This is a genomic window from Streptomyces acidicola (genome assembly GCF_009377235.1).
Classification (GTDB): Bacteria; Actinomycetota; Actinomycetes; order Streptomycetales; family Streptomycetaceae; genus Streptomyces; species Streptomyces acidicola.
Genome location: NZ_VMNX01000005.1, coordinates 1 through 56,382, shown reverse-complemented (window position 1 = coordinate 56,382; position 56,382 = coordinate 1). Strand labels below are relative to the sequence as shown.

The following is a 56,382-nucleotide window of genomic DNA, read 5'->3' as shown; positions in this document are numbered from 1 at the left end:
CGAGACGGCGGTGAGATCCTTTTCCGGCTCACCTTCCGCCGGGGTCGCTTCACGCGCCGCGGCGGCGACCCGCACATTGCTGCGTACGGCCAACCACATCCCGATATAACCGGTGGCCGCCGAGAACGCGGCGCCGATCAAGAAGAACACCGATCGGCCGGCGCGCTGATTCCAGTCGTCCGCGGGCAGCAGCATGAGCAGGAAGAACACCACGACGGCGAATACGCCGAGCGTGCGCAGCTGCCGGGCCAGATAGGCGTTGGCGCCTTCCTGGACCGCCGCCGCGATCTTCTTCATGCTGTCGGTGCCTTCGCCTGCCGCGAGCACCTGCCGCACCAGGACCCCGGCGACCACGAGCGCGGCCAGCGCGACGATCCCGATGACCATCACGATGAGGCGATTGTCGTTCGTCAGCACTGCGGCTGCGAAGGTTGTGGGGTGATCAAACTGCTGAGGGGTAAAAAGCCCCGCCATTCGTCCTCCTTGACGCTTGGGCTGAGCTCAAGATGTGGACGGATTCTAGGGAGGGGAACCTGATCAAAACAGTACGCGGTAAACGGAATTAGCTCCACCTGCCCGTCAGCAAATGATCGCCGGGGAGGCACAGAACCCGAAAGCGGTAATGCCTCAAAGGCGTTGACGCTTGATCAAATGACCGCCTGATTGATCGTGAATTCCTTCACTAATTCAGGCGCATCATCGGGAAGTCGTCGCAGAATGATCGGACAAAAGGAAAAGGGCCCTGCTCAGCAGGGCCCTTTGCAGAGACTCGAAGCCTCTCGCAGAGACTCGCAGGCGGAGACTCGAAGAGGGAGGTACGCCGGCGGGGCGTACGGGGAGGCGCGCGTCAGGGAACCGCGGCCGGCGGTGTGGTCGGCCAGCTCATACGGATCTTGCCGCCGTGCTCGTCCGCGGTGACCTCCACGTCGTCGACGAGGCCGCTGATGACCGCGAGGCCCATCTCGTCCTCCTCGGCCTCCACGTCCGCGTCCTCATGGGCTCCGTGCGTCGTGCCGCCCGGCACGGCGCGGGGAGCCTCATCACCGACCTCGATGGAGAACTGTTTCTCCTCCTCGATCAGCAGCACCCGCACCGGCGCCGAGATGCCGCTGCTCTGGTGCAGGCCGACGGCACGGGTGCAGGCCTCGCCGACGGCGAGCCGCACCTCGTCGAGGACGGCCTCGTCCACCCCGGCCTTGCGTGCGACGGAAGCGGCCACCAGTCGGGCGGTCCTGACATGTCCTGGGACCGCACTGAAACGGAGTTCAACGGTGGCCATGCATCCCCCTCGGAAACGGGCGTGCTGTCAGGGGGCCGGGCCGTCGTGAGCCCGGTCCCCCTCCTGTTGTCTCAGCCGTCATGGGCACACGGCCCACCGACGGTCAGTCCGTCGCCGCCACCGCTTCGTCGACCGAGGTGTGGATCGGGAACACCTTGGTGAGACCGGTGATGCGGAAGATCTTCAGAATGCGCTCCTGGTTGCACACCAGGCGCAGCGAGCCCTCATGGGCCCGGACACGCTTCAAGCCGCCTACCAGCACGCCGAGCCCGGTGGAGTCGAGGAAGTCGACACCCTCCATGTCGACGACGAGGTGGAAACTCCCGTCGTTCACCAGCTCGACCAGCTGCTCGCGCAGCTTGGGCGCGGTATATACGTCGATTTCACCACCGACCTCGACGACCGTACGATCGCCGACGGTACGGGTCGACAGGGACAGGTCCACGGATCCTCCAGCACCTTGCTAATCGAGCGGTCGTCCCTCAGGACACCTCGGCGGAGCCCCAGGACGGTTCGCCAGCCGCGATGGCATTCAATCACTTACCGGCAGGCGTGCACGACGCCTTGGGACCATTGTCCGTCACGCCGGTGACACACTCGGTGCCGATGGCCAAGAATCACCGAACCGATCGATCCCCGACGGACTCCGCCGCCCGCCCCGCGCCGAGGACGGTCCTGGACCGGCTCGCCTCCGCGCCGGGCAGGGCTTCGCGCATCACTCATACGGAGCACCTGCCCCCGCGTGAGGGCCGCCATGCCGTCTGGCCCGACCGGATCCGCGCGGAAGTCATCTCGGCCGTGCAGGCCAAGGGCATCGAACACCCTTGGGCCCATCAGGCACGCGCCGCCGAACACGCGCTGGACGGCGATTCGGTGGTCGTCGCCACCGGCACGGCCTCCGGCAAATCGCTCGCCTACCTCGTCCCCGTGCTCTCCGGTCTCCTGGACGGCTCCGAGGCACCCAACGGCCGCGGCGCCACCACCCTGTACCTGGCGCCGACGAAAGCACTCGCGGCGGATCAGTGCCGATCGGTGAAGGAAATTTCACATCCGCTGGGCACCGCGATCCGCCCCGCCGTCTACGACGGCGACACCCCTGTCGAGGAACGCGAGTGGATCCGCCAGTACGCCAACTACGTCCTCACCAACCCCGACATGCTGCACCGCGGGATCCTTCCGTCACACCCGCGCTGGTCCTCCTTCCTCAAGGCCCTGAAGTACGTCGTCATCGACGAGTGCCACACCTACCGCGGCGTCTTCGGCTCCCATGTCGCCCAGGTGCTGCGCCGTCTGCGCAGGCTGTGCACCCGGTACGGCGCCTCGCCCGTCTTCCTGCTGGCCTCGGCGACCGCCGCCGAGCCCTCGGTCGCCGCGTCCCGGCTCACCGGCCTGCCGGTGGTCGAGGTCGCGGACGACGCCTCCCCTCGTGGAGAACTGGTGTTCGCCCTCTGGGAGCCCCCGCTCACCGAGCTGCACGGCGAGAAGGGCGCGCCGGTGCGGCGTACGGCGACCGCGGAGACCGCGGATCTCCTGACCGACCTCGTCCTGCAGGGCGTCCGCTCGGTCGTCTTCGTCCGCTCCCGGCGCGGCGCCGAACTCATCTCGGTGATCACCCAGGAACGCCTCGCCTCCGTGACATCGGAGGCCGGCACCGCGGGCGACCGCTCGCTGGCCCGGCGCGTCGCCGCGTACCGCGGGGGCTACCTCGCGGAGGAACGCCGCGCCCTGGAGCGCGCCCTCCACTCCGGCGAACTCCTCGGCCTCGCCGCCACCACCGCCCTGGAGCTGGGCATCGACGTCTCCGGCCTGGACGCCGTGGTGATCGCCGGCTACCCGGGCACGCGGGCCTCCCTGTGGCAGCAGGCGGGCCGCGCCGGCCGCTCAGGAGAGGGCGCCCTGGCCGTCCTGGTCGCCCGCGACGACCCGCTGGACACGTTCCTCGTGCACCACCCCGAGGCGTTGTTCGACCAGCCGGTCGAGTCGACGGTCCTCGACCCGGACAACCCGTACGTCCTGGCCCCGCACCTGTGCGCGGCCGCCGCCGAGATCCCCCTGACGGACGACGACCTTCCGCTGTTCGGCCCCGCCGCCGAGGACCTGCTGCCGCAGCTGGAGGCCGCGAAGCTGCTCCGGCGCCGCACCAAGGCCTGGCACTGGACACGCCGCGAGCGGGCCGCCGACCTCACGGACATCCGCGGACAGGGCGGACGGCCCGTCCAGATCGTCGAGGCCGGCACCGGACGGCTCCTGGGCACGGTCGACGCGGGCGCCGCCCACACGACGGTCCACGAGGGCGCCGTGCACCTGCACCAGGGCCGTACGTACCTGGTGCGCGAACTGGACCTGGACGAGTCCGTGGCCCTGGTCCAGGAGGCCAACCCGCCCTATTCGACGGTCGCCCGCGACACGACGTCGATCTCGATACTGGAGACCGACATCGAAGTCCCGTGGGGCGACGGACGCCTGTGCTACGGCTCCGTCGAGGTCACCAACCAGGTCGTCTCCTTCCTGCGTCGAAAGCTGATCACCGGTGAAGTGCTCGGCGAGACGAAACTCGACCTCCCTCCTCGGACGCTGCGCACCCGTGCCGTGTGGTGGACGGTCACCGAGGACCAGCTCGACGCCGCCCGGATCAACCCGGAGATCCTCGGCGGCGCCCTCCACGCCGCCGAGCACGCGTCGATCGGCATGTTGCCGCTCTTCGCGACCTGCGACCGCTGGGACATCGGCGGCGTCTCGGTCCCGCTGCACCCCGACACGCTGCTGCCGACGGTCTTCGTCTACGACGGCCATCCGGGCGGCGCGGGCTTCGCCGAACGCGCCTTCCACACGGCCCGCTCCTGGCTCGCCGCCACCCGCGAGGCCATCGCCTCCTGCGAGTGCGACGCCGGCTGCCCGTCCTGCATCCAGTCCCCCAAGTGCGGCAACGGCAACGATCCACTGCACAAGCGAGGAGCCGTGCGGTTGCTCACGGAGCTGTTGCGGGAGGCACCGGCGGGCTGACCGCGCCGGGTCGGGCGCGGTCGGTGTGGGGCGCGTTCGGTACCGGGGCTTGGGGGGCCGTCGGCCCGGGTGCGACCGGCCCCGCCGGTCCGGCTCTCGATCTCGCTTCCGCGCTGAACGGTCCTTTCCCCGACGCAGCCGTGACGTCCGAGGTCTCGCCCTCGATCGCGCACCGCACAAGCCGGGTGCCTTGAGCCCGGGCGACCCGCTCCGCCATGCCGCATGCGGCGTCCGTACCCGTCGTCCAGTGGTCGGCAGCCGCGAGCGCCGCGAGATCGGCCGCCCCGGCCGCACGGTGCCGGATCACGACCGCCTGGCCCATGGCCAGCAGGGCCCCGAAGATCACACACAGCACAGCGATGGCACCCACGGCCCAGACGGTCGCGGATCCTCGGTCGGAGCGGTGATCCGCCCGGCGCGATCGTTTTCTTTCACTCTGCTGCCGTGGCTTCCGGTGCGCCCTGTCTCTGGTCCGTGCTTCGTGTCCTGTGTCCGTCACCCCCTGGCCCCCACCGTCTCCTCCGCCAGTGCCACAGCCTCATGGCTCAGGTCCAGGCTCAGGGCGTCCGGTCCCGGAGGGTTCGCTGCAACCATTACGTGCACCAGGTCGCCCTCGCGGCTCACGGTGACCCTCGCCCCGTCGGGCGCCAGCCGGCGAGCCATCGCTACGATCGCGCCGGGTGGGTCCTGGCGAGCCGCCGCCCGAGCACCCGCCCTCGCCGCGTCCACGCACTGGATCTGCGCGCACGCGGCGAGCAGCGCCCACACCAACGCCATCGCGAACAGCACCAGCACGGGCAGGGCCACCGCTGCCTCGGCGGTCACGAAGCCACGGTCACGCCCCCGCTCGACGGGCGCTGCCCGGGCGGCCGCTCTCCACGCCCCTCTGTCACCGCCGCCCCATCGCACGGCCCATCGCTCACGCCCCGCCATCAAGCGCCCGCTTCACGATGTCCTGCAACTCCGTCTGCACCTGCCCGCTGGTCACGACCTTGTAGAGCACCGCGGCGAAGGCGACCGCCGCGATGATCCCCACGGCGTACTCGGAGGTGACCATCCCCGCGTCCTTCGGCGCCTGGCGCACCCTGCGCACCAGGGCGCGCATCCGTCCTCGTACCGCGTCTACCGCCCGTACTGCCCTGCGCATCTCAACCCCCGTAAGGTTCCGTTCCGTTCATCCCATATGCTGCTGTTTGCACTGCTGTTTCTGCTGAATTTTCTGCTGTCACTTGTGTTGCTGTTTCTGCCGTCGCTTGTGCTGTCGTCGCCTGTCATCCCGTCATTCGCCGCCCCCTCCCAGCAGCCCGTCCGCGAGCCCGATCACCACCGGCAGCACCCCGATCGCGATGAACGCGGGCAGGAAGCACAGCCCCACGGGTGCGGTGACCATGACGGCGGCGCGGCGCGCCCGTTCGGTCGCGGCGCGGGCCCACGCGGCGCGGGCCTCGGCCGCCAGCCGGGCCACCGGGGCGGCGGCGGGCACGCCTGACTCGTCGGCGCGCTCCAGGAGCCGCGCCAAGGGGCCGGCACCGGGCAGTGCGGCCAACGCCCGCCAAGCCTCGGCCGGTTCGCCCCCTAGCCGCACCTGTGCCGCACCGTGGGCCAGCCGCTCCCCGACGGGCCCTCCCAGGGCTTCGCCCACGGCTCGGGCGGCCACGGCCGGGCCGGCTCCGGCGGCGATGCACGCTGCCAGCAGGTCGGCGGCGAGCGGGAGTTGACGCGCCACTCGGGCCGGGTCGTACTCCCTGTCCTCAGGCTTCTTCGCCGATCCGCTGCCCCGGTGGCGCTGCCGCCACCACCAGAAGCCGCAGCCTGCGGCCAGCCCCAGCACCAGTCCCATGAGGCCTCCCACCAGCACCCACCCGGCGCTCACCACCCCGGCGACCGGCAGCCACCGCCGCGCGGCATCCCGCACCACGTGCCGCCGCGCCGACGGCGCACCCTCCAGGAGCAGCACCGCGCCCAGCCGTCTGCGCAGCCTCCGTTCGCGCCGAACGGTGTCGAGGGACCGGACCAGCCACCACAGCCCCAGGGCCGCGCACACGAGTACCCCCAGCCTGTGGACAACGTCCGTACTCATGCCGCCTCCGCTCCCCGTACGATCCGCAGCGCCCACCACAGGCCGACGCCCTCCAGCACTCCGCCGACCAGCAGGCAGCCCAGGCCGGCGGCGCTGTGCAGCACCACGTGCAGCGGGTCGGCGCCCAGCGCGGTGCCCAGCAGCAGGCCAAGCACCGGCAGCCCGGCGAGCATCACGGCCGTGGACCGGGACCCCGCCAACTGGGCGCGCAGGTCAGCCCGTTGGTCCCGCTCGGCGCGCAGGGCACCTTCCAGCCGGTCGAGCCCGGCCGCGAGACCCGCGCCCCGGTCCACGGCCACTCGCCAGCACGCGGCGAGCCCCAGTAGTCCGTCGGCGCCCGGTTGCCGTGCCGCGCCCACGAGAGCGCCGGGCACGTCGCCGCCGAACCTCGCGGCCGCCAGCACCACCGACTGCGCCTCGCCGAGCCCGCCCGAGTCCCGGGCGGCCCGCAGCAGCGCCTCGCCCGGCTGTCGACCGGCGCGGACCTCTCCGGCGAGCGCCCCGCAGAGCGCGATCACGGCGTCACCGCGCCGCTCGCGCGCCCGCTGCGCCTCCCGGGCCCGGCGCAACCGGCGCAGCAACGGCACTCCGAGCGCACCAGCGAGCACCGGCAGCACGGACGCGCCCAGCACGCCGATCACGGCCCCGAGCACCGGCGCCCACCACTCGGCCGGCAGCCGCCGCACGCGCAGGGCCGCCCTCTCCCAGGGCGGCGGCCCCACCGCCCCGCCGCCGGCGAGCAGCAGCTGCGCCCGCCGCGCTCCGGTACCCGGTCCGCCCAGGAGCCAAGCCGCCGCCCCGGCACACGCCACAGCCGCCCCGGTCAGCCCCGACGACATCTCGTCGACCCCCGTCACAGCGCTCCGCTCCCTTCCCGGAGCAGCCCCCGCAGCCGCTCCCAGCCCCGCTCGTACGCGAACGCCTCGGCACCCCACCGCAGCGCGGGCACCGTCACCACCAGCCCCGAGGGGTCCCGCTCCAGCACGTGCACCTCGGCAATCCGGCGCCGCCCGTCCCGGTCCCGGACTAGATGGAGGACCACCGACAACGCGGCCGCCAACTGGCTGTGCAACGCCGCCCGGTCGAGCCCGGCGGCCGTGCCGAGCGCCTCCAGCCGGGCAGGCACCTGGGCCGCCGCATTGGCGTGCAGAGTCCCGCAGCCGCCTTCATGTCCCGTATTCAGGGCGGCCAGCAACGACACGACCTCGGGCCCGCGCACCTCGCCGACGACCAGCCGGTCGGGCCGCATCCGCAGCGCCTGCCGCACCAGGTCCTGGAGCTCGACGAGCCCCACGCCTTCCTGGTTGGCGGGTCTCCCCTCCAGCCGCACCACGTGCGGATGACCGGGCCGCAGCTCCGCCGAGTCCTCGGCCAGCACGATCCGCTCGCCCGGGTCGACCAGGCCCAGGAGCGCGCTCAACAGCGTCGTCTTGCCCGTGCCGGTGCCGCCGCTGATCACATACGAGAGGCGGGAGGTGATCAGGGCCCGTAGCACCCGGTCGCCGCCGGGCGGTACCGTCCCCGCCGCCACCAGTTCGTCGAGGGTGAACGCCCGCGGCCGTACGACCCTCAGGGACAGACAGGTCGAGCCCACGGCCACCGGCGGGAGCACCGCGTGCAGGCGTGTGCCGTCCGGGAGGCGTGCGTCGACCCACGGGCGCGCGTCGTCGAGCCTGCGGCCGGCCACCGCGGCCAGGCGCTGCGCGAGTCGTCGTACGGCTGCCGCGTCCGGGAAGGTGACCTTCGTCAGCTCCAGGCCACCGCCCCGGTCCACCCACACCCGGTCGGGCGCCGACACCAGGACGTCGGTGACTTCAGGGTCGGCGAGCAGCGGTTCCAGCGGTCCGCTGCCGATCAGTTCGGAGCGCAGCCGTTCGGCCGCGCCGAGGACTTCGGCGTCCCCGAGCACCCGTCCCCGCTCCCGCAACGCCTGTGCCACGCGCGCGGGTGTCGGTTCGGAGCCGCTCTCGGCGAGCCACTGCCGGACACCGTCCAGCAGCCCGCAGTCGGTACCCGCCGCCGGGTCCCAGTCGCCCTTCATGCGGCCTCACCTCCGGCCACCGCCCGCTCCCAGAAGGTCGTACAGAAACGTGCGAGTGGTCCGCGCGGGGCTCCTCCCGGGGGTGCAGCGCCGTCCAGAAGATCCGTCTCGGCGGGTACTTCGCCGGCCAGGGGCAGCCCTAGCAGCCGTGCCACCTCGCGGTCGTCCAGGCCCGGCGTGTAGGGCCCCCGCACGGCCACCCGCAGATCGCGCAGCACCATTCCGAAGGCGGACGCCACCCGCGCCGCCGCGGCGACCGCGCGCAGCTCGGCGGGGACCACCAGCAGGCCGAGGTCGATCTGGGCGAGGGCCTCCGCGACGCCTTCGTCGATCCGGCGCGGCAGGTCGACGACCACGGCGCCGCCGCGCCGCCGACCGGCGGCCAGGACCGCTCGCACGGCCTGCGGCGGGATGGCGACGGCGTCGCCGCGGTCCCAGCTGAGCACCCTGAGGGAGTGCAGTTCGGGCAACGACTCCTCCAGGGCTCCGCCGCCGACCCGGCCGCGCGAGGCGGCGAACGCCGGCCAGCGCAGTCCCTCGACGGCCTCGCCACCCAGGAGGACGTCGAGTCCGCCGCCCAGCGGATCCGCGTCCACCAGGAGGGTGCGCCTGCCCTGCCGCGCAGAGGTGACCGCCAACGCGCAGGCCAGGGTGGACGCTCCCGCACCGCCCCGGCCGCCGATCACCCCCACGGTCAGGGCGGGCCTGCCCACGCCCTCGGCCACGTCGGCGATGCGGTCGACGAGCCACTGCTCGCCGTCCGGCAGCATCAGTACGTGATCGGCGCCGATCTCGACGGCCCGCCGCCAGACCCCCGAGTCGTCCTGGTCCCGGCCGACCAGCACCACCCCTCGTCTGCGCGCGGCCCCTCGTACGCGTCGTGCCGCGTCGTCGCCGACGAGGACGAGCGGCGCCGCCTCCCACCGGCCCCTGCCCTCCGGCACCCCGTGGTGGACCTCCGGTCTGGCGCCCGCGGCCGCGCACAGGCGCAGCAGGTCGTCCAGCAGTTCCGCGTCCTCGGTGACGATCAACGGCCTGCCCTGCCGCCCCTCGGCGGCGGGCGGCACCTCGTTCGCGATGGCTCCCGCCACGATCTCCATCCCCCTTCGCTGTTTTCCTGTGCGGAGCCCGCGCGGCCCTCTGCGGCCCCGCGATTCCCGCCCGTGGTGAAGTCCCGTGTGAAGAACCGGCGGACCGGCCTCCATATGCAAGGCCGACAGGTGCCGGCCAAACGCACACCTGCAAACCGATCCGGCCATGAACTCGCCGCGAGCGGTGCGCGCTTGAATCACGGTGCAGCGATCCCGAAAATCGTGTGGATCTTGGTCGATAACTGTGGACAACACGGGGGTTGTGAATATCGCCGTCACCCATACAGGCGACCTCTGCGCGACTTCCGCAACGCAGTCTGACGGCTACGCACAGTGACGAATCATGTGCAGGAGCTGAGGAGTCGCCGTGCGGCCACGAGACGGCCGGGCGATCATGAAGAGAGGAGGAAAACCCACCCGGACATGCGACGACCCCCGCCGGGGGGGGAGAGCGGGGGTCGTCCCCACGGCCGACTCGGGGGGGGAGGAGTCGGACCGGGTTAGCACGGTCGCGAACGATCCGTGACTTCCATGGTGTACCCGAGAGCCCTCTCAGGCAAACCCACGCACCCCACACTAGCCCGAATGGTGGGCGCATATGCTCGGGCTCGTGGAAAACCACTCCTTGCCTCGCACAGCAGCCTTCTTTGACCTGGACAAGACGGTCATTGCGAAGTCGAGCACGCTCACGTTCAGCAAGTCGTTCTACCAAGGCGGCCTGATCAACCGCAGAGCCGTCTTGCGAACCGCATATGCCCAGTTCGTCTTCCTTGCCGGCGGCGCCGACCATGACCAGATGGAGCGCATGCGCGAGTACCTGTCCTCGCTGTGCCGCGGCTGGAACGTCCGGCAGGTGAAGGAGATCGTCGCCGAGACCCTTCACGATCTCATCGACCCGATCATCTACGACGAGGCCGCCTCCTTGATCGAGGAGCACCACACCGCCGGGCGCGACGTCGTCATCGTCTCCACGTCCGGCGCGGAGGTGGTCGAGCCCATCGGGGAACTTCTCGGCGCGGACCGCGTGGTGGCGACCCGCATGGTCGTGGGCGACGACGGCTGCTTCACGGGCGAGGTGGAGTACTACGCGTACGGCCCGACCAAGGCCGAGGCGATCAGGGAGCTGGCAGAGTCCGAGGGGTACGACCTGGCGCGCTGCTACGCCTACAGCGACTCCGCCACGGATCTGCCGATGCTGGAGGCCGTCGGTCACCCCCATGCGGTGAATCCGGACCGTCCACTGCGGCGGGAGGCCCTCGCGCGCGGGTGGCCGATTCTGGACTTCCACCACCCGGTACGGCTGAAGCAGCGGCTGTCGGCGCCACCGCGTCCCGCACTCGTCGCGGCCGCCGCCATAGGCGCCGCGGCGGCCACCGCCGGGCTCGTCTGGTACGCGAGCCGACGCCGGCTCGCCACCACATGATCCCCAGTAACCGCCCTGACGCCCCGTTTGCCGCCTGCTAACACCCTTTGAGACTAAAAGTAAAGAAGTGCAACCAGGGCTTCCGCTTGCCCCGGGGGCTGGAGTACAAAGGATTCAGCGGCCCGCGAGACCAAAGGACATCCGAAAGGATCACCTTTAATAACGCATTTTGGCCCCACGGACCGAGCATGAACATGGGGTACCCACGCGACGTCGACCCGTCGAATACGGGCCAGCCGCACCAGGTGACGGGCAACAGTTCCCGGCCTGATGGGCAATATTTCGAGGACGCCTGGTAACCCGGTGAACATGCCAGCGGCGGTACGAGCACTCGTACCGCCGCAACCTCGTAAAGGCCCCCTCCAGGAGGGCCTTTTCTCCTGCCCGGGGAGCTATGCCGCCCCGCGCTGCAGCGCCTCGCACACGGCCGTCGACTCACGGGCTCCGAGTTCCACGGCCCTGCCGCAGTGGGCGATCCAGGCAGCCATGCCCTCCGGGGTGCCAGAGACGTAGCCCTCCAGGGCCGCTACGTAGGCGGCGCGGCCGAGTTCCGCGTGGCCGACCTCCGCCGGGCAGACGGACTTGGGGTCGAGTCCGCTGCCGACCAGGACGATGCGCTCGGCCGTGCGCGCGACGAGACCGTTGTGGGAGCCGAAGGGGCGCAGGGCGAGCAGTTCGCCGTGGACGACGGCCGCGGTCACCAGGGCGGGGGCCGAGCTCCCCGCGTTGATCAGCTCGGAGAGCCCTTCGAGGCGGCCGGAGACCTCGGCGGCGTCCGGCAGCGGCAGTTCGACCAGCGGTTCGTCGACCGGTTCGCCGTCCTGACGCGGACGCCCCACGCGCGCGTTGTCGTCGGCCGCCGCCACCAGGTGCAGCCGGGCCAGTACCCGAAGGGGCGACTGCCGCCAGATGGACAGCAGTTGGCCCGCCTCGGCGGTCAGCCTGAGGGCGGCACCCATCACCCGGCCCTCGTCGTCACCCCTGAAATCCGTGCGGCGGCGCACCTCTTCGAGGGCCCAGTCGGCACCGGACAGCGCGGCGGAACCGCGCGCTCCGCGCAGTGCCGCTTCGGAGGTGATCTCGTTGCTGCGGCGGCGCATGATGCGGTGCCCGTAGACACGGTCCACGGCCTTGCGCACGGACTCCACGGACTCGGCCACCCCGGAGAGCTCCCCCAGGGCGGCGAGCGGATCGGCGGTCGCGCCTGTCGTACTCATGAGTACGACACTACGCGCCCCCGCCGGGCCGGAAGCTACTGGTTGGCCGCAGAGGCTCCGGGTACGCCCTTAGGAGCGGGGGCGGCTCCGTCCGCGAGGAAGGCGGTCCAGCCCCGCCTCGGGGCCTCGCCTACCTCGAGGGTGCGCAGCCTGTCCAGGGTCTCGGGGTCCTGGGCGTCCAGCCAGTCGGCGAGCTGCCTGAAGGAGACGCAGCGCACCTCGGCCTTCGTGCAGACGGCCTCGATGGTCTCCTCGACGGCGCGCATGTAGGCACCGCCGTTCCAGGACTCGAAGTGGTTGCCGATGATCAGGGGCGCGCGGTTGCCGTGGAAGGCGCGCTCGAAGCCCTTGAGCAGGCCGTCACGGTACTGGTTGCCCCAGTAGGCATGCCTGTCCGGGTCGCCGGCGTGTGCCCCGGACTGGTTCGCGTAGAAGTTGTAGTCCATCGTCAGCGTCTCGAAATCGCGGCCGGGGATGGGGACCATCTGCATCGACAGCTCCCACAGGCCGCCCTTCCTGCTGGGCCAGACCTGCTCGGTGTCGCCGCTGGAGTCGTAGCGGAAGCCCAGCTCACGGGCCGCCCGCATGAAGTTCCGCTGCCCGTCCAGGCAGGGTGTGCGGCCTCCGACCAGTTCCCTGTCGTAGTCGAAGGGCAGCGGCTCCGCCTCCGTCAGGCCCGTGTTGGTCTTCCAGGACTTCACGAACGCCTTCGCCTGGGCGATCTCGCTCTTCCAGTCGTTCACCGACCACTCGTCGACCCCGCCCTCGGGGTCGCAGAAGTGGCCGTTGAAGTGGGTCCCGATCTCGTTGCCCTCCAGCCATGCGCCCCGCAGTTGGGCCACGGTGTCCCGGATGCCGCGGATGTCGTTGAAGCCGACGTCCGAGCTGCCCGGCGCATGGTGCGGCGGCCGGTACAGCTCGCGCTTTCCGCCCGGCAGCATGTACACGCCGCTCAGGAAGTACGTCATCGTCGCGTTGTTGGCCCTGGCCACCTTGCGGAAGCGGGAGAACAGCCGCTGACTGTCCTCGCCCGCGCCGTCCCACGAGAAGACCACGAACTGCGGCGGCTTCTGGCCCGGTGCGAGCCGCTCCGGTCCGGGCCGGCCGGGCCGACCCGGTTGTGGGCCGGTGTACGCGGTGGAGCCGTCACCGATCAGGCGCATGCCGCTCTTGGGTGCCGGCGCCGGGACGGCCCTCTTCGGGCCGTGCGCGCCTTCCCTGGGAACCGTGCCATCGGTGCGGGTGCCGGTGTCGCCGGTCACGCAACCGGCGAGTGCCGCGGAGCAGGCCGCGACGAGTGCGACACCCGCGGCGATCCTGTGGGTGGCAACCATCGTCGACCCACCTTCTTCCTTCAGTCAGGGCAACGCCGACCGGGGAGTTCTGCCGCGCCACCCGAAAAGGCGCGCCCACTCCCTCAGGTGGGGACAAAGTCGCACGACCGCGGAAAAGAATTTGTATGACAAGCCGATGAAAATCCACATTCACTCGACAGAGTGATCTACTCACCCATTTGCCGCTTTTGGACCCACACTTCCTTTACTCTGCATTACGATTCGTTTACTGATTGTTGAGATATCCCGCCGCTGCACGCCGTGACCCACGGCCGCGACCCGACCCCGCCAGAGAGCGGGGACCACCTGTTCCGCGACCGCGCCGCCCCGGAGGAGACGGGAACCATGTCAGCCTGCGTCCCCACCCGCGCCGAAGACCCGACTCGGGCCAAGCGCGCCCATCCGCCCCACAGCCCACCGCCGGCCCCGCGCCGTCCGTTCCGCGTCGCGAGCGCCGATCTCTCCGCTTCACTCGCGGTCTTCCTGATCGCCCTCCCCCTGTCCCTCGGCATCGCCCTCGCGACGGGCGCGCCCCTCCAGGCCGGCCTGGTCGCCGCTGCCGTCGGCGGTCTCGTCGCCGGACGTCTCGGCGGCTCACCGCTCCAGGTCAGCGGTCCCGCAGCCGGACTCACCGTCGTCACCGCCGACCTCATCCAGCAGTACGGCTGGCGGGCCACCTGCGCCATCACCATCGTCGCCGGGCTCTCCCAGCTCGGCCTGGGCTGCCTGCGCGTGGCCCGCACGGCGCTCGCCGTCAGCCCCGCGATCGTGCACGGCATGCTCGCCGGCATCGGCATCACCATCGCCGTCGCCCAGCTGCACATCGTGCTCGGCGGCACCCCGCAGAGCGCCGTCCTCGACAACCTCCGCTCACTGCCCGCCCAGCTGGCGCAGCTGCGTCCGGCCGCCCTGTCGATGAGCGCGCTGACCCTCGCCGTGCTGCTCACATGGCCCCGGCTTCCCGGGCGCGCCGGGAAGGCGCTGCGCCGGATCCCGGCCGCGCTCGTCGCCGTCACCATGGCCACCGCGGCCGCCTCCTTCGCCGGGCTGAGCCTGCCCAAGGTCGACCTGCCCTCGTGGAGCAGCCACGCCCTGGCCGGAATGCCCGAAGGGCCGGCGCTCGGCCTGGTCGCCGCGGTGCTCACCATCACGCTGGTGTGCAGCGTGCAGTCGTTGCTCGGTGCCGTCGCCGTGGACAAGCTGGCGGCGGGGCGGCCGGGCGTGTTCCGTTCGGACCTGGACCGTGAGCTGCTCGGGCAGGGTGCGGCCAACGTCGTCTCGGGAGCGCTCGGCGGGCTGCCCATCGCCGGGGTCGCCGTGCGGAGCTCGGCGAACGTCCAGTCCGGCGCCGTGAGCCGGAACTCCACGATGCTGCACGGCGTTTGGGTAGTAGTAGCCGCGCTGCTGATGGTCCCCGTCCTTGAGCTGATCCCCCTCGCATCGCTCGCCGCCCTGGTGATGGCCGTCGGCATCCAGATGGTGTCCCTGCACCACATCCGCACGGTCACCCGCCACCGAGAAGTGCTGGTGTACGCCGTCACCACGCTCGGCGTCGTCCTCCTGGGCGTCCTGGAGGGCGTGACCCTGGGCGTCGCCGTGGCCGTCGGCGTCTCCCTGCACCGCCTCGCCCGCACGCGCATCACACACGACGAGCGAGAGGGAGTCCATTACGTACATGTACGCGGCCAGTTGACGTTCCTCGCGGTGCCCCGGCTCAGCCGGGCCCTCCACCTGGTGCCGCACGGGACCGAAGCCGTCGTGGAGCTGGACGGTTCGTTCATGGACCACGCGGCGTTCGAGACACTGCAGGACTGGCAGAACACACACACCGCGCAGGGTGGTTCCGTCGAGCTCACCGGGCGCGCAGGCACCCGTATCGCGGAACCCGCCGAGGTCTCCGGATGCCGGTGCCGCCCCTGGACGCCCTGGCGCAACCACCACTGCGAGGACCCGGGGACCGTGGCGCCGGGTGACCAGTCGGGTGAGGACACCGGCGGTTCCGGCGGGCCCAGCGGGCACCAGCTGGTGCGCGGCATCAGCGCGTTCCAGCGGAACACCGCTCCGCTGGTGCGCGGTGAGCTGGCCCGGCTCGCGCGCGAAGGGCAGCGGCCCGTGCAGCTGTTCCTCACCTGCGCGGACTCACGGCTGGTCACGTCGATGATCACCTCCAGTGGCCCCGGCGATCTCTTCGTCGTCCGCAATGTGGGGAACCTCGTCCCCCTGCCCGGCGAGGAGAGCGGGGACGACTCGGTGGCCGCGGCGATCGAGTACGCGGTGGACGTACTGAAGGTGCGGTCCATCACGGTGTGCGGGCACTCCGGCTGCGGAGCGATGCAGGCGCTGCTGAACACGGAGCCCGGCGGCACCCGGACGCCGCTCAAGCGGTGGCTGCGGCACGGGCTGCCCAGCCTGGAGCGTGCATCGGACATGGGCCGGCCCGGCGCGCGGCTGGCGGGTCGGGCACCGGCCGACGCGGTCGAGCAGCTCTGCCTGACCAATGTGGTCCAGCAGTTGGAGCACCTCCGGGCACACGAATCCGTGGCGCAGGCCCTGAAGGAGCGGGCGCTGGAGCTGCACGGGATGTACTTCCACGTGGGCGAGGCCCAGGCGTATCTGCTGACCGGCACGGACGGGGCCGAGGTGTTCGACCATGTGGGCGCGTCCGAGAAAGCGAGCGTGGTGGAGGACCTGCACCGTTCCGCATGACCCCAGGAGGACGCCCCGAGGAGATTCCACATGGCCCCAGGAGGACACACCCCGAGGAGCAAGGGCACCCGGCCGGCCACCCCGGCAGCAATCACTTCCCCGGCCCAGGACAGGCCAGGCCCGCCCAGGCGTGTGAACCCCGCACACGCGCCGTCCGTGAGCATGGGTGGCACCCGCACCTGGGAGCCACCCGCCCGCAGGTCTAAACCAATCCACCCGACGGCCCTTGTCATCGAGGGTCCTGGTCTGATGAGCTGTGGCCTGGGACACAACGGACACCCTGGGAAAGGGAGATGTCGTGAGCAACGAATCCTTGGCCAACCTGCTCAAGGAAGAGCGCAGGTTCGCGCCCCCCGCCGACCTGGCCGCGAACGCCAACGTCACCGCGGAGGCGTATGAACAGGCCAAGGCTGACAGGCTCGGCTTCTGGGCCGAGCAGGCCCGCCGGCTGACCTGGGCCAAGGAGCCTAGCGAGACCCTGAACTGGTCGAATCCGCCGTTCGCGAAGTGGTTCGAGGACGGCAAGCTCAACGTGGCGTACAACTGCGTGGACCGGCACGTCGAGGACGGGCACGGCGACCGGGTCGCCATCCACTTCGAGGGTGAGCCCGGCGACGGCCGCGCCATCACTTACGCCGAGCTCAAGGACGAGGTCTCCAAGGCCGCGAACGCACTGCTGGAGCTCGGAGTTCAGGCGGGCGACCGGGTCGCCGTCTACCTGCCGATGATCCCCGAGACGGCGATCGCGATGCTCGCCTGCGCCCGCATCGGCGCCGCGCACTCCGTGGTCTTCGGCGGCTTCTCCGCGGACGCGCTCGCGACCCGTATCAAGGACGCCGACGCACGGGTCGTCATCACCTCCGACGGCGGCTACCGCCGCGGCAAGCCCTCCGCACTCAAGCCCGCGGTCGACGACGCCGTCGACCGCGTGGACAACGTGGAGCACGTCCTCGTCGTCCGCCGCACGGGCCAGGAGGTCGCCTGGACCGAGGGGCGCGACGTGTGGTGGCACGAGATCGTGGAGCGCCAGTCCGCCGAGCACACGCCCGAGGCGTTCGACGCCGAGCACCCGCTCTTCATCCTCTACACCTCGGGCACGACGGGTAAGCCGAAGGGCATCCTGCACACCTCCGGCGGCTACCTCACCCAGACGTCGTACACGCACCACGCCGTCTTCGACCTGAAGCCCGAGACCGACGTGTACTGGTGCACGGCCGACGTCGGCTGGGTGACCGGCCACTCGTACATCGTCTACGGGCCGCTGGCGAACGGCGCGACGCAGGTCATGTACGAGGGCACGCCGGACACCCCGCACCAGGGCCGTTTCTGGGAGATCGTGCAGAAGTACGGCGTCACGATCCTCTACACGGCGCCGACGGCGATCCGTACGTTCATGAAGTGGGGCGACGACATCCCCGCGAAGTTCGACCTGTCCTCGCTGCGCATCCTGGGCTCGGTCGGTGAGCCGATCAACCCCGAGGCGTGGATCTGGTACCGCAAGCACATCGGCGCGGACCGGACGCCGATCGTGGACACCTGGTGGCAGACCGAGACCGGCGCGATGATGATCTCCCCGCTGCCGGGCGTGACGGAGACCAAGCCGGGCTCCGCGCAGACGCCGCTGCCCGGCATCTCCGCGACCGTCGTCGACGACGAGGCGAACGAGGTGTCCAACGGTGGCGGTGGCTACCTGGTCCTCACCGAGCCGTGGCCGTCGATGCTCCGCACCATCTGGGGCGACGACCAGCGGTTCATCGACACCTACTGGTCGCGCTTCGAGGGCAAGTACTTCGCCGGGGACGGCGCCAAGAAGGACGACGACGGGGACATCTGGCTCCTCGGGCGCGTCGACGACGTCATGCTCGTGTCCGGCCACAACATCTCCACCACCGAGGTGGAGTCGGCGCTGGTGTCCCACCCGTCGGTCGCGGAGGCGGCCGTGGTCGGCGCGGCCGACGAGACCACCGGGCAGGCGATCGTGGCGTTCGTGATCCTGCGCGGCACCGCCGCGGAAACCGAGGACCTGGTCACCGAACTGCGCAACCACGTGGGCACGACCCTCGGCCCCATCGCCAAGCCGAAGCGGATCCTGCCGGTCGCGGAGCTGCCCAAGACCCGCTCCGGGAAGATCATGCGGCGGCTGCTGCGTGACGTGGCGGAGAACCGGCAGCTCGGAGACGTCACGACGCTGACGGACTCGACGGTGATGGACCTGATCCAGGCCAAGCTGCCTGCGGCAGCGAGCGAGGACTGAGCACGGGCGACGGCTGACCACGGCCGAGGACTGACCACGGGCGACGGCTGAGCGACCGACGGCCGAGCAGGTTCGTTCGGTCCTGATTCGTACGGTCCTGAAAGGGGCACCCGGCAGCACACCGGGTGCCCCTTTCGCGTCCCCGGCGTCCGCACTCGTCGTACGGGATCACCTGTCAGGCGAACTCACGGAAAGGATCCCGCCACACCTTAGGTAAGGTAAGAACCGCGTCAGCAACGCGACAAGACGCTCAAGGTGCGCCGGGAAGTCTGGTCGGCATGTGTTTCGTCCTGCCCACCGACCGGAGGTCCCCACCATGGCCGCCCCCCGCACCGCCACCAGCACCCGCAAGTTCCTCGGCCGTCTCTCGCTGCCCGAGCGGAACTTCGTCGCGGACGCGCTGCGGACGGAGACGGTCGGAGGTGTGCTGCTCCTCGCAGCAGCGGTCACCGCGCTGATCTGGGCGAACGTGCCTGCCCTGCACGGCAGTTACGAAGCCGTGCGCGACTTCCACCTGGGGCCGGGCTCTCTCGGCCTCGACCTCTCCGTCGAGCACTGGGCGGCCGACGGACTGCTCGCGGTCTTCTTCTTCGTCGCGGGCATCGAGCTCAAACGTGAACTGGTGGCCGGTGACCTGCGGGACCCGAAGGCGGCCCTGCTCCCTGTCGTGGCCGCGCTCTGCGGGATGGCCGTGCCCGCGCTCGTCTACGCGGTCACGAACGTCAGCGGCGGCGGCTCGCTCGCCGGCTGGGCCGTGCCCACCGCCACCGACATCGCCTTCGCGCTCGCCGTCCTCGCCGTCATCGGAACCTCTCTGCCCTCGGCCCTGCGCGCCTTCCTGCTCACCCTCGCCGTCGTCGACGACCTGTTCGCGATCCTGATCATCGCCGTCTTCTTCACCTCCGACATCGACTTCGTCGCGCTCGGCGGCGCCTTCGTCGGCCTCGCCGTCTTCTGGCTGCTCATCAGGAAGGGCATACGCGGCTGGTACGTGTACGTCCCGCTCGCGCTCGTCATCTGGGGGCTGATGTACAACAGCGGCATCCACGCCACCATCGCCGGTGTCGCCATGGGGCTGATGCTGCGCTGCACGAGGCACGAAGGCGAGTCCCGTTCCCCCGGCGAGTACGTCGAGCACCTCGTACGCCCCCTCTCGGCGGGCCTCGCCGTGCCGTTGTTCGCCCTGTTCAGCGCGGGGGTCGCGGTCTCCGGCAGCGCGCTCGGCGAGGTGTTCACCCGGCCCGAGACGCTCGGTGTCGTCCTCGGACTCGTCGTCGGCAAGGTGCTCGGCATCTTCGGGGGCACCTGGCTGACGGCCCGTTTCACCAGGGCATCGCTCAGTGAGGATCTCTCCTGGCCGGACGTCTTCGCGGTCGCCACGCTGGCCGGCATCGGCTTCACCGTCTCACTGCTCATCGGTGAACTCGCCTTCGAGGGCGATCCGGAGCTCGCCGACAAGGCCAAGGCCGCCGTGCTCGTCGGCTCCCTGATCGCGGCCACGCTGGCGACCGTGCTGCTGAAGGTACGGAACGCCAAGTACCGCGCCCTGTACGAGGCGGAGGAGCGCGACGAGGACCTCGACGGCATCCCCGACATCTACGAACAGGACAACCCCGACTACCACCTGCGCATGGCCGAGATCTACGAGCGCAAGGCCGCCGAGCACCGGAGGCTTGCCGAAGTGGCGGGCAGGGCAAGCGAGGGGAACGACGGTCCGGCATGATCTGACAGGACCGTACAAAACCGCAGGCACCCCCAGACCGTACGAAGGACCGCACGCGCGGCGAACAGCCCGTTCCGTACGGCGGTCCCACAGCCCCGGGGAGGCCGAGGACGCAAGTGAGGGAGACTTCGATGAGCGCACCCGACGGCAGCCCGGTCGGCGCCGAACGCAGTATCGGCCAGCTGTTCGCCACGGCGACCACCGAGATGTCCGCGCTGGTGCACGACGAGATCGCGCTGGCCAAGGCCCAGCTCAAGCAGGACGTCAAGCGCGGTGCGATGGGCGGCGGGGCGTTCGCGGCAGCCGGCGCGGTGCTGATCTTCTCCCTGCCGATGCTGAGCTTCGCCCTCGCGTACGGCATCCGGACCTGGAGCGGCTGGAACCTCGCGGTCTGCTTCCTGTTGTCGTTCGCGGCCAACGTGCTGGTCGCCGGACTCCTCGCGCTGATCGGGGTCGTCTTCGCCAAGAAGGCCAAGAAGGGGCAGGGCCCGCAGAAGGTCGCCTCCTCCATGAAGGAGACCGCGGGCGTCCTGCAGAACGCCAAGCCTCACCCCCGTCGGCCCAGCCCAGCCGACGCCCCTGCCGAGGCTGTGGCACGCTCGACCTCATGACGGACCCCGCCACTCCTTCGGACAAGTCCCCTGCCTCTTCGACGACTGCGGCCTCCGGGGCCTCCGCGGCGCCTCCCGCCTCGGTCGTACGGCTGGACGTGCCCGGCGCGAAGGTGGCGCACCGGGACGTCGCGGCCAACGGCGCGCGCTTCCACATCGCGGAGCTGGGTGACGGACCGTTGGTCCTGCTGCTGCACGGTTTCCCGCAGTTCTGGTGGACGTGGCGGCACCAACTGGTCGCCCTCGCCGACGCCGGCTACCGGGCCGTGGCGATGGATCTGCGGGGCGTCGGCGGCAGCGACCGTACGCCCCGGGGCTACGACCCCGCCAACCTGGCGCTCGACATCACCGGAGTCGTGCGGTCCCTCGGCGAGCCCGACGCCGCGCTGGTCGGCCACGACCTCGGCGGCTACCTGGCGTGGACGGCCGCCGTGATGCGCCCCAAGCTCGTACGGCGACTCGCGGTCGCCTCGATGCCGCACCCCAGGCGCTGGCGCTCGGCCATGCTGTCGGACGTCAAGCAGACGGCCGCCGGATCCTACATCTGGGGCTTCCAGCGGCCCTGGATCCCCGAACGGCAGCTCACCGCCGACGACGGAGCCCTGGTGGGCCGGCTCATGCGGGACTGGTCGGGGCCGCGGCTGCCGGACGACGAGACCGTGGAGACGTACCGGCGTGCGATGTGCATCCCGTCGACGGCGCACTGCTCGATCGAGCCGTACCGGTGGATGGTCCGCTCGATGGCCCGCCCGGACGGCATCCAGTTCAACCGCCGTATGAAGCGCCCGGTCCGCGTGCCCACCCTGCACCTGCACGGTTCGCTGGACCCCGTGATGCGCACCCGGAGCGCAGCCGGCTCCGGAGAGTACGTCGAGGCCCCGTACCGCTGGCGGCTGTTCGACGGCCTGGGTCACTTCCCGCACGAGGAGGACCCGGTCGCGTTCTCGACCGAACTGATCAACTGGCTGAAGGATCCCGAACCCGATCGGTGACCGTCCGGGTGCGTCTGGTGTCCGGACGGCACCCGGACGTACCCGGATGCCCCCGGACGGGAACACCTGTCCGACGAAGGTCCGGCAGAGATCTGACGAAGCTCATACGACGGTCATACGGACGGCCACATGCCTGGCGCATAGGCCAATTGAGGGGCTCGGGGGCGGTTATCGACCTTGGGGCAGGGGCAGACGTCGGGGTATGGGCTGGACGCACGACTACAGTGACGCAGCACGCAACCGCCGCTCCGCCGCGGGCCTGAGTTCCCATCAGGGGGGTGGCCCGCAGCTTTCGGGCGCGGACGCCCGGCTGGGCATTCCACATATTCTGCGCCGCCGGGCCCGCTGGGTCTCGGCGCGGCTGCGCCACCCGCGCGCCTGAGTCGTTCCGCCGTCGGCCCTAGATGGCGCAGCTGTCGCTGCCCACCTGCTGGCTGGCAGCCCGGCCCCTGGTGATGTCCTCCTGGACCTCGTCCGCGGTGAGCGCGTACCCGGTCTCGGGATCGTCGAGGGACTTCGCGAAGACCACGCCGTACACCTTGCCGTCGGGCGTGAGCAGCGGGCCGCCGGAGTTGCCCTGGCGGACGGTCGCGTACAGCGAGTACACGTCGCGGCTGACGGTGCCGCGGTGGTAGATGTCCGGGCCGTTGGCCGTGATGCGGCCCCGCACGCGCGCGGGGCGCACGTCATACGCGCCGTTCTCCGGGAAGCCCGCCACGATCGCGCTGTCGCCGGTGACGGCGTCCTCGCGCGAGAACTGCAGCACGGGCGCGTTCAGATTCGGCACGTCCAGTACGGCGATGTCGCGCTCCCAGTCGTAGAGGACGACCGTGGCGTCGTACTTGCGGCCCTCGCCCCCTATCTGGACGGTGGGCTCGTCGACGCCGCCGACCACGTGCGCGTTGGTCATCACGCGGCGCTGACCGAAGACGAACCCGGTGCCCTCGAGGACCTTGCCGCAGCTCTCGGCCGTACCCATGACCTTGACGATGGACTTCTTGGCCTGCTGGGCGACCGCGCTGTTCGCCAGCTGCGGGTCGGGGGGCTGGACCTCGGTGATCTTCTCGTTCGAGAACGGGCTGAAGACCTGCGGGAAGCCGTTCTGCGCGAGGACCGAGGTGAAGTCCGTGAACCAGGTGTCGGCCTGGTCGGGCAGGGTGCTGGACACACCGTGGAGCACCCTGGAGTTGCGCACCTCCGTGCCGAGCGTCGTCCGCGCCAGCAAGGAACCGATCAACCAGGCGACCAGGAGCATCGCCACCACGTTGACGAGGGCGCCGCCGGTGGCGTCGAGGGCGCGGGCCGGGGACCAGGTGATGTACCGACGGAGGTTGCTGCCCCAGTGGGTGGTCAGGGCCTGACCGACGGAGGCGCAGACGATGACGACGATCACCGCTACGACGACGGCGGTCGTGCCCACCTCCGCGCCGTCGGTCAACGCGTCCCAGATGACCGGGAGCAGATAGACAGCGGCGAGGCCGCCCCCGAGGAAGCCGATCACCGAGAGGATGCCGACGACGAAGCCCTGGCGGTAGCCCACGATTGCGAACCACACGACGGCGACCAGCAACAGGATGTCCAGCACGTTCACTGCTTCAAGCCTCGCCTCGTCACCTTGCGGTCGCCAATCCCCGGCCCGGGGACGGGGCCACTCCGCAACAGCACACGAGCGCGGCGTCCCCCGGAAAAACACAGCACGGCTGCCACCCTGTCATGCGCGCCAGTCGAGCGGGACCTGCTTATCCCGGTCCCAGGGCCGCTCCCAGCCCGCGAAGTGCAGCAGACGGTCGATGATTCCGGCTGTGAATCCCCACACCAGGGCCGATTCGACCAGAAATGCCGGACCTTTGTGACCTCTGGGGTGGATGGCGGTGGCGCGGTTGCCGGGGTCCGTGAGATCCGCCACGGGGACGGTGAAGACACGGGCCGTCTCGTTCGGATCGACGACACCCACCGGGCTCGGCACTCGCCACCAGCCCAGAACGGGAGTGACCACGAAGCCGCTCACCGGGATGTACAGCTTGGGCAGCACGCCGAACAGCTGGACGCCACTCGGGTCGAGCCCGGTCTCCTCCTCGGCCTCGCGGAGAGCGGCCCGCAGCGGCCCGTCGGCCTTCGGGTCGCCGTCCTCGGGGTCGAGGGCGCCTCCGGGGAAGGAGGGCTGGCCCGCGTGCGACCGCAGCGAGCTCGCCCGCTCCATGAGCAGCAGCTGGGGCCCGCGCTCTCCCTCGCCGAACAGGACGAGCACGGCGGACTGCCGGCCCTCGCCGTTCGCGGGCGGCAGGAATCTGCTCAGCTGCGGCGGCTCCACCGTCTCGGCGGCGTGGACCACGGGGTCCAGCCAACCGGGCAGGCCGTCCTTGCTCAGCACCAGCCGCCCGTCGTGCGTGTTGCTCGCGTGCGTCATCGCCACCCCCGTCGCTCTGCCGATCCCAACGCGCACGCCACCGCGGATCGTTCCGCAGGTCCCTCGTGTGGGTGTCCTGCCGCACGAGCGCCGTGCGGGCCTCGTGCCGTACTAGCGCCATGCGGGCTTTCTGCCGTACAGGCGTCGTGCGGGCTGCCTGCCGTACGAGCGTCGTGTGGGTCTCCTGCTGTGCCGGCCGTCATCCGGCCCCCAGCGGGGGTGCCGGGATGCCGCCGGCGTCCAGGTACGCCTGCGGAGGCTTGAGGCGCTGGCCCGGGAAGCCGCCCTTCTCGTACTTAAGGAGCTTCTTCGCCTTCTCCGGGTCCGTCTCGCCCTCGCCGTACGCCGGGCAGAGTGGGGCGATGGGGCAGGCGCCGCACGCGGGCTTGCGGGCGTGGCAGATGCGGCGGCCGTGGAAGATCACGTGGTGCGAGAGCATCGTCCACTCGCTCTTCGGGAAGAGCGCGCCGACGGCCGCCTCGATCTTGTCCGGGTCGGTCTCCTCGGTCCACTTCCAGCGCCGGACCAGCCGCTGGAAGTGCGTGTCCACCGTGATCCCGGGCCGCCCGAAGGCGTTGCCGAGCACGACGAAGGCGGTCTTCCGGCCGACGCCGGGCAGTTTGACCAGGTCCTCCAGCCGACCGGGCACCTCCCCGCCGAAGTCCTCCACCAGGGCCTTCGACAGCCCCATGACCGACTTGGTCTTGGCCCGGAAGAAGCCGCAGGGCCGCAGGATCTCCTCGACCTCCTCGGGGTTGGCCGCGGCAAGGTCCTCGGGCGTCGGGTACTTCGCGAAGAGCGCCGGCGTGGTCTGGTTCACGCGCAGGTCGGTGGTCTGGGCCGACAGGACCGTGGCCACGATCAACTGGAAGGGGCTCTCGAAGTCCAGCTCCGGGTGGGCGTACGGGTACACCTCGGCGAGCTCGCGGTTGATACGGCGGGCGCGGCGAACGAGCGCGGTGCGCGACTCGGCTTTCGGGGGCTTCTTGGCCCTGGTCCTGCCACCTGATGCCTCCGTGGCGGCGGCGTCGGCGCTTCCGGCGGCGACGGTGGCCTTCCTCGAAGGAACAGCCTTCTTCGAAGGAACGGCCTTCTTCGCGGGGGCAGCCTTCTTCACGGCGGCGGCCTTCTTCGGGGTCGCCTTCCGGACAGCCTGCACTCCCGGCTCCTCAGCAGGGGCAGGCCTCGCGGCCGCCTCCACTTTTGTCGCCTTTTTCACTTTCTTCGCTTCCGCGGGGGCCTGTTCGCCCACAGCGGAATCGCGACGTACAGCCACCCGCCCAGCCCCCTTGGCCTGTGCTCTCACCGGCGATTTGGACACCCGGCCAGCCTAAAGGCAGGCACCGACATCTGCCCCTGACCCACAAGATCGGCCACCAATTGGACCCCTGCTGGGCACCTGGGCACACCTGTACGGCATCCTTGTGACAGATCACACTGTTTGGACCGTCGGGCAATATGGGGAGCACGGTCCCCTGGTACCACGGGGAGCAAGATCCCCTGAGCAGGTCGACAAGGAGAGAACTCGTGGACGACGTTCTGCGGCGCAATCCGCTCTTCGCCGCGCTCGACGACGAGCAGGCCGCGGAGCTTCGCGCCTCCATGAGTGAGGTGACCCTCGCGCGCGGTGACGCCCTGTTCCATGAGGGCGACCCCGGAGACCGCCTGTACGTGGTCACGGAGGGCAAGGTCAAGCTTCACCGCACGTCCCCGGACGGCCGGGAGAACATGCTGGCCGTCGTGGGCCCCAGTGAGCTCATCGGCGAGCTGTCGCTGTTCGACCCGGGCCCGCGTACGGCGACGGCCACCGCACTGACCGAGGTCAAGCTGCTCGGCCTGGGCCACGGCGACCTCCAGCCCTGGCTGAACGCCCGCCCGGAGGTGGCCGGCGCCCTGCTGCGCGCGGTCGCCCGCCGGCTGCGCAAGACCAACGACCAGATGTCCGACCTGGTCTTCTCGGACGTTCCCGGCCGCGTGGCCCGCGCGCTCCTGGACCTCTCGCGTCGCTTCGGCGTGCAGTCCGAGGAGGGCATCCACGTGGTGCACGACCTCACGCAGGAGGAGCTCGCCCAACTCGTCGGCGCCTCCCGCGAGACGGTCAACAAGGCCCTCGCGGACTTCGCCGGCCGTGGCTGGCTGCGCCTGGAGGCCCGCGCGGTGATCCTCCTGGACGTCGAACGCCTCGCCAAGCGTTCCCGCTGACTTCCGGTACACCGACGGGGTCCTGCCTCCTGGAGTGCGGGGCCCCGTTCACGGTGATCACATGGCCGGAACCGAGCACTCCAGAGCCCCCGGATCCCCCAGAGGGCTCGACCCGCGGGGCTGCATCGAACGTGAGGGGTCCCTGGGGCGGATACCCCAAGCCTTCCGTCCGGTCGTCGCCACCGCGCGAGACCGGATCCTCGACGCCTTCGGCACCCGCCTGCACAGCGCGTACCTCTACGGCTCGGTCCCCCGCGGCACCGCGCGCGTGGGGCGCAGCGACCTCGACCTCCTCGTCACCCTCCGCGAGAAACCCACGGACGCGGACCGCGCGGAGGCCCGTGCCCTCGATGAGGCGCTCGACCAGAAGTTCCCTCAGATCGACGGCTCCGGCACCCTGCTCCACAGCCGTGCGCGGGTACTGAGTGACCTGGAGAGGTACGACCTGGGCTGGTTCGTCGCCTGCCTCTGCACGCCCCTCCTGGGCGAGGACCTCGCCGAGTACCTCCCCCGCTACCGCCCGGACTCGCTCCTCGCGCGTGAGACCAACGGCGATCTCGCGCTGCACCTTCAGCGGTGGCGCAAACGGATCGAGGAGGTGACCGGTGGCGCGTCCGGCGACGCGGCCGCCGAGGAATCCCGGCGCTCCCTCGTCCGCGGCATCTCCCGCCGCCTCGTCCGCACCGGCTTCACGCTGGTCATGCCCCGTTGGAACGGCTGGACCAGCGACCTGCACGAGATGGCCGAGGTGTTCGGGCAGTACTACCCGGAGCGCGCCGGCCAGATGCGGTCGGCGGCGGTCGCGGCGTACGAGCCGGGCCCCGACCCGGCCGTCCTGCGCTGCTATGTGGACGACCTCGGCCTGTGGCTCGCCGAGGAGTACGCGCGCGTGCACGGCGTCAAGGCGGCGCGCCCCTGAGACAGCCCCTCCGAACTCCTGAGGCAGCCCCCGCCCGGCAGCAGCCCGGTGTCAGATCAGCCCGTGTTCCGTCAGGTAGTCCAGCTGCGCCCGCACCGACAGCTCGGCCGCCGGCCACAGTGAGCGGTTCACGTCCGCGTACACGTGGGCCACGATCTCATCCGCCGTGCGGTAGCCGTCCTCGACTGCCGTCTCGATCTGGGCGAGCCGGTGGGCGCGATGGGCGAGATAGAACTCGACGGCGCCCTGGGCGTCGTCGAGGACGGGACCGTGGCCTGGGAGGACGGTGTGGACGCCGTCGTCGACGGTCAGTGACCGGAGCCGCCGCAGGGAGTCGAGATAGTCCCCGAGACGGCCGTCCGGGTGGGCCACGACCGTCGTTCCGCGGCCCAGGATGGTGTCACCCGTCAGGACCGCCCGATCGGCCGGGAGATGGAAGCACAGCGAGTCCGCGGTGTGCCCGGGTGTGGAGACGACCCGCAGCTCCAGCCCGCCGACGGTCACCACGTCGCCCGCGCCCAGCCCCTCGTCCCCGAGCCGCAGTGCCGGGTCCAGCGCACGCACCTTGGTCCCCGTCAGCTCGGCGAACCGCGCCGCACCTTCCGCGTGATCGGGGTGCCCGTGCGTGAGCAGCGTCAGCGCGAACCGTTTTCCGGCCCTCTCCGCCGTGTCGACGACGTTGCGCAGGTGCCCGTCGTCCAGCGGCCCCGGGTCGACGACGACCGCCAGCTCGGAGTCGGGCTCGGACAGGATCCAGGTGTTCGTGCCGTCGAGGGTCATCGGGGAGGCATTGGGCGCGAGCACGTTGACGGCGCGCGGGGTGGCGGTGCCCGAGACGACCGTGCCCCGTGGCTGGCCGGGAAGCGCGGCGGCGTCCGTCATGCGGGGGCCTCTTCCAGGACGTTGCTCATGCGGAGGTTCCCCCCGTCGGGATGTGCTTGGTGAACTCGTCGTGACCGGGCCAGGAGAGGACGATCTCGCCCTCCTCCAGGCGGGCCCGCGCCAGGACCGGGGTCATGTCGCGCCCGGGCGCGGCGGCCAGTGCCTCCGCGGCCGTGGCGTACGGGACGAGCTGGCGCAGGGTCGCGATGGTGGGCGGCATCATGAGCAGCTCGCCCTTGTCGTACGCGTCGGCCGCGTCCCCGGGGCGGATCCACACGGTGCGGTCGGCCTCCGTGGAGGCGTTGCGGGTGCGCTGCCCCTCCGGGAGGGCGGCCACGAAGAACCAGGTGTCGTAGCGGCGGGGCTCGAACTCCGGGGTGATCCAGCGGGTCCACACGCCGAGGAGATCGGAACGCAGCACCAGGCCCCTGCGCTCCAGGAACTCCGCGAAGGACAGGTCGCGGGCGGCCACGGCCGCGCGGTCCGCCTCCCAGTCCTCCCCCGTCGTGTCGCCGACCACGGAGTCGGCGGTCGGGCCCGCGAGGAGGACGCCCGCCTCCTCGTAGGTCTCGCGTACGGCCGCGCAGACGACGGCCTGGGCGCCGGTCTCGTCGACCCCCAGCCGGTCCGCCCACCACGCGCGCGTGGGGCCCGCCCAGCGGATGTGGAGTTCGTCGTCGCGGGGGTCCACGCCACCGCCCGGATACGCGTACGCGCCCCCGGCGAAGGCCATGGAGGCGCGTCTGCGCAGCATGTGCACCACGGGGGTGCCGTCGGTGTCCTTGAGCAGGATGACCGTGGCCGCCCTCTTCGGGACGACCGGGGTGAGCGTGCCCTCCGCCAGCGAGCGGATGCGTTCCGGCCACTCCGGTGGGTACCACTGACCGTTCGCCATGGCCGGAGGCTATCTCGTAGTGCGCTGATGTTCGAGAGGCAACAATCGGTTGCTCCAGGGACGCGTTCCGGGGGCACGTTCTACGAACCAGTGCTCCTGGTCACGGGTTTCCCGACAGGGACGGCGGCGACAGGAACAGCGGCGACAGGAACGGCGACGCCGTACCGCACTCGGCACCGCTGCCCCCGGAGCCGTCGCTCAGCTCTCCGTCAGCTCCACCTGGATCTCGACCTCCACCGGCGCGTCCAGCGGGAGCACCGCCACGCCGACGGCGCTGCGGGCGTGGACGCCCTTGTCGCCGAGGACCTCGCCGAGCAGTTCGCTGGCACCGTTGAGGACGGCGGGCTGGCCCGTGAAGTCGGGGGCCGAGGCGACGAAGCCCACGACCTTCACCACGCGCGCGACGCGGTCGAGGTCACCGGCGACCGACTTGACCGCGGCGAGCGCGTTGAGCGCGCAGGTGCGGGCCAGGTCCTTGGCCTCCTGCGGAGTGACCTCCGCGCCGACCTTGCCGGTGACCGGCAGCTTGCCGTCCACCATGGGCAGCTGCCCGGCGGTGTACACGTACACGCCCGACCGCACGGCGGGCTGGTACGCGGCGAGCGGCGGGACGACCTCGGGCAGGGTCAGTCCGAGCTCGGCGAGCTTGGCCTCGACGGCGCTCACTGCTTCTCCCGCTTCAGGTAGGCCACCAGCTGCTCGGGGTTGTTCGGCCCGGGCACGACCTGGACGAGCTCCCAGCCGTCCTCGCCCCAGGTGTCCAGAATCTGCTTCGTGGCATGGACGAGCAGCGGCACGGTTGCGTATTCCCACTTGGTCATGTGGCCGACTCTAGCCGCTGCGCGGCGGGGGTCACGCGGCAGTCATGCGGCCGACCCCAGCCGCGTTATCCACAGCCTCCCGCGTAGGCCGTGCACGGACTGGTTAGGCTCGAAGGCGTGAGCAGGCTCCAGGTCGTCAGCGGCAAGGGCGGTACCGGAAAGACCACGGTCGCCGCAGCACTCGCGCTCGCCCTCGCGACCGAGGGCAAGCGCACTCTTCTCGTCGAGGTGGAGGGCAGGCAGGGCATCGCGCAGGTCTTCGAGACGGAGGCACTGCCGTACGAGGAGCGGAAGATCGCCGTGGCTCCGGGCGGTGGCGAGGTGTACGCGCTCGCGATCGATCCCGAACTGGCTCTTCTGGACTACCTCCAGATGTTCTACAAGCTGGGCGGTGCCGGCCGGGCCCTGAAGAAGCTCGGCGCCATCGACTTCGCCACCACCATCGCGCCGGGCCTCAGGGACGTACTCCTGACCGGCAAGGCGTGCGAGGCGGTGCGCCGCAAGGACAAGAGCGGCCGGTTCCTGTACGACTACGTGGTGATGGACGCGCCGCCCACGGGCCGCATCACCCGCTTCCTGAACGTGAACGACGAGGTGGCGGGCCTGGCGAAGATCGGCCCGATACACAATCAGGCCCAGGCGGTGATGCGGGTCCTGAAGTCCCGCGAGACCGCCGTGCACCTGGTGTCGCTCCTGGAGGAGATGCCCGTCCAGGAGACCGCGGACGGCATCGCGGACCTGCGCTCGGCCCGGCTGCCGTTGGGCCGGATCATCGTGAACATGGTGCGTCCGGCCGTACTCGACGGCGACGACCTGGAGTTCCTGCAGGCCGCGTCCCGTCCGTCCATCGCCAGGTCACTCTCGGCGGCCGGCCTCGGCGGAGCGCGGCGCGGTGGCCACGCCGAGCGGCTCGTGGATCCGCTGCTGGAGCAGGCCGCCGAGTACGCCGAGCGCCACACCCTGGAGCACGAGCAGCGGGCCGTACTGCGGGAGCTGGGCCTGCCGCTGCACGAACTCCCGCTGCTCGCCGAGGGCATGGACCTGGCGGGCCTGTACGAACTGGCCACGGAACTGCGTCAGCAAGGGATCTCATGAGTCAGGACCCGGCCCCCACGCACAGCTTGGCCTCCACGCGCGACTCGGCCCACCCGCACGATCCGCATCGAGCAATCGCCTCCACCCGCGCCCTGGCGGTCGATCCGCTGATCGACGACCCGAAGACCCGCATCGTGGTGTGCTGCGGCTCCGGGGGCGTCGGCAAGACGACGACGGCGGCGGCCCTGGGGCTGCGTGCCGCCGAACGCGGCCGCAAGGTGGTGGTGCTCACCATCGACCCGGCGCGCAGGCTGGCGCAGTCCATGGGTATCGACTCGCTGGACAACGTGCCGCGCCGGGTGAAGGGCATCGACGACTCCGCCGGCGGCGAACTGCACGCCATGATGCTCGACATGAAGCGCACCTTCGACGAGATCGTCGAGGCGCACGCGGACCCCGAGCGGGCGTCCGCCATCCTGAGCAACCCCTTCTACCAGTCGCTCTCGGCGGGCTTCGCGGGCACGCAGGAGTACATGGCGATGGAGAAGCTGGGGCAGCTGCGCGCCCGGGACGAGTGGGACCTGATCGTCGTCGACACACCGCCGTCGCGCTCCGCGCTGGACTTCCTGGACGCCCCGAAGCGGCTGGGGTCCTTTCTGGACGGGAAGCTGATCCGGGTGCTGCTGGCGCCCGCGAAGGTGGGCGGGCGTGCGGGGATGAAGTTCCTGAACGTCGGGATGTCGATGATGACGGGCGCCCTGGGGAAGCTCCTCGGCGGCCAGCTCCTGAAGGACGTGCAGACCTTCGTGGCCGCCATGGACTCGATGTTCGGCGGGTTCCGCACGCGCGCGGACGCCACGTACAAGCTGCTGCAGGCGCCCGGCACGGCGTTCCTGGTGGTGGCGGCCCCGGAGCGGGACGCACTGCGCGAGGCCGCGTACTTCGTGGAGCGGCTGGCCGCCGAGGACATGCCGCTCGCCGGTCTGGTGCTCAACCGGGTCCACGGCAGCGGCGCAGCCCAGCTGTCCGCCGAGCGCGCACTCGCCGCTGCGGAGAACCTCGACCTCGCGGACGATCACGCGGATCCCCCTGCGGCCGATTTCCCCGAGACCGATTCCCCCGAGACCGATTCCGCTGCGGCTGATCCCTCCGCGGCCGGGGCCCCTGCGGCCGATCACTCCGTAGCCGATCCCTCTGCGGCGGAGCCCTCCGTGGCCGATCCCTCCGCGGACGAGCCGGCCACAGCCGACCTGACCACGGCCGATCCGGCCGAGGCAGACCCTGCCGACCCCGTCGCCGCGGAAAATCTTGCCGATTCCCGCATTGTCGATCAGGTGGACGGGAAAGTAGGACTTCGTAACTCTCCCGACGCGTACGGCAGTTCAGCATCTCCCGCATCCGAGGGTCACGAGTCCGAGGTTCCCGCACCCGAAGCAGGCTCCCCCGCCGCAGACCGGGCCACCGCGGACCGGACGGACCGGACCGTCGACCAACTCACCGCAGGCCTTCTGAGATTGCACGCCGAGCGCATGCAGCTGCTCTCCCGCGAGCAGCGCACTCGCGATCGCTTCACCGCGCTCCACCCCGAGGTGGCCGTGGCCGAAGTGGGCGCACTGCCCGGCGACGTCCATGACCTCGCAGGACTGCGAGACATTGGTGACCGGCTCGCGGCCATACGGCCGGAGCTGCCCACCACCGACGCCTGAGCGTCCGGTAGCCACAAGCGGCACGGAGGCCTGCCGGGTACACGCCCGGCACGGAGGCCTCCGGAGACCGCGGGCACCAGCACCCGGAAGCCTGGGGCACCCGGAAGTCGGTGCACCTGCCCGACTCGCCGACGCCACAAGGGCGCCCTCGGTGCCCTGGCAGTCAACACGCAGTCAATACGCGGGAGCCGCCCTCGATCTGCTCAGCCCACCGCGGCGTAGTTCTCGTACACCTCTTCCTCGTCGAGCGGCAGCAGGCCCGCGCCGCGCTCGTACTCCGTACGTGCGGTCTCCAGCAGCCTGCGCCATGACGTGACAGTCGGACGCCTGCGCAGCAGTGCGCGGCGCTCGCGCTCCGTCATGCCTCCCCACACGCCGAACTCCACGCGGTTGTCCAGCGCGTCGGCCAGGCACTCCGTGCGTACCGGACATCCGGTGCACACCGCCTTGGCCCTGTTCTGCGCTGCTCCCTGAACGAACAGTTCATCCGGATCGGTAGTGCGGCAGGCAGCCTGCGCACTCCAGTCGGTTACCCAGCCCATACCGGCGCCGTCCTCTCCCGAATCGAGGCTCCCCCACGGCGGCAGCGGCATATTCACCGCCGCCAGTTGAGGACGTTACGGAAGGTGGGCACAGCGCAACACCCCCTTCGGGCCCAATCTTGAATGGCCCGAACGGACTATGGGTAAGCGGCAGATCACCCGCAGGAGTGACCTGGGGTCATACGTGACTTTCCCGTCAGAACGGGACAGTTGAGCCACGTCACAATGGACACCAGGTGACACACACGGCGAATTCGGACACACCCCCGAAAAAAAGTGGGGAGAACGTCGGAACGATTCGGGTTCGCCAGACGTACTTGATACGTGGGCCTACTGCCGTGACAGTCGAGAGCAGCTTAGGCCAAGGCATATGCGCGTGTCCGGCGAATGAGAACGTAGACACATCCGTTGCCCTGGCATCAGGCGTCCACCCCGCACCATCCGCCCGGGGCCATCCGCGCCCTGCGCCCGCGTGACCGTAGTCACCATCAGCATCAACACCAGGGCCGCGCACGCGCTCCACGCGGGGTCGTTGCATGCCCGGCTGCCCCGAGATGTCACGATCCTGTACTCGAACATCCCGAGGGGCACCCGCTCCCTCGGAACGCTCATCACTACGGATTAGGCTGCCCCCATGCCAAACAAGCGCTCGGGCGGAGGTCTGTCACCAACGCAGCAGGCCGCCAAGTTCCTCGGTGTCAGTGTGCTCGCGGGAGCCGTCATGGCGGGCATCGCACTGCCCGCGGTCGGCGCCCTCGGGCTGGCCGCTAAGGGCTCGGTCGAGGGGTTCGACGAGCTCCCGGCCAACCTGAAGCGCCCGCCCCTGAGCCAGCGCACGACGATCCTCGACAACGAGGGCGGCCAGATCGCCACGGTCTACTCCCGTGACCGCACGGTCGTCGAACTCAAGGACATCGCGCCCGCCATGCAGAAGGCGATCGTCGCGATCGAGGACTCGCGCTTCTACTTGCACGGCGCGGTCGACCTCAAGGGCATCCTGCGCGCCCTCAACAAGAACGCGCAGAGCGGCGGCGTCGAGCAGGGCGCGTCCACGCTGACGCAGCAGCTCGTGAAGAACGTCGCGGTGGAGGAGGCCGGCGACGACCCGACAAAGGTCGCCCAGGCCACCCAGCAGACCCTCGGCCGCAAGATCCGCGAGCTGAAGTACGCGATCCAGCTGGAGGAAGAGCTCGGCAAGAAGAAGATCCTGGAGAACTACCTCAACATCACGTTCTTCGGGCAACAGGCGTACGGCATCGAGGCAGCCGCCCAGCGCTACTTCTCCAAGCCCGCGAAGGACCTGGAGCTCGACGAGGCCGCGCTCCTCGCCGGCATCGTCCAGTCGCCGACGCGTTACGACCCGATCAACGACGAGGCGGAGGCCAAGAAGCGCCGCAACATCGTGCTGCAGCGCATGGCCGAGGTCGGCGACATCTCCCGGGCACAGGCGGACAGGGCCAAGAGGGCTCCCCTCGGGCTCGACGTCAGCAAGCCGAAGAACGGCTGCATCACGGCGGTCAAGGGCGCCGGCTTCTTCTGCGACTACGTGCGCGAGGTGTTCCTGAACGACCCGGTCTTCGGCAAGTCCAAGGAGGCCCGGGCCAAGATCTGGAACCAGGGCGGCCTGACGATCCGGACGACGATGGACCCGCAGGCCCAGCAGTCGGTCCAGGACTCGATCAAGACTCACGTCAACCAGAGCGACGACGTGGCGACCGCCGCCAGCGTCGTCGAGCCCGGCACCGGCAAGATCCTGGCGATGGGCCAGTCCCGCCCGTACGGCATCGACACCAAGCAGAACGAGACGACGATCAACCTCTCGGTCGACAAGGACATGGGCGGCGGCGCCGGGTACCAGCCCGGTTCGACGTTCAAGCCGATCGTCGCCGCGGCCGCCATCGAGGACGGCATGGCCCCGACGAAGCAGTACTCGTCGCCGTACGAGATGCCCTACCCGAGCCCGATCGCGGCCTGCGACGGCAAGAACTGGACGAACACCGAGGGCGCCAAACTCGCCAACGAGAACAAGTCGGAGGTCGGCCCGTACCGCATGAAGGAGGCGACCGCGAAGTCGGTCAACACCTACTACGTGCAGTTGATCGCCGACATCGGTATCTGCCCGGTCACCAAGATGGCCGGGGAGATGGGCGTGAACCGCGCGGACGGCGGCGAGATGGGCCAGAACCCGTCGATCGCCCTCGGCACCCAGGAGATGTCGCCGCTGACGATGGCGAACGCGTACGCGACCTTCGCCTCACGCGGCATGTACTGCACGCCGGTCGCCATCGAGTCGATCAAGCAGAGCGTCGGCGGGACGACGAAGTCCCTCGATGTCCCGAAGTCGACCTGTTCACGCGCGATGTCGGAGACCACCGCCGACACGATGAACACCCTGCTCAAGGGCGTGGTCGAGGACGGTACGGGTACGCAGGCGGGTCTCGGCAGCCGCCCCAGCGCGGGCAAGACCGGTACGACGGACGGCCGCTACGCCGCCTGGTTCGTGGGCTACACGCCGAACATGGCGGGGGCCGTCTGGGTCGGCGACCCGGCGCACAAGCGGCGCATGGTCGACATCAGCATCGGCGGCAACTACCACGCCAAGGTGTACGGCGGTGGGGTCCCCGGCCCGATCTGGCGCGACATGATGAGCGGCGCGCTGGTGGGCAAGGACGCACCCGACTTCAACCTGATCAACATCCCCGACGAGCGGGACCGCGATCGCGACCGTGGCCGGGGCAAGGGCCGCGACGGCGGGGACGGCAACGACAACAAGGGGAACGGCAACAACGGCGGCCTGGTCGACGGCGGCACCGGCGGCGATTTCCCCACCCCGTCCTTCTCCATCCCGGAGGGCTTCATCCAGGGCCAGGGGAACGGCGGCAGGGGGAACGGCGGCGGGTTCGGCGGCTGACCGGTCGGCCAATCGGTCAGCCGATCGGTCAGCCGATCGGTCAGCCGGTCGGTAACCAGCCGGCTGGATACGGCGGTGGGGTGCCCCCTTGGGTAAAGGGGGCACCCCACCGCCGTATTCGGAGCCTCCACAGGCGCCGCCGCGCACACGGCCGGGCCGTGACAGAGGTAGCAGACGTAGCAGATGCAGTAGCCGTATCGCAGCGCGCCGAGAGCCGTGGTCGTATCGCCCGGAAGCGCTGCTCAGCCGCCTGGAAGCGCCGCTCAGCCGCCCGCGAGAAGCTGCTTGACCACCGCGGCGACGCGACCGCCCTCGGCCTGGCCCGCCACCTTCGGGTTGACGATCTTCATGACCTGGCCCATCGCGCGCGGCCCCTCGGCACCGGCCGCCCTCGCCTCCTCGACGGCCTGGGCGACGATCTGCCGGAGCTCCTCGTCCGAGAGCTGCTTGGGCAGATAGGCGGCGAGGACCTCGCCCTCCGCCTTCTCCCGCTCGGCCTGCTCGACCCGGCCACCGTGCGCGAAGGCATCCGCGGCCTCGCGCCGCTTCTTCGCCTCCTTGGTGATCACCTTCAGGACCTCGTCGTCGGAGAGCTCGCGCTTCTCCTTGCCCGCGACCTCCTCCTTGGTGATCGCGGCGAGCGTCAGCCGGAGCGTCGAGGAGCGGAGCTCGTCGCGCTCCTTGATCGCGGCGTTGAGGTGTTCCTGCAGCTTCGACTTGAGCGTGGTCATGAGATCGATTGTCGCAGGTGCGCGGGGTCGGCCGCCCGTTGATTTCATGGGGCGTGGCTGGGCGCGGCCGCGTGCGACCCGGCCTGCCTCAGCTCTTCCGCCTTGTCCACAGGGGGACTTGGGGATGCCGACCGCGACGGGCCATGGTTATCCACAGGCTGCGCGAGGTGTCGTGCGGGTCTGACACGATGGGTGTATGCGAGCGCGATACGGAGTACCTCTGGGCATCGCGGCGGTGGGCGCCGCCGGTCTGGTCTATGCGGCGGGATTCGAGGCCCGCTCCTTCCGGCTGCGCCGGGTGACGGTGCCGGTGCTGCCGTCCGGCATGCGGCCGCTGCGCATACTCCAGATCTCCGACATCCACATGGTGAGCGGACAGCGCAAGAAGCAGCGCTGGCTGCGCTCGCTGGCCGGGCTGCGCCCCGACTTCGTCATCAACACCGGGGACAACCTCTCCGACCCGGAGGGCGTCCCCGAGGTACTGGACGCGCTGGGCCCGCTGATGGAGTTCCCGGGGGCGTACGTCTTCGGTTCGAACGACTACTACGGCCCGAAGCTGCGCAACCCCGCCCGCTACCTGCTGGAGAAGACCCAGGGCCGCCACGGTCTGAACGGCAACGCACCGGCGGTGGGCGTCATCCACAACCCCTGGGAGGAGTTGCGGGACGGCTTCGACACGGCGGGCTGGCTGAACCTCACGAACACGCGCGGCACGCTGAAGATCGAGGGCACGGAGGTGGAACTGACCGGCCTGGACGACCCGCACATCAAGCGGGACCGGTACGCGCGCGTGGCGGGCGGCCCCTCCGAATCGGCCGACTTCTCGATGGGCGTGGTGCACGCCCCGTATCTGCGCTCGCTGGACGCCTTCACCGCGGACGGTTACCCCCTGGTCCTCGCCGGCCACACCCACGGCGGCCAGCTCTGCATCCCCTTCTACGGCGCACTCGTGACCAACTGCGACCTGGACACGGACCGGGTGAAGGGCCTGTCCACGCACACGGCGGACGAGCGGACGGCATACCTCCACGTATCGGCGGGCTGCGGCACGAACCGCTACACGCCGGTACGGTTCGCCTGCCCGCCCGAGGCATCACTGCTGACGCTGGTGGGACGGGAGTGAAACCAGCGCGGTGACCCGCTGACGACTGCTGCACGTCACGAAGGCTTCCTCCGAGACGCCCCCTGGCGCCCCTTGGCGCGGCCCTCCGCGCACCCCTGGCATGCCCCCCGGCACGCACGTCCCCAGCACCTCACCCAAACAGAGTGCCCCATTTAGCCGGTTTTGCCGACGCGACTTAGCGTGAACGCATGACCACTCCGATACCCAGGGACATACCCGACCTGCCCGCGATACCGGGCATGCCGGCGCCGCTGCAGTCCGTCGTCCCCGCGAGTGCGGTGGTGGCACCGAACCGGCGCCCGGTGGCAGCCGCCTTCCGTCTGATGGTGGCGCTGACGGCGGCAGCGGGCGTGGGCGTCGAGCTGCTCCTGGGCAGCCCGCTCCACGTCCTGAGCTACTTCATGATCCAGACCGGCGTGCTGGTGGCAGTGGTCTTCGCCTCCTCGGCGTCACGGGCCTGGACGGCCCGCCGCCCCCTGCCACCCCGGGTGACGGGCGGCACGCTGCTGTACATCTCGATCGCGGCCCTGATCTCTCACGTGATCCTCACGGGGGGCTCGACCGCCTTCCTCACGATGGGACCGACCCCGGTCCCGGGCGCGGTCCCGGCCCCAGGCGCGGGACCCGGGTCAGGAACGGCCGAGGTCGCCACACTCACGGGCTGGCCCGCACCGGCCAACCCGCTCCTCCACACACTGCTCCCCCTCGCGGTGGTCGCGGACTGGCTGCTCTTCACCCGCCCAGCCCCTCTGCGCCCTGCCCTCGCGGCAACGTGGCTGCTCTACCCCCTGGCGTACCTGGCATTCACGCTGGCCCGCGGCTTTCTGCTGCCCGACGGCTCATCGGCGTCGTACCTCTACCCCTTCCTGGACGTGAACCACCAGGGCTACAAGAGCGTCCTCGCCAACGCCCTCCTCATCGGCCTCGCCTGCTACGCCCTGGGGCTCCTCCTGGTCGCCCTAGACCACCTCCGCCCCAACCCGGTCCGCCCCCGCCGAGGCCGCCTGGACTGGTGAGCCCGCCGCCCACCTCCCGCAAAACCGGATTTCGTCTCCAGCCACCAGTGGGCTAAAGTAAACGACGTCGCCGCGACACGCAGCGACAATCGGGGTGTAGCGCAGCTTGGCAGCGCGCTTCGTTCGGGACGAAGAGGTCGTGGGTTCAAATCCCGCCACCCCGACAGTGAAGTACCAGGTCAGGGGCCTGATCCAGTTGATGGATCAGGCCCCTGAGTGGTTCCTGGAGATCGCTTGGGAGAAATCTGGGAGAAGATCTTGGTCGGCTTCTCCCAGGGGCAGTCTCCAGTGCCGCAGGAAGAGCCGTGCTCGTGCGCCCTCGGACCTGCGCGTTCGCGAATCCAGGGCTCGTAGCTGACCAGGTACACCCGTGCGGGCCACGTCAACGGTCGTTAGGAACACCGCACATGGCAGGTCCTCGCTCAGCGCCTCCCCACGAGAACGCTCACGCACTCGCTCAGCGAGTTCGTGCGTTACGGGAGGACCGCGGGTGGACGCGGGAACGGCTGGCCAAAGAGGCAGGCATCGCCGTCGGGACGCTGAGCCGTTTGGAAAACGGGGGGGCGATCCAGCCAGCTTTCTTCACCGTTGGCGCGGTCGCTAATGTCCTCGGAGTCGCCCTAGATGATCTGTTCCGGACGGCCCAGGTTCCGCCCGTCACTCCCGGTCTCTGGTCCGCCGGATACGAAGGCCGCGACATCGATTCGTTCGTCGCCTCGCTCCTCGACAGTCGCATCAGCGTCGTAGCGGACGTACGGCTCACCCCGATCAGCCGCAAGAAGGGCTTCAGCAAGACTCGGCTCGGGCAGGCACTCGCCGAGGCCGGCATCGAATACACCCACCTGCGTGGCCTGGGCAATCCCAAGGACAACCGGGCGCCGTTCTGGGAGGGCCGCCTCGACGTGGGCCGGGCTCGGTTCCGTGGAGTGCTGCGGTCCGAGGAAGCGCAAACCGATCTTGAACGCCTCGCAGAGCATGCCCGGCAGTCCCGGGTCGCGGTGCTGTGCTTCGAGAAAGACGAAAGCCGCTGCCACCGACAGGTCGTCCTGGAGACGGTCCGCAAGCGGGCCGCCGTGCCCGTAATTCCCTTGGCCTGACTTCGCCCCTCGCTCCTCTACGCGCCCTTGCCGGTGGCGCATGCCTCTCCTCCAATCGGATCGGGAGATCAGTGGAGGGGGCAACCATGGGATCGGGGATTTGGCAGCGCGCACGGATCATGATCACGGTCAAGACCTATCCGGAACTGTCCGCGAAGTACCACGAGACGAGCTGCGTGGCCGGCATACGGCTCGACCAAGGGGCGCCCCAGCATGTGCGGCTCTTCCCGGTTCCGTTCCGGCTGCTGAACGAAGAAAGCCAGTTCGCCAAGTACTCGATCGTCGAGGTCGATGTGCAGCGACACCATGGGGACCGCCGTCCCGAAAGCTTGCGCCCCAACCTGCAGAGTCTCAAGGTCATCGAGCGCCTCGGGACAGCGGACGGCTGGCGCGAACGCTTCTCGCATGTTCAGCCCCTCGTGGCGCCGTCCCTGTGCTCCATAAAGCGGGACCAGGAGCTTCGGGGGACGTCGCTTGGTGTCTTCCGCCCAGCGGAGTTCACCGGCTTCCGCTTCGCTCCTGCCGAGCCCTGGCCAGCTTCGAAGGCGGCCCTGGCAGACCAGTTGGATCTACTCGCGCAGGACCTTCGCCAACTGGAGTGGGTGCCGCTTGAGTTCCGGTACGGCTTCCGATGCGCGGACCAGGAGTGCGGTGGTCACGACATGGGGCTGAGGGACTGGGAAGCGGGTGAGTCGTACCGCAAGTTCGTTCGCCACTACGGGAAGGACGGCGTGGAGGAGAAGCTTCGCGAGCGCTGGTTCGACCGGATGGTCACTGCGGAGAAGGCCGTGCACTGCTTCGTCGGGAACGTCGCGGCCCGCCCCAAGACGTTCCTGCTGCTGGGCCTGTTCTACCCGCGACGGGATGTCGTCGAGAACTTCCAGGAGAGCCTGTTCGACCTGTGAGGGTGAGTACGCAGGATGGGGAACCCATGTCACCGTCCCCTGACCGAGGCCGTCGACTGAACTGCCGCGTGCCGGATGCGGCCTGCGGACCTGTCTGGATGCGGGCATGCCATGCTGTCGTCAACGGAGCGTCGCTCGCGTTCAGTTGATCGTCAGGGGGAGCTGTGGCAGGGCGGGATCTTCGCACGTTGTTCAGCTCCAACGACCGGAGCATCGCCGCCAGCGAGGCGTTCACGAACCGGCAGGCACAGTGGCAGGCCTTAACGGCCGGCCTCGCCGAGCACATACGGCACGTGCCCCGTGCGGACTTCGACGTGGAGGACCTGGAAGCTCCCCGCCACAACATCCTCGTGTTCCACGGTGTGGGCGGGATCGGCAAGTCCACGCTCTCCCGAAAGATCGAGGCATCGCTGGCCCGCAGCGAGCACCGCCCGGCGCAATGGGAATCGCCATCCCACCCCGAAGAGCGGACCCTGCCAGTTCGTATCGATCTCGCGCGCGCCGCGGGTATGGATTTCGAGCGCGTCATCCTCACCATCCGTCTTGCCGTCGCCGCGCTCGGCCGGCCACTGCCCGCCTTCGACCTCGCCCTGCGCCGCTACTGGGAGCACAACCACCCGGGCGAACCGATCGAGGACTACCTGCGCCGGGGCGGGCTGCTGAGCCGCTTCAGCGCCGCTGCCGCCCTGCCGCAGCAGATGCAGTCCGCCCTCAGCGATGTCGCCCAGGCTCTGCTCCTGCCCGGCACAGTCGGCAGTGCGCTCGGGCACGGGGCCGGAGCGCTCATCAAGGCGTTACGCGAACGGCGCCAGTCTGTACGCGCCCTCGCCGGCTGCTCACGCCTGGCCGACCTCCTGGAGGCCGAGCCCGACCTGGAAGCCCTGAGCTTCTACCCGCACCTCCTCGCCTGGGACCTGGCCCAAATCCCCGTCGGCAAGAGCGCACTGCCCGTGATCCTGCTGGACACCTTCGAGGACACCGGCGACCGCACGCACCGCGACTTCGAGCGTCTGCTCCAACGCACCGTGTGGTTGATGCCCAACGCGTTCTTCGTCGTCACCGGACGCAACCGCCTCCAGTGGGGAGAGACGAGCCTGGAGGGGCAGGTCGACTGGACCGGGCCGCACGCGTGGCCCGGTCTCGCAGCCGACACGGCACATGTGGGGCGAGCTGTATCGGGCCGTCAGGTCCTGATCGGCGACTTCTCTCCCGAAGACTGTGAGGACTACCTGGTCCGCAGGCTGAGCCGCGACGGGCAGCCGCTGATCGACGAACCGGTCCGCCGGATCATCACCGAGCGCTCGCACGGGTTGCCTCTCTACCTGGATCTGTCGGTCATGCGCTATCTGGAACTCCGGCGCGGCGGCAGACAGCCGCAGGTCACCGACTTCGACCACGACTTTCCCGCCTTGATCGCCCGTACCCTCAGCGACCTGACCGCCGATGAGCGCCACGTGCTCCGCTCGGTCAGCCTGCTCAGCGCGTTCTCCGTACCCCTGGCCACCCAAGCCGCCGGAATGGACCACGACGCGCCCGCCCTACGGCTGACCGAGCGCCCCTTTATCCGGGAGTCCTCCTCCGGTGTGTGGCCCTTCCACGTCCACGACCTGATCCGCTCCGCCATTCGCAACGCAGACGACAGCAGTGACGACCGCTGGTCGGAACAGGACTGGCGGCGCGCAGCCCAACGAGCCTTCCACGCCCTGGAATCACAGTGGCGCCAGGACCTACGACACGATCGCGCCGTCCTGGTCGGCTGTCTTCAGCAAGGACTGCTCCTCGCACGGGACTTCCGTCTCGATCTCGGCTGGCTCGCCGACGCCGCATTCCAGTACGTGGGGGACTCCATCTGGGAACCGCTGGCGCTTCCCGCCGCCGATGCCACGTCATCAGGTGGTCTGCAGACCTCGGCAGATGCCCTGGTCGAAACGCTGAGCGCCATCGCCCGGCGCCAGCACGAGCACCGGGAACGCACGTCCAGTCGGCTCTCGGCTGTCCTCGCCTCGGAGCTGCTCCCCGATGACCTGGTCGAACTGGCCACGTACTACCTGGCGAAGGCCCAGCGAGACCTCGGTCTGACCGACGATTCGCGTCGCGGGATGCAGCGCGTCGCCTCAGCCGGGGGTCGGCTCGCTTCCGCGGCTCGGCGCGGCCTGGCACACCTGAGCCGCCTGTCCGGAGACTTCCCGACCGCGGTCGAAGCCGCGGGGAGACTGGGCTGGGAGGGGAGGCACCATCGGGTGTTGGGAGACGTGTGGTGGGTGCAGGGTGACACGGAGCGAGCGGTAGCCGCCTACCTGGCAGGCCGGAGCGAAGCCGAGGAGCACGGTGTGGTCGGCGAGACCGCCATGGTGCAGGCGCATCTCGCCTTCGCCGTCTCTTTCTCCGATCAGGTTCGGGCCGATGACGAACTCGATCTAGCGGAACGGCTGTTGTCCCACCTCAGCCTGCGCTCCAGCGAGATGACCGCTCGCATCGCCGTGCTCGTACGCGACGCCGGGTTCGCCGCCGACCTGCCCGGCCGGGCGGCCGTACTGCTCGCCGAAATCGGTGTCTCCGGCATTGCCTACGCCGCGGCGAAGCTGCAACTGGCCCTGTGCTTCCACCACGCCGTCCTCGACGCCCAGGACGGCCTCGCCACCGCGATCACCCGCCTGCGCGAACTCACGCAGAGCGGCGACTACGCCTACTACGTCGACATCGCCCACTTCATGGCCGGACTTCCGCTTCCCGAGCACACCGCGCGAGCACGGTGGATCGACGGAGAACAACGGACCCGCGCACGATGGCGCCACCTGGTCACGGCACGTCGCAGTCAACTCGCCACGCCTCGTTAGGCTTTCCCCACACGCGCAGATCGCTGGTCGACGAAGCGCGGCTACGATCGCCGGTCATGGACTGGCTGGAGCGCACCGCAGGGCTGAGGCAGTGGACCAGAAGCGGGACCCGCGCTCCGCACAAGCCGTTGCTGTTGCTGTACGCCCTCGGCCGGTTCCAGCAGGATGCCGCCGGCGAACTGCGCTACAGCGCGGTGGAGGAGGATCTGCAGCGGCTGCTGGCCGAGTACGGTCCGCCGAACAGGACGACTCCGGCCTACCCGTTCCACCACCTGGTGAGCGACGGCGTATGGGAGGTGCGCACCGATCGCGGACCGGGCAGCCCCGGCAGCGGGGTGCGGGAGTTGCGGGCCGCGGGGGCCGCCGGGCGGCTGGCGCCGGAGCTGCGGGCGGCGCTGCGGCGTGAGCCGGAGCTGCTCGGCCGGATGGCACGGGTCCTGCTCGACCTGCACTTCCCGCCTTCGCTCCACGGCGACCTGTGCGAATCCGTCGGCCTGGAGCTGGAGCCGACACAGACCGGACAACTCTCGGCCGCCGTGCGGAGGCGACGGGATCCCCGGATGCGGGAGCAGGTCCTGACGGCCTACGAGTACCAGTGCGCATTCTGCGGCTACGACGGCAGGATCGGCGCGGTGCCGGTCGGGCTGGAGGCCGCGCACGTGCGCTGGTGGGCGTTCGACGGACCGGACGACGTCGACAACGGACTGTGCCTGTGCTCCCTGCACCACAAGCTCTTCGACAAGGGCGTCCTCGGTGTCGGCGACGGCCACCGCATCCTGGTCTCCCAGCGCTTCGTCGGCCACAGCCCAGCCGCCCGCGAACACGTCATCGCGCTCGCCGACCGCCCACTCATCGGACCTCAACCAGGCGCCCACCCCGTCGCCGCGATCCACCGCTCCTGGCACACCAGCCAGGTCTTCCACGGCAGCCCACGCCCCGCCACGGCCGCCTGACCGTCGAATCGTCGACCGCGACCCACTGGTAAGGAGTGCATCGCCACCCGCCGAGGATCCTCCGTCAGATGCCGTTGATCTTTCGGCCGTTACTGCCGACGCCCTGGCTAAAGCTGTCGTGTGCGCAGGATCTCGAAGGTCCTGCGCACACGATGAAGCACCCGTGGAAGACCGAGCCCTTTCGAGGCCCGTTCAGCTGGCCGGAGGGATCCGTTCTGGGGTGCTCAGTTCATCCGCTTCAGGTCCCGGGCGCTCATGCCGAACAGCACATTCGGCTGCTCGTACTTGAAGGTGTAGCCGGCGACGAGAGCGGCCGCGATGAACACACCATTGGTGACGTACCTGCCGGTTGCCCGCTGCATCACGTGTTTCACGGTGTAGCTGCTGACGGTAGGGGTCTTGATCGGCGTGATGTTCTCGCGCAGCCACGCTGCGGTCTCCATCACCATGACCACGCCTCCGGCCAACTCCTCGCGGCCGACCGCGAGTTCGGTCCGACGCTGCTCGGCCGTTTTGCGAAGCGGATTGAAGACGCCGATGCCGAAGGAGTTGAGCCGCGGATGCTGCTGCATCACCTCGGCCAAGGCAGCGATCTGTCGGCGGGCCACCAGATACGGCGTTCCGGTGGTTGCTTGGTGGGCGTGAATCTCAGCCTTGCGGCGACGGCCCCTGGTCATCGTGTGCTCCATCTGGCGGGACGCCCCACGTTCACCCCGCCGCGGATACTTGGATGACCTGGCGGAACGCTGCTACGCGATTCGGGGAACCTTGTCTTCGCCGCCACGATGGACGTGGGCCATCATGACTCGGAGCGGGCAGGCGCGATCTGCCACGCACAGCGTACGCCCCAGGCCAGCCCTATCCCGGCAATTGGGGGAAATCCGCCGACGCCGCTCCAGGACCAGCGTCAAGGCCACCCGGCCACACACGTCGCGCGCTAGACGGGCTCCATTCGAGGCAACCGGACCCGTCTCCCGACCATCAGGCCATCGTCGTGGCGCGAGCGCGCAGCAGCCGATCGAGTACGGCGACCGGCGAGCGAGGGTGCAGGCCACGCCGGGCATCGAGCGCTGCCTCCCACTGATCGGTCAGGCTGGCCTTGAGGCGCTCGCGCATGCCAGGGGTCACGTGGGCGTAGCGGGCCGAGACCGAGCCGTCGATGTGGCCCATACGCTCGTCCATCAGCACCTTCTCGGTGCCGAGGTCTTCCATGTGCGTGCGATGGGAGTGGCGCAGGCCATGCGGGGTGAGTCCTCTGGCGACGGGCAGCCAGCAGGCGTCGGCCCGGCCACGGGCGTTGCGGCCTCGGACCGGGATGCCGGGCCAAGGCTCGCCGAGCAGCGGGACTGGGCGGGCCTCCTGAGGTGCCTTCTTCGGGTACCAGCCGGAGGTGGCCGGCGCGAACAGCCAGGTGGCGAAGCCGTTGCGGCGCCAGTGGGCGGCGTTCTCCGTCGGGACGCCTCCTCGGACGAACTTCAGCTCGGCTATGGCGCGTTCAACCCGGACGCGGGTGTCCTCTCGTACCCGCTCGGGGTGGCTGAGGACATTGGACACAGTGCCGCTGGAAACCTCCGCGCGGCGAGCGACGTCCACGAGCTTGGCGCCCGTGTGCCCACCGGTGCGAGCGGTGCCCTGGCCACGGAACACGTACCTCTTGCCGTGGCAGGCGCACGGCGTCGGCTTCGTACGGGCGATGTGGTCGGCGACCAGGGCCGACAACCAGTCCGTCACGTCGATGCTGCGGTAGCTGTCGTCCTTGGGCGGGCAGCGGATCAGCTCGCCCGAGTCCAGCTCGTACAACTGGTGCTCCACCCGTACGGCGTCAGGTCGTGCGAACTCGGTTTCCAAGCCGACGATTTCGCCCCACCGCATGCCCGTGTATCCCTTGAGGATCACGGCGACGAACTCGTCGTCGCGCCCGGACAGCAGGGCCGCGCGTTCGGCGATGAGCAGCAGGCCGAGCGGATCGGTGATGACCTTCTCGGGTCCCCGGTCACGGGAACGGCCGGCGCGCTTGCCGCGTCCGCGTCGTTTGGTGGCCGGGTTGGCGGCGATGAGGCCCTCATCCACGGCGTCGGCCAGGATGAGGTGGAGCGTCGAGCGCCAGGTCTTGACACTGGATGCGGCGTAGACGGACTTCTCCCGCTTCTCCCAGGTGTCCACGTCTGTGCGGAGAATGCCAGCGAGGGCCTTGTCCTCGAACTCGGGGAGCAAGTGCTCCTCGATGTGGCGCCGGTAGTTCTGCATGGTGGATGCGGCCAGGTCCTGGGCGTCATACCAGCGGCTGGCGTACTCGCCGAAGGTCTCCTGTCCGGCGGACGGGTCGCGCCAGGTGCCGCGCCGGACCTTGGCCTCTTCCTCGTCTGCGGCCTGCTTCGCCTCGCGCTTCGTGGCGAATTTGACCACCGCACCCGTCGGGTCGGCGACGGTGCCGTACTTGCCTTCGCTGGCCTTGTACCTGCCGCGCCAATAACTGCCGCGTTTCTCGGCGAAACCCATGCCTCGTGCTCCCTCCTTCCTGTGGTCTGCCGTGTCGTGCTAGGCCGCAGTGCCGTACTGGGACCTGCGGGGTGGTCGGGCCTGGAGACGTTGCGCGGAGGGCATCGGGGACTGGGGCAGTCGCCCCGTACGCGATGACGTAGTTGTCGGCGCAGGCTGAGGCGTCCGGGGAGGGTTGCGCTGCGCAGACTGCGGGGCCGGCTCTTCGTGGATGCGGATGATCTCGGCGAGGTGTCCGGCGGTGAAGCGGTATGCGCGACCGACCCGCGTGTGCGGGATCAGGCGCCTTCGCGCACAGTCCTTGACCCACCAGGCAGAGCAGCCGAGCGTCTCGGCGATCTCTTCGGGGCGGTAGAGGCGGGGCAAGGATGCTTCGCCCTCAGCCCGGGGAAGCGGGCGTGGGAGAGCAGGTGGCGTTGCGGTGTGGTGCAAGAGGGGTGGGTCCTTACTCGGCTGTGGGATGGGGCGAGCCTCGGCGGGGCGAAGGCGGTTCAGACTGCGCGGAGGCTGGGCAGAAGCGCAGGTGCCGGAACGTGGAGGGCCTCGGCGATCGCGACGAGGTCGTCGACGTCACATCGGCGCTGGGCGCGCTCGATACGGGACAACATGGTGTTGGACATCGGGTGGCCGAGGGCTGTCACACGGTCGGCCAACTGCCTTTGTGACAGGCCGCGTTCGGCGGAGGATTTCGATGGCACGGGCCGCCTGCATTCCTGCCGGCCCGATTTCCAATGAGCGTGGGGGCATGGCTCCAATTGAAAGGCTAGATCGCCGGTTTTGGTAACCGGCGATCGTCGGCTATGTTGCCCTCCGCGCCGTACGCTGCAGAGGGATTTCCGGGGGTCGGGAGGGGGAGCGGACGGATGCGTCGATCGATGCCCTGACGTGCGGTGTTGTGGTGTAGCTTCCCCGTCGGCGGTGCGTCAACGGCTTGCCGATGTGATGCTTCTGGCTTCGCCTGACGGTCCGTTATTTCGGCAGCGGCGGATTCGGGTTTATAATTTTGGGAATGCCTGGCTCGTAGTAAGCGTTCGCCGTCAGCTGTCTGGTTTCTCGGTGGGAATGCTGGACTTGTGCGGCATGGATGTGGCTGTCTTGGCTATACGACGCCACCAGCCCTCCCCCGCGCCTTCGGCCGGGGCGGTGGGCCAACCCCTTCCCTGTGCACCGCCCGACAAGGGCCGACTGCACTCCCATGCCCTGACCTAGGAGCCGCCGCCCGATGAGCTACGACGCCCGCGAATGGGTGTGGGACCACAGCCGCAGCAAGGGCACCGCCCGCATGGTTCTCGCCCTGATCGCCGACCGGTGCCGCGACCGGCGCTGCGTCGCGTACGCGTCCGTGCCCACCCTCATGAAACGCGCCAACGCCTCCCGCACCGCCGTACGCGACGCGCTCGCCAAGCTGATCGCCGACAGTGAGCTGGTGCCGCTCCCCGACCGCAAGGGACCCCGAGGCGAGACCTACTACCGCCTCCCAATCGCCGCCGAATTCCTGGCCGATGAGCGCCGAGAGGGGGACCGGAATCCGGCACCTCAAGGGGGTCGGAATCCGGCCCTCGGGGGGTCTGAATCCGACCCTGCCGAGCCCTTCGAGGGGGGATCGGAATCTGACCCCGGGGAACAGATTCCGACCCCCAGGGGGTACGGATTCCGACCCGAGGGGGGTGCGGATTCCGACCCCCAGAACAGAAGAGAACCGAAGGTGAACGGTAGTAAGAGCAGCAGCAGCTCTGCTCCGCTCATCTCCGCCATCGAGTGGCAGATCGACGCGAGCGCCCGTGCCTGGCTGCAACGCGACGGGCATCTCGATCGGCTCGGCAAGCAGGGCCTGGACGCCGCCGACGCGAAGTGGCGCACCTTCAGGAGCTCGTGGGATCCCCGCACCGCCGAAGCGTGGGCCGCCGACTGGCGTGCGTGGATCGCTCGGGAACGCACCCCCGCCCCCGGCCGCCCGAACCTCTACGCCCTGCCCGGTGGCACACCCGCCCCCGCCTCGTCCACCGGCATGACGCGCTCCGAGGCGCACATGGCCGCCCTGCTCGCCGCCCTCGACGAACCGACCGGAACGGAGTAGACCGCCTTTGGACCGACGCGAAGTCGCCGCCGTCCTCGCCTACATCGGGCGCCTCGACCCCCGCACCATCCCCGCCGGCACGGGCAATGCTCGTGACCAGATCGTCCAGTGGCAGGAACTGCTCGCCGACGTGCCCTTCGCCACCGATCACGGCTGGGACGTCCGCGAGGCAATACGGGCCCACGTGCTCGATTCCCCGTACCCGATCCTCCCGGTGGACGTCGCCCGCAAGTGGCGCGCCTACCGCCGCGACCGTATGGAGCGGCATACCGATCCCACTCCGGACGCTGATCCGGACAACCCCGCCGCCTGGCGCACCGAACTGCTCGGCACCCGGCACGCCGTCGCCACCGGTGTGGCCGCGCCCTCCTCGCACCGACAGCTCGTCCAGGGCCCGGGTCGGGACGTCGAGGCCCGCCTGGCCGTCGTCGGATCGTCCATCCCGCCAGCGGTCCGCGCGGCACTCGCCCCCTACCGGCCCGCGCGGGCCGCCCGCGAGGCTGCCGTCGCGGCCGGACAGCCCGACGCGCTCGGCGTCTCGTGCCGGTGGTGCCACGCCGACAAGGGCGAGCCCTGCCGCAGTCGGCGCCTCGGGCTCGACGGTCACGCCCGGGGCAACGCACCTCGCACGAGGCCGCACCCCACCCGTATGGACCTCGCCGTGGCGGAGCTGGCCCGGCAGGGCATCGCGTGACCGGCGGCTGCCGTATCGGCGCCGGCGCCTGACCAACGTCCTCTCCGCCGCGCCCCGCTCCCGCCCTCACCGCCCGTCGGCGGCGCCGATGCCATGCCCGGTCGGCTTCCTTGGCCTCCCTCATGCCCACCCTGGAGATATCTGACTTGCCCTCCCCCACCCCGATAGCCTCGGCCGCCTTCCCCAGCTCCGACACCCATCGTTCCCGCTACACCCGGCTCCGCACTCGCCTCGACCGCCGCACAGCCGTACGCACCGGGGGCCATCGCGCGAACCGCGGTGCACGCTTCACCCTCGTCGTCGGCCTGATGGCCGTGGTCCTCATGGCTTTCCGAGTCTCCTGGAACGCCTTGTCCGACGTGGCCCGCGCCATCGGCGCCGACCCCACCGCCGCCCTGTTCTACCCGGTCGTGGTCGACGGGCTGATGGCCCTCGCGCTGATCGCCACACTCGTGCTGCCCGATGCCGACCGGAAGTTCGCCCTGCGGGTCCTGGCGGCCTACACGATCGCCAGCCTCCTGCTGAACTACGTGCACGGCCTCACCCCGGCCCTGCACACCATGCCGACCCGGTGGGGCCGACTGACCGACTGGGACCCGGCGAACTGGGCCCTCGTACTGCTGGCGACCTCGCTCCCGGTCGGGTCGATCTACTTCGGGTCGGACCTCGTCGCGAAGGTGCTGCACCACCACCCCGAGTCGGCCGACTCTGCCGAAGCGGTCGGACGGCAAGCCGCACGGTCGGCCTCTGACCAGGCCGAATCGGCACCGAGGCAGCCGACCGAGTCGACCTCCGCAAAGGCTGCCAGGACGCCCGCGCCGAAGCCGACCGAGGCCACCCAGGCGGCCCCCACTACCCGACCGCTCCAATCGTCCGGCGCGGTTGAGTCGACCGGAACCGCCCCGCGCCGTGCGAGACGTCGGGCCCCCGCCACTGCCGAGTCGGCCGCCGACCGCCCCCGCACCGACGACGAAGTCCTCGCCGAGGCCCGACGCCTGACCACCGACTGGAGCGCCGACCAGCTGACCGCACAGAGCCTGCGCACCAAACTACGGATCAGCCAGAACCGCGCCCGCGTCGTGCGTGACCCAGCTGAAGGCCGAACGCACCGACCGGCCGGACCCCGTCGCCCACGACGACATCAAGGCCGAACCTCTCGACGGACCCGACGAAGCCGCCTCCGAACACCAGAGGCATCTCGACGTAGCCCCCGTCGGCGTCGCCTGACCCCCGCAAACGCGCGCACCGCACCGCCCTTCCTCCTCACCCCGTGCCCAGGGCCAGACCAGTCCGGGGCACGGGTTGCGCAGCGCGAAGATCCTGACAACAGCACCCCACGGAGCACCGATCCATGCACGAACCGAACTACCGACTCCCCACACCCCAACCGGAGATGACCACCAGCCTGAACAGCGCAGCAAGTTGTCGGATAAGGAGTCCTTATCCGGCCCCCGCCCTGGAGGGGGCGGAGGCGTCCGGTGCCGAGGCGGCTCCGGAGTCGGCCGGCCCAGGGGGGCCAACCGGGACAGGGGGAGCCGAGCCGTCGTCGAGCGTGCCGCAGCAGCAGTCTGCGCCGCGTCGCCGTCTGCGTGACAAGCAGCTGCGCGAGCGCCGCGTCCACCCTCGCTACAACGACGACGAGTTCGCCCTAATCGTGAATGCCGCCGCGCTGAGCAGCATGGCCCTTGGCGGCTACGTGGCCGAGTGCTCGCTCGCCGCCGCCCGCACCGACGACCCCACCGCAGCCGTCGCTGACTACCGCGCCATGGTCAAGGCGCTGATGGCCGCCAACGGACGGCTCGGCATGATCGGCAACAACCTCAACCAGCTCACATGGCACCTCAACAAGGACGGTGCCTGGCCCCACCCCGACGTCGTCCAGCGGCTCCTGGCGCGCGTCGAGGCATCCATCGCCGAACTGGACACCGCCGTAGCCCAGGTCACTGAAGGGCGGTGAGCGGGTGATACCCAAGATCATCCTCAGCGCCGGCCCGCATGCTACGCGCCGTACGATCGGCTACCTCTTCGGCAAGGGACGGGCCAACGAACACATCGACCCCCACCTGGTGGCCTCCTGGAACGGCTTCGCCCCCGACCCCGGCCGCAGCCCCCACCGCGATCCGAAGGACGCGATGGCCCAGCTCGTCGCACAACTCGACCAGCCCGTGAAGATGCTGGGGGACAAGGCACCCAAAGACACCGTGTGGCACTGCCCCGTCCGCGCCGCCCCCGAGGACCCGATCCTCACCGACGCCCAGTGGGCCGCCATCGCCCGCCGGATCGTGGCCGCCGCCGGCATCGCCCCCAACGGGGACGAGCACGCCTGCCGCTGGGTGGCCGTCCGCCACGCCGACGACCACATCCACATCGCCGCCACCCTCGTACGCCAGGACGGCCGCCGCCCCGACCGCGGCTACGACCAGCGCGCCGTCCAGCGCGAGGCCCGCAAGATCGAAATCGACTACGGGCTCAGGCAGTTGAAGCAGGGGGACGGCACCGGTGCCAAGCGGCCCACCAGCAAGGAACACTTCAAGGCCAAGCGCCTGGGCCAGGACGCCGCCACCCGCGACGTGCTGCGTCTGCGGGTCCGCCGCGCGGTCGCCGCCGCGGCCGACGAGACCGAGTTCTTCGCCCTGCTGGACGCCACCGGCGTGATCGTGCGCCTCAAGCTCGGCCCCTCCGGCGACGCGCTGGGCTGCAACTTCGCCCTGCCAGAAGACACCAACGACCAGGGCGAGCCGGTGTTCTACGCGGGCTCCACCCTCTCCCCCGACCTGTCCCTGCCCAAGATCCGCAAGAGCCTCGCCACCACCAGTACCGAACCGGCCACCGCCCGGCCGGGCAACCCGTGGCACCAGGCCACCGCCGCCGCCGAACGCATCCCCCACCACCTCACCCACGACGACGACCACGCCGCCCAGGGCCAGCTCGTTGCCCTCGGTGCGACGCTGGACCTGCTGCCGGTCGCCGCTCCGGCCGCGCTGAGGGCTGAACTCGAACGCGCCGCAGCCGCCTTCGAGCGAGCCACCCGCTCCCGCATCACCGCCGACCTCGCCAGCACCCGCGCCCTGCGCCGCAGCGTCCAGGCGATCTGGCGCGACCGCCCACAGGACAGTGACGGCACGGGGCTGGCGATGCTCCTCGACGCCGCCCTCACCGCCATGGCGTTCGCCGTGCACTGGCACCGCACCCACCAGCACGCCCAGCAGGAAGCCGCCGCCGCACAGGCACTCGTCCACCTGCAGATCGCGTACGGGCAGGTCACCGAGCCGGTCCTGGCGGGCCTCGCACAACGCACTCCCAGCGACCAGATCAAGCGCCGCTTCGCCCATCACCTCCAGGAGGCGGTCCCGGAGCACGTCGAACGCATCCTCAACGACGCCTCCTGGGACGCACTCGCCACCGTGCTCGCCGAGGCGGAAGCCGCCGGGCACAACGCAGCCACCGTCCTGGACCAGGCCCTCGGACAGCGCACGCTCGACGACGCCCACAGCCCGGCCCGCGCGTTGACCTGGCGCATACGGCGCCTCGGCGAGCGTCACGTCCCCAGCCCCCGCGCCCAGGCCGCCATGGCCCGTAGCACCACACAACGACCCGGAATCCCAGCCGCCCACCCCACGGCCGGCGTTCCGCTCCAGCAGCGGCCTCCAGCACGGCGGCGCTGACCCACGGGTGCGCGGACTGTAGCCGACGATCCCCGGTTACCGAAACCGGAGATCGTCCGGAGCATTTGTGCCTCAACCCCCCGAACTCCCGAAAGGAACCCCCTGCATGGCCCAGACCGAAATCCGCCCCCGCGTCGTCGTCCTCCTCGTTGATGGACCCCTCCCGCCGCGATGAACCCGGTCGCCTGTACCGCCGCGACGGCCGCCCGCTCACCGGCGCCGAGCACGATCTGTTCGCCACCAGCACCTCGGACGAGATAGCCATGGCCGTCGCGCACCGGCTGCCTGATGAGGCCGACTGGATGAGCGAAGGCGACTTGGTGGCAAAGGCCCTCGTCAGCCTGTACATGAAGTACGCGTACCAGCTGCCCGACGACTCCTTGGACAGCGTCTACGACCTCATGATCGACGAGGACTACGCGGAGTTCGAGCGTCTGACCGACCTCCAAAACGCCCTTTACGCACTCGAAGAAGATTGACCGACCACACACCAACAGGCGGCAATTCAGGACTCCTCCCACCGGCCGACACCCTCAGACCACGCACCCTGGCCCGGCACATGCCGAGGGCCCGACCGGAGACACCGGTCGGGCCCTCGGCATGCACGCGAGCTCACATGGTCACACGGGCTTTCGCCACCGCCTCCGCCACGTGGGCATCGACCAGCGCGGGCGAACCCGAGACCACCGCAACCACCATCCCCACACGAACAGCCGTCTGCTTAACGACCTGGCTACGTCCTCCTGCCGTGAAGGTAAGCAGTTGGCCCCACTGCTCGTCACCCAACCTCGGGGCAGGCACCTCGTGGGCGGTGACCGTGACGGCCGTGCTGCCGGCGAAGACCCGGTAGCTGGAGCAGGAGGTCATCGCCTCGAAGATCCGGCTCACGCCACTGGAGAGCTCGGCCGCGGTGCCGCTGTACAACTCCTCAGAGACCTCCGAACCGATGCCGCTTGCGTAGGTGAAGGAGACCTTCGCCCGGCGCGGGAAGTCGAGGCTGCCGCCAGCCACAGCGTCACCGTCGAGTTCCCCCAGCGCGGGACAGCCGGTCACGGTGACGTCAGCGTGCCGACCGGACAGCTCTGCCTTGCGGGCGTAGCCCTCGCCAAGATCGCCCTCGTCCAGAAGCCTCTTTGTCAGTGCGGCCGAGGACAACGGTCCCGCAGCCGGGGCGTTCCCGTCCTCCTGGCGTCCGGAAACGGAAGCGGAGGCGGAGGCGGAAGACGTCGGGTCCGTGGCGCGGGTGCTGCCGTTGGAGCAGGCCGTCAGGACCAGGACGGACACAGTGCCGAGGCAGAGCGCGGCTGTGGTGGGAAAACGCATGTGAAACCCCCATGTTGGTGCGGAGCGAACGATCTGACCAACCCGGCTCTCCGGGGCCGGCAATGTGGAGGGGAAGGGGACAGGGGGGTTTCGTGGGAGTCAGTGGCCGAGATGGCGCAGCCCGTCCTCAAGGGTGGAGTGCCAGTGGTCGGCCGGACCGGAGTGGCGGTTGTACCAAGCCGCGTCCAGCCCCGGCTCCCTCGTCGTATGGCCAGCACGGCAGCGCAGCCACACCGAGTCGTCGCGCAGGCAGAGGACAACCCAGTTCCGGTACGCGCCGCACCCGTGACACTCGCGTACCTCGCCGTCGAGGACGAGCGGCTGGTCCCAGCGCATCATGAACCCGGCGACGTCCTGGCGGGACGGCGCCCGAAATTCCGGCGGCAGGAAGTCTGGGTCCAGCGCCGTGTCTGCGGCGTCATGGGCGGTCGCGGCGGCCGAGCCGGGCGCATCGGGCCAGGGCATTTCGGTGTGCATCTGCAGCAGCACCTGGCCCGCACGCTGAGCGTCACGGAACGCACGGTCGGTGCGAGCACGGCGCCGGAATATTCGGAACATATGGGTCTCCTTCATTGTCATCCGGCGAGTCCGGGGAACAGCCCTCTCAGGGACATCGGCGCTCGGCGAGGAGCCGCACGCCAGCCACCCGCGGGGCGTGGGTCGTCAGCTGCGGCGGACGACCATGAGCCGGCCCTCGGCGTCCTTGGGCAAAGTGCGGCGGGACACCACGGCCGACGAGGCCAGCGAGGAGGCGAAGGCGGCGACCAGATCATGAGGGACGCCGGCGCTGAAACTGGCGCAGCACAGATACGGGGCGCCGAGAACGGGTTCCGTCCACGCCTGCCATCCCATCAAGCCGGGGCGCGGATCGGCGTCCTGGACGAGCGGCGGCTGCAGCCCCAGGGAGAAGGTGGCGGAGAACCCGGGGTCCATGGCGGTGGTGTGGGGACTGTCCAGGTCACGGACCCAGCCCTGGGCGCCAAGCGCGTTCAGGACCGTCTCGGGCCCCTCGTAGCCGATGTCGGGCGCCTCGCGGGTGTCGACCGCAACGAGGAGGTCGGCGAGTGCCTCATACGGGATACCGGCGGTGAAGTACGCGTTCCACGATGTCATCACGGAGTCGGCGTCTGGGCGGGCACTCAGTTGCCAGGCCACGGGCAGCCCGCCCAGTTCGAACGGGTAGGCCGCGAGGACCCACTCGGCACCGCACAGCCCGTCCGGGCTCACGTACAACAGGGTGTCGCGGGAGGTGGGCCACATGCGCCAGCCGAGACCGGTCAGGGCGGACCCGATCTGCTCGGCGAGTACGCCGTCGTCACCAGCCAGGTGCCGAGGGGTGACCCAGTACAACGGCTCCTGCGCGTCGGGGCGGAGGGGGTCGCTGGGGT

General features: G+C 70.2%; 52 protein-coding genes, 1 tRNA gene and 1 pseudogene (1 of these 54 only partly in view). 26 read left to right on the top strand and 28 right to left on the bottom strand.

The window, feature by feature from the left end; all coding sequences use genetic code 11:
* From FPZ41_RS03535 to bldG, 3 genes are all read right to left on the bottom strand, one after another.
* Positions 1-474, bottom strand: the 5' end (the start) of a protein-coding gene (locus tag FPZ41_RS03535; protein WP_152858984.1) for a sodium-translocating pyrophosphatase. It extends 1,932 nt beyond the left edge of the window; only the first 474 of its 2,406 coding nucleotides appear in the window; the start codon lies at positions 472-474; the stop codon falls past the left edge of the window.
* A 373-nt stretch (positions 475-847) separates the two neighbouring features.
* A complete protein-coding gene (locus FPZ41_RS03530) occupies positions 848-1,279 on the bottom strand; it encodes an ATP-binding protein (protein WP_131558639.1) in 432 nt (143 codons plus the stop codon).
* A gap of 103 nt (positions 1,280-1,382) precedes the next feature.
* Positions 1,383-1,724 carry an anti-sigma factor antagonist BldG gene (gene bldG / locus FPZ41_RS03525; RefSeq protein ID WP_005475923.1) on the bottom strand — a complete coding sequence of 114 codons (342 nt, stop codon included), beginning with the start codon at positions 1,722-1,724 and terminating at the stop codon, positions 1,383-1,385.
* Between the two features lie 80 nt (positions 1,725-1,804).
* Between bldG and FPZ41_RS03520 the strand changes: the two genes are divergently transcribed.
* Positions 1,805-4,282 (top strand): DEAD/DEAH box helicase, encoded by a 2,478-nt coding sequence (locus FPZ41_RS03520; RefSeq protein WP_152858982.1) that lies wholly within the window; start codon positions 1,805-1,807, stop codon positions 4,280-4,282.
* Here FPZ41_RS03520 and FPZ41_RS03515 read toward each other — a convergent pair.
* The 7 genes from FPZ41_RS03515 to ssd all read right to left on the bottom strand — a co-directional run bounded on the left by FPZ41_RS03515 (position 4,248) and on the right by ssd (position 9,503).
* Positions 4,248-4,652 carry an Rv3654c family TadE-like protein gene (locus FPZ41_RS03515; RefSeq protein WP_407698745.1) on the bottom strand — a complete coding sequence of 135 codons (405 nt, stop codon included), beginning with the start codon at positions 4,650-4,652 and terminating at the stop codon, positions 4,248-4,250. The genes FPZ41_RS03520 and FPZ41_RS03515 overlap by 35 nt on opposite strands.
* Positions 4,653-4,777: 125 nt before the next feature.
* Positions 4,778-5,215 (bottom strand): TadE family type IV pilus minor pilin, encoded by a 438-nt coding sequence (locus tag FPZ41_RS03510; RefSeq protein WP_152858980.1) that lies wholly within the window; start codon positions 5,213-5,215, stop codon positions 4,778-4,780.
* Complete coding sequence (locus FPZ41_RS03505) at positions 5,202-5,429, bottom strand: DUF4244 domain-containing protein (protein ID WP_152858978.1); 228 nt, start codon at positions 5,427-5,429, stop codon at positions 5,202-5,204. The genes FPZ41_RS03510 and FPZ41_RS03505 overlap by 14 nt, the downstream gene beginning before the upstream one ends.
* Before the next feature lie 132 nt (positions 5,430-5,561).
* Entirely contained in the window at positions 5,562-6,362 is an 801-nt protein-coding gene (locus FPZ41_RS03500) for a type II secretion system F family protein (protein WP_152858976.1), read from the bottom strand.
* Entirely contained in the window at positions 6,359-7,201 is an 843-nt protein-coding gene (locus FPZ41_RS03495; RefSeq protein ID WP_152859076.1) for a type II secretion system F family protein, read from the bottom strand. The genes FPZ41_RS03500 and FPZ41_RS03495 overlap by 4 nt, the downstream gene beginning before the upstream one ends.
* Positions 7,202-7,215: 14 nt before the next feature.
* On the bottom strand, positions 7,216-8,403 hold the full coding sequence (locus tag FPZ41_RS03490; protein ID WP_152858974.1) for a TadA family conjugal transfer-associated ATPase: 1,188 nt from the start codon (positions 8,401-8,403) through the stop codon (positions 7,216-7,218).
* The gene (gene ssd / locus FPZ41_RS03485; protein ID WP_152858972.1) at positions 8,400-9,503 is read right to left on the bottom strand and encodes a septum site-determining protein Ssd; all 1,104 of its coding nucleotides are present in this window, start codon (positions 9,501-9,503) and stop codon (positions 8,400-8,402) included. Before ssd ends, FPZ41_RS03490 begins: the two co-directional genes overlap by 4 nt.
* Before the next feature lie 589 nt (positions 9,504-10,092).
* Here ssd and FPZ41_RS03480 point away from each other — a divergent pair.
* Entirely contained in the window at positions 10,093-10,917 is an 825-nt protein-coding gene (locus FPZ41_RS03480; RefSeq protein ID WP_131558624.1) for an HAD family hydrolase, read from the top strand.
* Between the two features lie 392 nt (positions 10,918-11,309).
* Here FPZ41_RS03480 and FPZ41_RS03475 read toward each other — a convergent pair whose 3' ends face one another.
* Positions 11,310-12,134, bottom strand: coding sequence for a Fic family protein (locus tag FPZ41_RS03475; protein WP_152858970.1), 825 nt, complete (start codon positions 12,132-12,134; stop codon positions 11,310-11,312).
* Between the two features lie 35 nt (positions 12,135-12,169).
* The gene (locus FPZ41_RS03470) at positions 12,170-13,468 is read right to left on the bottom strand and encodes a polysaccharide deacetylase family protein (RefSeq protein ID WP_152858968.1); all 1,299 of its coding nucleotides are present in this window, start codon (positions 13,466-13,468) and stop codon (positions 12,170-12,172) included.
* Positions 13,469-13,813: 345 nt separating this feature from the next.
* Here FPZ41_RS03470 and FPZ41_RS03465 point away from each other — a divergent pair, with 345 nt between their 5' ends.
* The 6 genes from FPZ41_RS03465 to FPZ41_RS47870 all read left to right on the top strand — a co-directional run bounded on the left by FPZ41_RS03465 (position 13,814) and on the right by FPZ41_RS47870 (position 22,136).
* A complete protein-coding gene (locus FPZ41_RS03465; protein WP_152858966.1) occupies positions 13,814-16,174 on the top strand; it encodes a SulP family inorganic anion transporter in 2,361 nt (786 codons plus the stop codon).
* 256 nt (positions 16,175-16,430) lie between these two features.
* Positions 16,431-18,428 (top strand): acetate--CoA ligase, encoded by a 1,998-nt coding sequence (acs, locus tag FPZ41_RS03460; RefSeq protein WP_322619781.1) that lies wholly within the window; start codon positions 16,431-16,433, stop codon positions 18,426-18,428.
* Positions 18,429-18,744: 316 nt separating this feature from the next.
* Entirely contained in the window at positions 18,745-20,151 is a 1,407-nt protein-coding gene (gene nhaA, locus FPZ41_RS03455) for a Na+/H+ antiporter NhaA (protein ID WP_152858964.1), read from the top strand.
* Between the two features lie 131 nt (positions 20,152-20,282).
* A complete protein-coding gene (locus FPZ41_RS03450; protein ID WP_152858962.1) occupies positions 20,283-20,762 on the top strand; it encodes a phage holin family protein in 480 nt (159 codons plus the stop codon).
* Entirely contained in the window at positions 20,759-21,754 is a 996-nt protein-coding gene (locus tag FPZ41_RS03445; protein WP_228022410.1) for an alpha/beta fold hydrolase, read from the top strand. The genes FPZ41_RS03450 and FPZ41_RS03445 overlap by 4 nt, the downstream gene beginning before the upstream one ends.
* A gap of 202 nt (positions 21,755-21,956) precedes the next feature.
* Positions 21,957-22,136: a hypothetical protein gene (locus tag FPZ41_RS47870; protein WP_131558608.1), complete on the top strand. Its 180-nt coding sequence runs from the start codon at positions 21,957-21,959 to the stop codon at positions 22,134-22,136.
* Between the two features lie 18 nt (positions 22,137-22,154).
* On the opposite strand, the gene FPZ41_RS03435 is transcribed toward FPZ41_RS47870, so the two are convergent.
* The 3 genes from FPZ41_RS03435 to nth all read right to left on the bottom strand — a co-directional run bounded on the left by FPZ41_RS03435 (position 22,155) and on the right by nth (position 25,437).
* Positions 22,155-23,345: a MarP family serine protease gene (locus FPZ41_RS03435; protein ID WP_322619780.1), complete on the bottom strand. Its 1,191-nt coding sequence runs from the start codon at positions 23,343-23,345 to the stop codon at positions 22,155-22,157.
* Between the two features lie 120 nt (positions 23,346-23,465).
* On the bottom strand, positions 23,466-24,161 hold the full coding sequence (locus tag FPZ41_RS03430) for an NUDIX hydrolase (RefSeq protein ID WP_131558604.1): 696 nt from the start codon (positions 24,159-24,161) through the stop codon (positions 23,466-23,468).
* Positions 24,162-24,360: 199 nt separating this feature from the next.
* Positions 24,361-25,437 (bottom strand): endonuclease III, encoded by a 1,077-nt coding sequence (nth, locus tag FPZ41_RS03425; RefSeq protein WP_407698744.1) that lies wholly within the window; start codon positions 25,435-25,437, stop codon positions 24,361-24,363.
* Positions 25,438-25,688: 251 nt separating this feature from the next.
* Between nth and FPZ41_RS03420 the strand changes: the two genes are divergently transcribed.
* A complete protein-coding gene (locus tag FPZ41_RS03420) occupies positions 25,689-26,363 on the top strand; it encodes a Crp/Fnr family transcriptional regulator (protein ID WP_131558600.1) in 675 nt (224 codons plus the stop codon).
* A 61-nt stretch (positions 26,364-26,424) separates the two neighbouring features.
* Positions 26,425-27,282, top strand: a complete 858-nt coding sequence (locus FPZ41_RS03415; protein WP_152858960.1) for a nucleotidyltransferase domain-containing protein — start codon at positions 26,425-26,427, stop codon at positions 27,280-27,282.
* A 51-nt stretch (positions 27,283-27,333) separates the two neighbouring features.
* On the opposite strand, the gene FPZ41_RS03410 is transcribed toward FPZ41_RS03415, so the two are convergent.
* The 4 genes from FPZ41_RS03410 to FPZ41_RS03395 form a co-directional block, all read right to left on the bottom strand.
* Positions 27,334-28,164 carry an MBL fold metallo-hydrolase gene (locus tag FPZ41_RS03410; protein WP_152858958.1) on the bottom strand — a complete coding sequence of 277 codons (831 nt, stop codon included), beginning with the start codon at positions 28,162-28,164 and terminating at the stop codon, positions 27,334-27,336.
* A 25-nt stretch (positions 28,165-28,189) separates the two neighbouring features.
* Positions 28,190-29,059, bottom strand: a complete 870-nt coding sequence (locus FPZ41_RS03405) for an NUDIX hydrolase (RefSeq protein ID WP_152858956.1) — start codon at positions 29,057-29,059, stop codon at positions 28,190-28,192.
* Positions 29,060-29,257: 198 nt separating this feature from the next.
* The gene (locus FPZ41_RS03400) at positions 29,258-29,725 is read right to left on the bottom strand and encodes a RidA family protein (protein ID WP_322619778.1); all 468 of its coding nucleotides are present in this window, start codon (positions 29,723-29,725) and stop codon (positions 29,258-29,260) included.
* Positions 29,722-29,880, bottom strand: coding sequence for a DUF4177 domain-containing protein (locus FPZ41_RS03395; RefSeq protein ID WP_003991873.1), 159 nt, complete (start codon positions 29,878-29,880; stop codon positions 29,722-29,724). The genes FPZ41_RS03400 and FPZ41_RS03395 overlap by 4 nt, the downstream gene beginning before the upstream one ends.
* Before the next feature lie 117 nt (positions 29,881-29,997).
* On the opposite strand from FPZ41_RS03395, the gene FPZ41_RS03390 reads away from it, so the two are divergent.
* Together FPZ41_RS03390 and FPZ41_RS03385 are read left to right on the top strand one after the other, a co-directional pair.
* Entirely contained in the window at positions 29,998-30,975 is a 978-nt protein-coding gene (locus FPZ41_RS03390) for an ArsA family ATPase (protein WP_322619777.1), read from the top strand.
* Entirely contained in the window at positions 30,972-32,621 is a 1,650-nt protein-coding gene (locus tag FPZ41_RS03385) for an ArsA family ATPase (protein WP_228022408.1), read from the top strand. The genes FPZ41_RS03390 and FPZ41_RS03385 overlap by 4 nt, the downstream gene beginning before the upstream one ends.
* A gap of 203 nt (positions 32,622-32,824) precedes the next feature.
* Here FPZ41_RS03385 and wblA read toward each other — a convergent pair whose 3' ends face one another.
* Positions 32,825-33,163, bottom strand: coding sequence for a transcriptional regulator WblA (gene wblA / locus FPZ41_RS03380; RefSeq protein ID WP_059133594.1), 339 nt, complete (start codon positions 33,161-33,163; stop codon positions 32,825-32,827).
* Positions 33,164-33,797: 634 nt separating this feature from the next.
* On the opposite strand from wblA, the gene FPZ41_RS03370 reads away from it, so the two are divergent.
* Entirely contained in the window at positions 33,798-36,074 is a 2,277-nt protein-coding gene (locus FPZ41_RS03370; protein ID WP_152858954.1) for a transglycosylase domain-containing protein, read from the top strand.
* Positions 36,075-36,337: 263 nt separating this feature from the next.
* Here the strand turns inward: FPZ41_RS03370 and FPZ41_RS03365 are convergent, their stop codons facing one another.
* Positions 36,338-36,805 (bottom strand): GatB/YqeY domain-containing protein, encoded by a 468-nt coding sequence (locus tag FPZ41_RS03365; protein WP_152858952.1) that lies wholly within the window; start codon positions 36,803-36,805, stop codon positions 36,338-36,340.
* A 196-nt stretch (positions 36,806-37,001) separates the two neighbouring features.
* Between FPZ41_RS03365 and FPZ41_RS03360 the strand changes: the two genes are divergently transcribed.
* The 7 genes from FPZ41_RS03360 to FPZ41_RS03330 all read left to right on the top strand — a co-directional run bounded on the left by FPZ41_RS03360 (position 37,002) and on the right by FPZ41_RS03330 (position 44,736).
* Positions 37,002-37,928, top strand: coding sequence for a metallophosphoesterase (locus FPZ41_RS03360; protein WP_152858950.1), 927 nt, complete (start codon positions 37,002-37,004; stop codon positions 37,926-37,928).
* A gap of 188 nt (positions 37,929-38,116) precedes the next feature.
* A complete protein-coding gene (locus tag FPZ41_RS03355; RefSeq protein ID WP_152858948.1) occupies positions 38,117-38,944 on the top strand; it encodes a Pr6Pr family membrane protein in 828 nt (275 codons plus the stop codon).
* A 90-nt stretch (positions 38,945-39,034) separates the two neighbouring features.
* Positions 39,035-39,108 (top strand) — tRNA-Pro (locus FPZ41_RS03350).
* A 243-nt stretch (positions 39,109-39,351) separates the two neighbouring features.
* Entirely contained in the window at positions 39,352-40,041 is a 690-nt protein-coding gene (locus FPZ41_RS03345) for a DUF488 family protein, N3 subclade (protein ID WP_152858946.1), read from the top strand.
* 86 nt (positions 40,042-40,127) lie between these two features.
* Positions 40,128-40,946, top strand: a complete 819-nt coding sequence (locus FPZ41_RS03340) for a hypothetical protein (protein ID WP_228022406.1) — start codon at positions 40,128-40,130, stop codon at positions 40,944-40,946.
* A gap of 164 nt (positions 40,947-41,110) precedes the next feature.
* Entirely contained in the window at positions 41,111-43,783 is a 2,673-nt protein-coding gene (locus tag FPZ41_RS03335; RefSeq protein WP_322619776.1) for an ATP/GTP-binding protein, read from the top strand.
* Between the two features lie 56 nt (positions 43,784-43,839).
* Entirely contained in the window at positions 43,840-44,736 is an 897-nt protein-coding gene (locus FPZ41_RS03330) for a phosphorothioated DNA-binding restriction endonuclease (protein WP_152858942.1), read from the top strand.
* A 224-nt stretch (positions 44,737-44,960) separates the two neighbouring features.
* On the opposite strand, the gene FPZ41_RS03325 is transcribed toward FPZ41_RS03330, so the two are convergent.
* The 4 genes and pseudogenes from FPZ41_RS03325 to FPZ41_RS03310 form a co-directional block, all read right to left on the bottom strand.
* Positions 44,961-45,425: a hypothetical protein gene (locus tag FPZ41_RS03325; protein WP_228022405.1), complete on the bottom strand. Its 465-nt coding sequence runs from the start codon at positions 45,423-45,425 to the stop codon at positions 44,961-44,963.
* 292 nt (positions 45,426-45,717) lie between these two features.
* Positions 45,718-47,235, bottom strand: coding sequence for a LacI family DNA-binding transcriptional regulator (locus FPZ41_RS03320; protein WP_152858940.1), 1,518 nt, complete (start codon positions 47,233-47,235; stop codon positions 45,718-45,720).
* 39 nt (positions 47,236-47,274) lie between these two features.
* The gene (locus FPZ41_RS47865; RefSeq protein ID WP_152858938.1) at positions 47,275-47,601 is read right to left on the bottom strand and encodes a helix-turn-helix domain-containing protein; all 327 of its coding nucleotides are present in this window, start codon (positions 47,599-47,601) and stop codon (positions 47,275-47,277) included.
* A 125-nt stretch (positions 47,602-47,726) separates the two neighbouring features.
* Positions 47,727-47,982: pseudogene (locus FPZ41_RS03310) on the bottom strand (helix-turn-helix domain-containing protein).
* A gap of 475 nt (positions 47,983-48,457) precedes the next feature.
* Between FPZ41_RS03310 and FPZ41_RS03305 the strand changes: the two are divergent.
* The 6 genes from FPZ41_RS03305 (at position 48,458) to FPZ41_RS03280 (ending at position 54,150) form a co-directional block, all read left to right on the top strand.
* Positions 48,458-49,312 (top strand): helix-turn-helix domain-containing protein, encoded by an 855-nt coding sequence (locus tag FPZ41_RS03305; RefSeq protein ID WP_152858936.1) that lies wholly within the window; start codon positions 48,458-48,460, stop codon positions 49,310-49,312.
* A gap of 7 nt (positions 49,313-49,319) precedes the next feature.
* Positions 49,320-50,006 carry a zinc finger domain-containing protein gene (locus FPZ41_RS03300; RefSeq protein ID WP_152858934.1) on the top strand — a complete coding sequence of 229 codons (687 nt, stop codon included), beginning with the start codon at positions 49,320-49,322 and terminating at the stop codon, positions 50,004-50,006.
* A 146-nt stretch (positions 50,007-50,152) separates the two neighbouring features.
* Complete coding sequence (locus FPZ41_RS03295) at positions 50,153-51,403, top strand: DUF2637 domain-containing protein (RefSeq protein ID WP_322619775.1); 1,251 nt, start codon at positions 50,153-50,155, stop codon at positions 51,401-51,403.
* A 155-nt stretch (positions 51,404-51,558) separates the two neighbouring features.
* Positions 51,559-51,963 carry a plasmid mobilization protein gene (locus FPZ41_RS03290; protein WP_322619774.1) on the top strand — a complete coding sequence of 135 codons (405 nt, stop codon included), beginning with the start codon at positions 51,559-51,561 and terminating at the stop codon, positions 51,961-51,963.
* Positions 51,964-51,967: 4 nt separating this feature from the next.
* Positions 51,968-53,671, top strand: a complete 1,704-nt coding sequence (locus tag FPZ41_RS03285) for a mobilization protein (RefSeq protein WP_322619773.1) — start codon at positions 51,968-51,970, stop codon at positions 53,669-53,671.
* A 152-nt stretch (positions 53,672-53,823) separates the two neighbouring features.
* A complete protein-coding gene (locus FPZ41_RS03280) occupies positions 53,824-54,150 on the top strand; it encodes a hypothetical protein (protein WP_152858930.1) in 327 nt (108 codons plus the stop codon).
* Positions 54,151-54,283: 133 nt separating this feature from the next.
* Here the strand turns inward: FPZ41_RS03280 and FPZ41_RS03275 are convergent, their stop codons facing one another.
* The 3 genes from FPZ41_RS03275 to FPZ41_RS03265 all read right to left on the bottom strand — a co-directional run bounded on the left by FPZ41_RS03275 (position 54,284) and on the right by FPZ41_RS03265 (position 56,344).
* Positions 54,284-54,994 carry a hypothetical protein gene (locus tag FPZ41_RS03275; RefSeq protein WP_152858928.1) on the bottom strand — a complete coding sequence of 237 codons (711 nt, stop codon included), beginning with the start codon at positions 54,992-54,994 and terminating at the stop codon, positions 54,284-54,286.
* A gap of 99 nt (positions 54,995-55,093) precedes the next feature.
* Entirely contained in the window at positions 55,094-55,552 is a 459-nt protein-coding gene (locus FPZ41_RS03270; RefSeq protein WP_152858926.1) for a hypothetical protein, read from the bottom strand.
* A 105-nt stretch (positions 55,553-55,657) separates the two neighbouring features.
* Positions 55,658-56,344 (bottom strand): DUF317 domain-containing protein, encoded by a 687-nt coding sequence (locus FPZ41_RS03265; protein WP_152859052.1) that lies wholly within the window; start codon positions 56,342-56,344, stop codon positions 55,658-55,660.
* Between the last annotated feature and the right edge of the window lie 38 nt (positions 56,345-56,382).

What these genes read in the sequence shown, in the direction of transcription:
- FPZ41_RS03475 (WP_152858970.1), bottom strand. Translation starts at nt 12,134, where the DNA reads ATGAGTACGACAGGCGCGACCGCCGATCCGCTCGCCGCCCTGGGGGAG.
- FPZ41_RS03305 (WP_152858936.1), top strand. Translation starts at nt 48,458, where the DNA reads ATGAGCTACGACGCCCGCGAATGGGTGTGGGACCACAGCCGCAGCAAG.
- FPZ41_RS03385 (WP_228022408.1), top strand. Translation starts at nt 30,972, where the DNA reads ATGAGTCAGGACCCGGCCCCCACGCACAGCTTGGCCTCCACGCGCGAC.
- FPZ41_RS03370 (WP_152858954.1), top strand. Translation starts at nt 33,798, where the DNA reads ATGCCAAACAAGCGCTCGGGCGGAGGTCTGTCACCAACGCAGCAGGCC.
- FPZ41_RS03490 (WP_152858974.1), bottom strand. Translation starts at nt 8,403, where the DNA reads ATGAAGGGCGACTGGGACCCGGCGGCGGGTACCGACTGCGGGCTGCTG.
- FPZ41_RS03470 (WP_152858968.1), bottom strand. Translation starts at nt 13,468, where the DNA reads ATGGTTGCCACCCACAGGATCGCCGCGGGTGTCGCACTCGTCGCGGCC.
- FPZ41_RS03465 (WP_152858966.1), top strand. Translation starts at nt 13,814, where the DNA reads ATGTCAGCCTGCGTCCCCACCCGCGCCGAAGACCCGACTCGGGCCAAG.
- FPZ41_RS03325 (WP_228022405.1), bottom strand. Translation starts at nt 45,425, where the DNA reads ATGGAGCACACGATGACCAGGGGCCGTCGCCGCAAGGCTGAGATTCAC.
- FPZ41_RS03415 (WP_152858960.1), top strand. Translation starts at nt 26,425, where the DNA reads ATGGCCGGAACCGAGCACTCCAGAGCCCCCGGATCCCCCAGAGGGCTC.
- wblA (WP_059133594.1), bottom strand. Translation starts at nt 33,163, where the DNA reads ATGGGCTGGGTAACCGACTGGAGTGCGCAGGCTGCCTGCCGCACTACC.
- FPZ41_RS03365 (WP_152858952.1), bottom strand. Translation starts at nt 36,805, where the DNA reads ATGACCACGCTCAAGTCGAAGCTGCAGGAACACCTCAACGCCGCGATC.
- FPZ41_RS03360 (WP_152858950.1), top strand. Translation starts at nt 37,002, where the DNA reads ATGCGAGCGCGATACGGAGTACCTCTGGGCATCGCGGCGGTGGGCGCC.
- FPZ41_RS03480 (WP_131558624.1), top strand. Translation starts at nt 10,093, where the DNA reads ATGCTCGGGCTCGTGGAAAACCACTCCTTGCCTCGCACAGCAGCCTTC.
- FPZ41_RS03355 (WP_152858948.1), top strand. Translation starts at nt 38,117, where the DNA reads ATGACCACTCCGATACCCAGGGACATACCCGACCTGCCCGCGATACCG.
- FPZ41_RS03495 (WP_152859076.1), bottom strand. Translation starts at nt 7,201, where the DNA reads ATGTCGTCGGGGCTGACCGGGGCGGCTGTGGCGTGTGCCGGGGCGGCG.
- FPZ41_RS03395 (WP_003991873.1), bottom strand. Translation starts at nt 29,880, where the DNA reads ATGACCAAGTGGGAATACGCAACCGTGCCGCTGCTCGTCCATGCCACG.
- ssd (WP_152858972.1), bottom strand. Translation starts at nt 9,503, where the DNA reads ATGGAGATCGTGGCGGGAGCCATCGCGAACGAGGTGCCGCCCGCCGCC.
- nhaA (WP_152858964.1), top strand. Translation starts at nt 18,745, where the DNA reads ATGGCCGCCCCCCGCACCGCCACCAGCACCCGCAAGTTCCTCGGCCGT.
- FPZ41_RS03430 (WP_131558604.1), bottom strand. Translation starts at nt 24,161, where the DNA reads ATGACGCACGCGAGCAACACGCACGACGGGCGGCTGGTGCTGAGCAAG.
- FPZ41_RS03275 (WP_152858928.1), bottom strand. Translation starts at nt 54,994, where the DNA reads ATGCGTTTTCCCACCACAGCCGCGCTCTGCCTCGGCACTGTGTCCGTC.
- FPZ41_RS03445 (WP_228022410.1), top strand. Translation starts at nt 20,759, where the DNA reads ATGACGGACCCCGCCACTCCTTCGGACAAGTCCCCTGCCTCTTCGACG.
- FPZ41_RS03340 (WP_228022406.1), top strand. Translation starts at nt 40,128, where the DNA reads ATGGGATCGGGGATTTGGCAGCGCGCACGGATCATGATCACGGTCAAG.
- FPZ41_RS03450 (WP_152858962.1), top strand. Translation starts at nt 20,283, where the DNA reads ATGAGCGCACCCGACGGCAGCCCGGTCGGCGCCGAACGCAGTATCGGC.
- FPZ41_RS03500 (WP_152858976.1), bottom strand. Translation starts at nt 6,362, where the DNA reads ATGAGTACGGACGTTGTCCACAGGCTGGGGGTACTCGTGTGCGCGGCC.
- FPZ41_RS03505 (WP_152858978.1), bottom strand. Translation starts at nt 5,429, where the DNA reads ATGCGCAGGGCAGTACGGGCGGTAGACGCGGTACGAGGACGGATGCGC.
- FPZ41_RS03320 (WP_152858940.1), bottom strand. Translation starts at nt 47,235, where the DNA reads ATGGGTTTCGCCGAGAAACGCGGCAGTTATTGGCGCGGCAGGTACAAG.
- FPZ41_RS03345 (WP_152858946.1), top strand. Translation starts at nt 39,352, where the DNA reads ATGGCAGGTCCTCGCTCAGCGCCTCCCCACGAGAACGCTCACGCACTC.
- FPZ41_RS03330 (WP_152858942.1), top strand. Translation starts at nt 43,840, where the DNA reads ATGGACTGGCTGGAGCGCACCGCAGGGCTGAGGCAGTGGACCAGAAGC.
- FPZ41_RS03510 (WP_152858980.1), bottom strand. Translation starts at nt 5,215, where the DNA reads ATGGCGGGGCGTGAGCGATGGGCCGTGCGATGGGGCGGCGGTGACAGA.
- FPZ41_RS03530 (WP_131558639.1), bottom strand. Translation starts at nt 1,279, where the DNA reads ATGGCCACCGTTGAACTCCGTTTCAGTGCGGTCCCAGGACATGTCAGG.
- FPZ41_RS03410 (WP_152858958.1), bottom strand. Translation starts at nt 28,164, where the DNA reads ATGACGGACGCCGCCGCGCTTCCCGGCCAGCCACGGGGCACGGTCGTC.
- FPZ41_RS03270 (WP_152858926.1), bottom strand. Translation starts at nt 55,552, where the DNA reads ATGTTCCGAATATTCCGGCGCCGTGCTCGCACCGACCGTGCGTTCCGT.
- FPZ41_RS47870 (WP_131558608.1), top strand. Translation starts at nt 21,957, where the DNA reads ATGGGCTGGACGCACGACTACAGTGACGCAGCACGCAACCGCCGCTCC.
- FPZ41_RS03520 (WP_152858982.1), top strand. Translation starts at nt 1,805, where the DNA reads ATGGCATTCAATCACTTACCGGCAGGCGTGCACGACGCCTTGGGACCA.
- FPZ41_RS03280 (WP_152858930.1), top strand. Translation starts at nt 53,824, where the DNA reads ATGGACCCCTCCCGCCGCGATGAACCCGGTCGCCTGTACCGCCGCGAC.
- FPZ41_RS03405 (WP_152858956.1), bottom strand. Translation starts at nt 29,059, where the DNA reads ATGGCGAACGGTCAGTGGTACCCACCGGAGTGGCCGGAACGCATCCGC.